Here is a 55,550-nt window from a genome sequence, read left to right as displayed (position 1 = left end):
TTTTCGCCGCCCCTCAGCGACCTCGCGCAAGCGCACCGCCTGATCTGACGCGAGCGATGCTCGCTATTTGCCGGCGACCGGTTCCACGGCGATGGCCACGGCCTCGGTATAGACCGCCTGCATCTGGTCGCCTTTCTTGATCCGCTTCAGTTGTTCAGGGTCCTGCACGACCAGATCCACCATGTTTCCTTGCGGGCCTTTCAGCGTGACCACGCCGCTCTGGCGATCGACCGCGATCACGTTAGCCATGATCGTGACCTGGCGCGAGGCCGAGCCGCCGGGTTTCGCGCCCGCCGGTGCGCGATCGAGCGTCTGGGTTTCGTTCGCCGTCAGCGGGGCGTTGCCTTTTTTCAGCATGAGGGTCAGTGCCTGCGAATACTCGGCCTTGACCACGTCGCCGACCTTGATCTGATCGAAATTGCGCGCTTCCTCGCCGACCACGACCTGCACGACCTTGCCCTTCGGGTCCTTGAGCAGGACGGTGCGCGTTTCCGGCTCGATGCCGACGACCGTCGAAGTGGTTTTGACCGTGCCCGACACGGTGACTCTGCCGGGCTCGCTCTTGACCGTGACCGGTGTCTCCGTCTGAGCGAACCCCGTATTCGCGACGCACACGAGCGCCGCCGCGATCATCAGTTTGCGGTTAATCATTCTGTTCCCCTAGCGTGATCAATTGACGGTGTAACCCCGGCCCGACATGCATGCGGCGAAAGCGCGATTGAACGTGTCCATCGCGCCCTGCGTTTGCGCCTGCGAATTTGCCGCGGCCGCGCGCCGGTTCTGCCGCGCGCGCGATCCGCCGACCATCGTGCCGGTCGCGGCGCCGATCGCCGCGCCCTTGCCGGCATCGCCCGCGATCGCGCCGATGATGGCGCCGCCGGCCGCGCCGCGCGCGGCGCCCTGCACGCGCTCGCCGCCTCCCACCGCGGGGCCGGAAGGCGGAGGCGGGGCGTTGGCGACCTGGGTCGGATCGATGCCGGTGTTGTTCTTTGCCCACCCATAGCAGGCCCCTTCGTCCTGCTGTTGTTGCTGCGGGCTTTGCCCTCTGGCCGGATACGCTATCGGCCTCGATTGCGCGATGCCTTCCAGCGATAGCGACGCCGTCAATGCGGCAATCAAGGCATATTTCGTCGATTTGTTCACGACAGCTCCTTGCGTGGGCACACGCGGGTGCGAGTCGCCGGCTGCCTGTTGGTTCAGGCGTGAGGGCGCAACCGGCACCCGTGAATGGGAATTCTGATGGGACCGGTTGCCGCGCGATGGATGCGCAGCAATGGCAGGTTCGCTTTCATCATGCTGTCGCGGGCCTGTCGCGCGCAATCGGACCAAGGTCGTATTTGCAAGATCGCTTGTGATTTCCAAACTGTATTCATGCAACAGGTGCAGGTCGTTTCCATTGCTTCGGAGAACTGTCTGTCAAAGATTATGGCCGTGGACTGCCGCGTAGCGATGCAGCCCGAGGCCGCTGACGAAGCGCAAGGGGAAGCATCGATGGACCGCGATTCGCGTGCGCATGCACGCACCATCCCGTTTGCAACGGCGCTCGACGAAGAGCCGAGGCGCGCGCGACGCGTCAGCCATGTGCTGGGCGCCGCGCTTCTGGCGTGCTGCGGCGCGTTCTCCGCTACGGTATCGCTGGCGCAGGCGCCGGCCGCGAACGCCCCGGCGAACGCGGTCAACGCGCCCATTCCCGCGGCGACGCTCGACAAGCTCGTCGGGCCGATCGCGCTGTATCCGGACGACCTGATCGCGATCATCCTGCCTGCGTCCACCTATCCGGTGGAAATCGTGCAGGCCGACCGGTTTCTCGATCAGTACAAGAACAACAAGTCGCTGAAACTCAACGACGCGTGGCACGATCCGGTGAAGGCGCTGTTGAATTACCCCGACATCGTCAAGAACATGAGCACCGATCTCGACTGGACGATCGATCTCGGCGAAGCCGTCGTCGCCGATCAGGGCTCGGTGCTCGAAGCGATTCAGCGCTTCCGGCGGCAAACGCAATCGGCGGGGCATCTGAAATCCGACGACAAGCAGGTCGTGGTCGTCGAGAAGGAAGTGATCAAGATCCAGCCGGCCGATCCGCAGGTGATCTACGTGCCGCAGTACAACCCGCAGACCGTCGTGGTGGCCAGTGCACCCGTGACCTACGCGTATGCGCCCACGCCATATCCGGCCTACTACTATCCGTACGCGCCCGGCGCCGCGCTCGCGACGGGGCTGATCTGGGGCGCGGCGATTACCGCCGCCTGGAACGGCGGGCACTATGAAACGCATTACGGGGGCGGCGGCAACAACAACATCAACATCAACCGCGAAAGAAACGTCGAGCGCGGCGATAGAACTGTTAACCGGGGCGACAGGAACGTCGAGCGCGGCAATATCAACAGCGGCAATGTCAACACCGGCGACATCAACCGCGGCGGTGGTCGCGGGCAGGGAGGCGGTACCTCCGCGTGGACCCCGGACAAGAAGCCGGGCCAGGTCAGCGGTATCTCGGATCGCTCGGCGCGCACGCAGCGGGTCGGCGATCCGCCGTCGCGCGGCGGCGGCGCGGGTGCTGGCGCGGGCGGTGGATTGGCAGGCGGCAACCGCGGTGGAGCGGGCGGCGTTGCCGGTGCGAACTTTGCCGGCGGCGGTGCCGGTGCTGGCGGCGGTGCCGGAGCCAACTTCTCCGGTGGCGGCGCTGGCGCGCAAGGGCGGCCGCAGCCGTCCCAGCGTCCGACCGCGTCGACGGGCGCACGCGGCGGCGATGCGTTCAGCGGCTACGGCTCGGCGCGCGACGCGCAAGCCAATAGCGCGCGCGGCGCGGCGAGCCGCCAGTCGGCGGCGCGTGGCGGCGGAGGCGGATACGCCGGTGGCGGTGGATTCGGCGGCGGTGGCGGCGGCGGATTTTCGGGCGGCGGGCGTGGTGGTGGCGGATTCTCGCCGCGGGCCGGTGGTGGCGGCCGCGGCGGCGGACGGCGATAAGGAGCAGCCATGAGCGGGCAGAGCATCACCGGAAAGCGCGCACGCGACGTTTCGCGGCGACGCGTGGCCTCATCGCGGCGGCTGTGCGCGATGGTGCTCGCGCTGTCGGTTCCGTTCGCGGCGTTCGCCGCAGGGCAGCGCACTTTCGCCACCCCGGAAGACGCAGTCGCCGCGCTGTCCAGCGCACTGAAGACCGACGACGAAGCGTCGCTCGTCGCGATCTTCGGCGAAACGCACAAGAGCCTCGTGGTCTCGCCGGATCAGGCAGAGAACGAGGCGAACTGGGCCAAGGCGAGCAAGGAGCTCGACGCCTATCACGTGCTCGACGACAGGGGACCGAACCGGCGGATTCTGCTGGTCGGCGACGAGGCGTGGCCGATGCCGATACCGATCGTCAAGGAGGGCGGCAGCTGGCGCTTCGCGACCGAAGAGGGCGAAGAAGAACTGATCAATCGACGGATCGGCTCCAACGAACTCGAAGCGATCAGGGTGCTGGAGGCTTATCTCGACGCGCAGCGCCAATATGCGTCGCGCGACCGGAACCACGACGGCCTGCACGAATACGCGCAGAAGCTGGCCAGCACGCCGGGCAAGCAGGACGGTCTCTACTGGCATACCGACGAAAACAGCGACGAAGAGGAGAGTCCGTTCGGCCCGCTCGTCGCGGCCAGCTCCGAATACCTGAAAGGCCACGCGGCGGGCGATCCTTACCGGGGCTACCAGTTCCACATCCTGACGCGGCAGGGCAAGAACGCGCCGGGCGGCGCGTTCAGCTACGTGATCAACGGCCACATGATCGCGGGGTTCGCGATGGTCGCTTATCCGGCGCAGTACGGCAAGAGCGGCGTGATGACCTTCGTGGTCAGCAACAATGGCGTGATCTACCAGAAGGACCGTGGCCCGCATGCGCCGCCGGTGACCGAATTCAACCCGGATCACACGTGGCAGCGCGTCAAGGGTTCGCTCTGATCCGCTCAGGGTCGGCGGTGGCCATGCCGGCGCCGCGCACCCGTGCTTCCGTCGGCTCCGCTTCCGTACTCGAGGCGCTACGTTGAACCACCCACCCAGCGTCACCGGCCTCGCGTCAGCCACGCCACCCGCGCGCGGGTGGCGCTCCGCGTTTCCTCCCGCGCAATGGCTGCGAAGCTATCAGCCGCGCTGGCTCGCGAAAGACGCGGTCGCCGGCGTGACGCTCGCGGCTTATGGCATTCCGGTATCGCTCGCGTATGCGTCGCTCGCCGGCTTGCCGCCGCAATACGGCATCTACGGCTATCTGGTCGGCGGCCTTTGTTACGCGCTGTTCGGTTCGTCGCGCCAGCTCGCGGTCGGCCCGACCTCGGCGATCTCGATGCTGGTCGGCGTGACGGTCGCGACGATGGCCGACGGCGATCCGGCGCGCTGGGCGTCGATCGCGGCGCTCACGTCGGTGCTGATCGCGTGCATGTGCGTGATCGGCTGGCTCCTGCGCCTGAGTTCGCTCGTCAGCTTCATCAGCGAGACGATCCTGCTCGGCTTCAAGGCGGGCGCCGCGCTGACGATCGCGATGACCCAGTTGCCGAAGCTGTTCGGCGTAAAAGGCGGCGGCGAATTTTTCTTCGAACGGATCGCCGTGCTGTGGGGGCAGCTTCCGCTGACCAACGTCAGCGTGTTCGCCTTCGGCCTCGTTTGCATCGCGTTGCTGCTGCTCGGCGAGAAGTTTCTGCCGGGGCGTCCGGTGGCGCTCGCCGTGGTCGCTGCGTCGATCGTCGCGTTGTCCGTCACGTCGCTGGGCAGCCGCGGCTTTACGCTGGTTGGCGCGCTCCCTCAGGGCTTGCCTGAATTCCGTCTGCCGGGGCTGCGGATCAGCGATGTCGACGGCATCATCCCGCTCTCGTTTGCGTGCCTGTTGCTCGCCTACGTCGAGAGCGTTTCGGCCGCGCGCGCGCTCGCGCAGGCACATGGCGACGAGATCGACGCCCGCCAGGAATTGCTCGGTCTCGGCGCGGCCAATCTGGCGGCGGGATTGTTCCAGGCGTTTCCGGTCGCGGGCGGGCTGTCGCAATCGTCGGTGAACGACAAGGCCGGCGCGAAAAGCCCGCTGGCGCTGGTCTTCGCGTCGCTGGCGATCGGCTTCTGTCTGATGTTCCTCACCGGACTGCTCGCGAATCTGCCCAACGTCGTGCTGGCGGCGATCGTGCTCGTGGCCGTGAAAGGCCTCGTCGATGTCCGCGAATTGCGTCATATGTGGCGCGTGAGCCGCTTCGAATTCGCGATTTCGATGGTGGCGTTCGCGGCGGTGCTGCTGTTGGGCATCCTGAAGGGCGTGATCGTCGCGGTGCTGGTGTCGATGCTGCTGATCATCCGCCGCGCCGCGCATCCGCATGTCGCGATGCTCGGGCGTATTCCCGGCACGCGCTATTTCTCCGATCTCGAACGTCATGCCGAAAACGAGACGATTGCGCATGTGCTGGCGGTGCGGGTCGAGGCGTCGCTGCTCTACTTCAACGTCGAGCACGTGCGCGAGACGATCTGGCGCATGATCCGCGCCGCGCCCGAGCCGGTGCGGCTCGTGATCTGCGATCTGTCGGCGTCACCGGTCGTCGATCTGGCGGGCGCGCGCATGCTCAAGGCGATGCACGTCGCGCTGCAGGCGGCGGGCACGGAGATGAAGATCGTCGGCGCTCACGCGGACGTGCGCGACTTGTTGCGCGCGGAGGGGCTCGAGGTTCGTGTCGGCCACATCAGCCGGCGCGGCTCGGTGGCCGACCTCGTCGACGCATTCCAGCAAAACGGCGATTTCGCGGACGAAGCGGGTCGCGGATGATTTCGAGGAGAAAACCAAATGTCACGTCAATTGCTTCCCGGCGCGTGCGCGCTCGCACACGACGCCGTCCACAGCCTCACGATCACGCAGTGGCTGACGGCGGCGGCGCTGCTCGCCAGCCCCGTCTTGTGCCATGCAGCGAACCTGAACTTTCTGAAGGACACGCCCGTCACCTACATGCACGAAGCCGACCGTAAAGCGCTCAACGATGCGGCGCAAAAGGCGCTCGATACGAAAAAGGATGGCGAATCGTACGAGTGGAGCAATGCGGGCACCGGCAATTCCGTTTCGATCAAGGGCACGGTGACGCCGCAGGATACGACGAAGGACGGCGATCGAACCTGCCGGACCGCGACGCTGACCGCGATTGCGAAAGGACAGACGCAAACCTGGACGCCGATCGTCTGCAAGACCGGCGATGGGCCATGGAAGGTACTGAAGAGATAAGCATCTGCGCGTCGCTCGATACGAACCATTTGCGCTGTTGATGCATAATTTGCCCAGCGTTTCGCGGCTCATGCACAAGGCAGACACATGGAACACTCTTACGCTAACGACGATACCGGCAATCTGATCCTGCTCGAACACGTCAACCTGAAAATCCCCAACCAGATTCTCGCGACCGCCTTCTACGTCACCGGCCTCGGGCTCACGCGCGATCCGTTCGTGATGACCGGGGTCGAGAATATGTGGATCAACATCGGCCGCTCGCAGATTCACTTGCCGCACGGGGCGGCGCAACGTTTGCGCGGCAGTGTCGGACTCGTGGTGGGCGAACTCGACGCGCTGGTGAAGCGTTTGCGTTCGGTCGAGCCGCTGCTCGCCGGCACCGGGTTCGGCTGGACGGAGCGCGCGGGCAGTGTCGAAGTGACGTGTCCATGGGGCAACCGCTACGAGTGCCTCGATCCCGTCAATCGATCCGCGTCGGCTCCGTGGTCGCAAATCGATCTGGGCATCGCGTTCGTGAAGATGGATGTGCCGGTCGGCAGCGCGTTGCCTATCGCGCGCTTTTACCGCGATATGTTCGATGCGCCCGTCGACATCGAAGAGAAGCATGGCTTGCACCGCGCGATCATCGACATCGGCACGCATCAGCAACTGCTGTATGCGGAAACGACCGGGCCCGTTCCTGAATACGACGGACACCACATCGCCATTTACACGGCGGCTTTTTCGGAGCCGTTCAGAAGGCTCGCCGAAAAAGGCCTCGTATATGGAGAGGAGCCGCATCAATACCGGTTTGCCGACCTCGTCGATCTGGCGTCCGGAGAGCGTTGCTTCAGGCTCGAGCACGAAGTGCGCAGCCTGCATCACCCGCTTTACGCGCGACCTCTGGTAAACCGCAATCCGGAACAGACCAACCGGAACTATCTGCAAGGGGCCGATTGGCGCGACGGGCGGTTCTGATCAGCTCCATGAGCGGTCTATTCAGTGGAAAAACTCATGAGCGTGTTCGACGAAGAGAAGATCGACTGCCATTGCCACGTGTTCGATCCGATGCGCTTTCCGTATCGCGACGACACCGCTTACCGGCCAGCGCAGCAGGAGGTCGGCACCGCCGCGCAGTTCGTGCGCGTAATGGATGCGTATGGCGTGCGCCACGCGCTGCTGGTCGGCCCGACGAGCGGCTATCGCACCGACAACCGCTGCCTGCTCGATGCGCTCGAAACATACGACGCACGTTTGCGCGGTATTGCGGTGGTCGATAACGGCATAGGCCGCGGAGAGCTCGCCGCGTTACGGCGGGCAGGGGTGGTCGGCGTCGCGTTCAATCCGGCGATGGAGGGCATCGACCTGGTGCTCGAAGCGGGCGCGCTATTCGGCATGCTGGCCGACCTCGGCATGGTCGCGCAGATCCAGGTCGCGGGCGACCAGATGACGGCGCTCGGCCCCTGGCTCGCGCGGCAGCCGGCCGCGATCGTCGTCGATCACTGCGGGCGCCCGAACGTCGCGGAGGGCATTGCGCAGGCCGGCTTCGACGCGCTGCTGCGGCTCGCGGACAGCGGCCGGGCCAGCGTGAAGCTGTCGGGCTGGCAGAAGTATTCGCGCGCCCCGCATCCCTACGAGGACATCTGGCCGTACGCTCAGGCGCTGTTGCGCGCGTTCGGGCCGGAGCACTGCGTGTGGGGTTCGGACTGGCCGTTTCTACGCGCGCCGGAACGGCTCGACTACGGTCCGCTGCTGACGATGTTCGAGACGCTCGTGCCCGACGCGAAACTGCGGCGGCAGATCCAGTGGGAAACGCCACGCCGGCTGTTCGGTTTCGACGCGTAGTCCACTCGCCGCAACGTAGGTGAAAACGATGACCAGCGCGACAGTGACTGGCGACAACGGTGCGCGTCAATCGCTTGCTACTCCTTAACGCTTTACTCTAGAAAATCCACAACACATCGCCTACCCTTAATCGAGCCGGTTTGCCGCGGACCCGTGCATCACTTCTCCCCTCTGCGAAGCCGACCCGTCCTGACAAAGCTAAACAACGATTCGAAGCCGTACGCTTTCGTTGTCTGCGAGGGTTGCGCCATCGTGTTCTTTCACGCTGTCGTCCGCGTGGATCCATGTCGCGCTCCTGCGCTGCAATTCATAGGGATATAAAAAGCTAGGAGACGCTCATGCCATTCAACCGTATTCAGGGAATTGTCGGCCTGCCACTGCTCGCCATCGCGTTCGGCTTGCCCGCGGCTCATGCCGCCGACGAAGTACAGAACAGCACGACCACCACCGCCGCGCCGGTGCCCTCGACGCTTCAGCCCGTCACCCAGGATCAGCTCGATCGCGCCGGCAGCATGACGGCGGTCTGGCTGCATTCGAACGGCTCGTATGCGCAGACCCGCTATTACCCGGGCTCGCAGATCAACAGGACGAACGTCGCGAAGCTCAAACCGGTGTTCATCTTCCAGACGGCCGTCAACGAATCGATGGAAACGGCGCCGATCGTGAAGGACGGCGTAATGTTCCTGACCACGTCGTTCAATCACGTGTACGCGATCGATGCGAAGACGGGCAAGGAGTATTGGCATTACAAGCACAAGATGGGTCCGGTCACGACGTTCTGTTGCGGGCCCAACAACCGTGGCGTCGCGATTTCGGGTGACCGGCTCTATATGGGCACGCTCGACTCCAAGCTCGTCGCGCTCGACGCCAAAACCGGCAACGTGCTGTGGCAAACCCAGATCGCCGATCCCGACCAGGGCTACTCGGAAACGATGGCGCCGGCGGTCGTCGACGGCAAGGTGCTGATTGGCACGAACGGCGGCGAGTACGGCATTCGCGGCTTCGTGAAGGCGTACGACGCGAATTCCGGCCAGTTGCTGTGGACTTTCTACACGATTCCCGAAACCGGCCAGGAAGGCGTGTGGGCGACCAAAGACGCGACCGGCCGCGACGAGAAGCGCGACATCGACGCAGAGAAGAAGCAGCTGGCCGACAAGGGCGGCGACTTCTACAAGACGCTCGGCGGCGGCGTGTGGATGACGCCGGCGATCGACCGGAAAACGAACACGGTGTACTTCATGGTCGGCAATCCGTCGCCGGACCTGTACGGCGCGATCCGGCCGGGAGACAACCTCTATACGGACTCGCTCGTCGCGATCGATCTCGACACCGGCAAGTACAAATGGCACTACCAGTACGTGCCGCACGACGTCTGGGACCTCGACGCGGTGAGCCCGCCGGTGCTGATCGACGTGCGCGACAACGACGGCAAGATGGTCCCCGGCATCGTGCATGCGGGCAAGACCGGTCACGTGTACGTGCATGATCGTGCGACCGGCCGTCTGATCCGCTTCTCGCAGGCGATGATTCCGCAGGAAAACATGTGGACCCTGCCGACCGCGTCCGGCGCGCGCATGTTGCCGGGCGCGAACGGCGGCGTCGAATGGTCGCCGATCGCCTTCGATCCGCAGACGCGTCTCGTCTACGCGGCCAACCTGCATCAGCCGATGACGTACCAGGTCGAGGACGCCGCCTATCCGGGCGGCAGCAAGCTGTGGCTCGGCGGCGCGTTCAAGGTGATCCCGTCCGAGGCGCAATGGGGCAAGCTGTCGGCCGTCAACGTCGACACCGGCAAGATCGCGTGGGACTACAAGACCGACCAGCCGCTGATCGGCGGCGTGCTCGCGACGGCGGGCGGTCTCGTGTTCAACGGCGAGGGCAACGGCCTGTTCCGCGCGTTCGATGCCGCGAACGGCAAGAAGCTATGGGAGTTCCAGTGCGGCGCGGGCGTCAACGCACCGGCCGTGTCGTACACGCTCGACGGCAAGCAATACGTGGCGGTCGCGGCGGGCGGCAATACGCAGCTCGACTACAAGCGCGGCAATAGCGTCATCGTGTTCGCGGTGCCATGAGGGGGCCGGCGCCGCGGGGAGCGCCGGGTGGGGCGCGCGCTGCATGGATCGCGCTGCTGTGCGGCGGATTGATCGCCGCGTGGCTGCCGTCGCGCGCGCGCGCCGACGCCGAGGCGGGCAAGGCGAAAGCGCAGGTGTGCGTGGCCTGTCATGGGCCGATGGGCAATTCGACCAATCCGGACTATCCGATTCTGGCCGGCCAAACCGCGCGCTATATATATCTGGAACTGAAGGACTTCAAGCAGGGACGGCGCAGCGATCCGCGCATGTCGCCGATGGCGGCGAACCTGTCGGCAGAGGACATGCAGGACCTCGCCGACTACTTTGCCGCGCAGAAGCCCATATCGGTGCCGTTCAAATCGGATGGCGCGAGCATCGAAGCGGGCAGCAAGAAGGCCGCCGAGGTGTTGTGCACGATGTGCCACCTGGGCGGCTTCTCCGGGCAGAACGAGATTCCGCGCGTCGCGGGCCAGCATTATCAGTACATCGTCAAGCAGTTGCAGGACTTCCGCTCGCACACGCGCACCAACGATGCGGGCAACATGACGAGCGTGACGCGTAATCTGACCGACGACGACATCCATCATCTGGCCGCCTATATCAACAATCTGCAGTAGCACGGGGGAGACACCATGACTGATATGTTCAATCGGCCACTTGTGGTCGCCGTTCTGCTCGCCGCCGCATTCGCCGCCGCGTCCGGCGCTTGCATGCCGGCGCTCGCGCAGGACCAGGGGGAAATCAACCGCCAACTGCTCGCGGCCGCGAAGGACGACGATCAGCAGTCGGTCGTCGCGGCGCTGCAGCGCGGCGCGTCGGTCGATGCGATGAACCGGATCGGCGATACCGCGCTCGTCACCGCGTGCAAGAAGGGCGATACGGCGATGGCGCGCACGCTGATCGAACGCGGCGCGAACGTGCAGCACGCGAACGCGCCCGGCGATACGCCGCTGATGGCCGCCGCCTACGGCGGCTTCGACGAGATCGTCGCGCTGCTGCTCGCGCATGGCGCCGATCCGCTCGCGACCGATCGCGTCGGCAAGACCGCGATGGAATACGCGGCGGGCGAGGGGCAAACGAAGGTCGTGGGTCAATTGCTCGATGCCGGCGTCGACGTGAACCGGACCTACAAGAACGATCTGACCGCGCTGATGTGGGCGGCCGGCTACGATCGCGCGGAGACCGCCCAGCTGTTGCTCGCGCGTGGCGCGAACCAGTCGTTGAAGGACAACCGGGGGATGACGGCGAAAGATATCGCGGTGCAGACGAAGTCGGCGCGGGTCGCGGGGTTGTTGTCGGCGAGTTAGCGGCTGGAATCACGCGCGCAATGCCGGCCGCGCTTGCGCCAGGATCGCCGGCAATGCCTCGAACGAATCGATCAGCGCGTCGCAGCGCGGCATGTCGGCGCCGCTCGCGCTGCCATAGCCGTAGCTGACGATAAAGACCGGCAGACCGGCCGCGCGCGCCGCCGCGACATCGACCGATGAATCGCCGACCAGCACGCAACGTTCGGGCTCGACGTCGAGCAGCCGGCACGCGTGCCAAAGCGGTTCGGGCGACGGCTTCATGCTCGCGACGGTGTCGCCCGCGACCAGCCCGTCCAGATGAGCGGCGAGCCCCGTTTTGTCGAGCAGCGCCGCCGCCAGCGCCTGCGGCTTGTTGGTCACGCACGCGCAGCGGTACCCGTGCTGCCGCAACGCGTGCAGCCCGGCCATCACGCCGGGATAAACCCGGCCCAGCTCCGCGCTGGTCACCGCGTAGTGCCGCTCGAATATGTGCTGCGCATGCTCCAGTTCGACTTGCTGACCGAGGCCCGCCGCGTTCAGCGAGCGTTGCACGAGCTTGCGCACGCCGTTGCCGATGAAGCCGGTCACCATGTCGTACGGCAGCGGCGTGGCGCCGAAGTCCTTCAGCATTCGTCCGGCGGCCGCGACGATGTCCGGCGCGGTGTCGACCATCGTGCCGTCCAGATCGATCAGGACGGCGTGGTAGCCGCGGTTCATCGCCATGACGCGCTCGCGCTCGCGTTCGCCTGGTCCGCGTTCAGTGCGCCGCGCGCGGCCGAATCGGGACGCCGCGTGGCGTCTTCATGCCAGCGGCGCAGTGTCGCCAGATCCACCCAGCGATGCCATTCGCCGCGCACCATCGGAACGATCGGCGCATGCGGATCGCCGAGATGAGGCAGCACGGCCAGCGCGCCATCGAAGTCCTCGTGCGCGGTAAAAGTGCTCGGCGTGACGACGACCGGCACGCGCGCGGCGCGCGCCGCCAGCAGACCATTGCGCGAGTCCTCGAAGGCGAGGCAGGCCGCGGGCTGCAAGCCGAGCTGGTCGAGCACGTGTCGATAGACGTCGGGGGCGGGCTTTTTCGCCGGCGTGGTGCCGGCGTCGCCAATGGCCGCGAAGCGATGGCGCCAGGTGGCGCCGAAATGCGCGTGCAATAGCGCGTCGAGGTTGGCGGGCGTCGTGGTCGTCGCGATCGCCACGCGCAGGCCGGCCTCGTTCGCCTCGTCGATCAGACGCGCGATGCCGGGGCGCAGCGGCAGGCCGCGCTCGCGCATGCGCTCGGTGTAGTGGCGCGTCTTCAGTGCGTGCAGCGCGTCGACGGCCTCTCTCGCTAGCGGGCCAGCGGCTTCCTCGCACTCGACCGTGCGCCAGTAATGCAGCAGACGCTCCTTGCCGCCCGCCACTTTCAGCAGGCCAGAATAGAGCGCTTCGTCCCAGAACCAGTCGAGGCCGGCTTCCGCAAACGCGGCGTTGAACGCGTGCAGATGAGCGGTCTCGGTGTCGGCGAGCGTGCCGTCGACGTCGAAGATAAGGGCTTGCATCGTGCGGTCCTCGCGAGGGTGGGGTGCCGTTCAGACACGCACCACGATAGCCGAGCCATCCGCCGATTCAAATTCAGAGATTCTTTCGCCGTCGATAAGCGTTGCATTATGTGCCGGCAAGCACGCCGCAACATGCGCGCAGCAACAGGTCATTTGCCCAACTGCGGATCGGTCACGAAGCCGAGCTTCGTCAACCCGCCGCTTTGCGCCGCCGACATCACGACCGCTACCCGCTCGTACGGCACCTTGCGATCCGCGCGCAAATGCAGCTCCGGCTGCGGCGTCGCGACGGCGGCCTGGGCGATGCGCGCGCGCAGGCCGTCGTCGGTCACGGGCTGACCGTCCCACAGAACCGTGCCGTCCGCTTGCACCGCGACGTCCACATGCGCGGGCTTGACCGCTTCCGGCTGGCTGCTCGCATGCGGCAGATCGATCCTGACCGCGTGCTGCAGCGCCGGAATGGTGACGAGAAAAATGATCAGCAGGACCAGCATTACATCGACGAGCGGCGTCATGTTGATCTCGTTCATCAGACCTTGATCGTCGTCGTCGGAGAAAGGGCTCATTGCCATTCGAGGTCTCCGTCGCGGGTTGCGTTCGTCGCGTTGGTGCCGCGCGGCACCACGCGCATCTGCGGCCCGGCGCTCGACGGCAATTGCGCACCGGTCACGAAGTACGCATGCAAGCCGTGCGCGAAACGCTTCAGGCGCGCGACGATCGAGCGGTTCGCGCGCGTCAGGCCGTTGTAGCCGAGCACGGCCGGTATCGCGACGAAGAGCCCGAACGCGGTCATGATCAGCGACTCGCCGACCGGGCCGGCAACATGATCGATCGACGTCTGACCGGTCTCGCCGATCACGATCAGCGCATGGTAGATGCCCCATACGGTGCCGAACAGCCCGACGAAAGGCGCGGTGCTGCCGATCGAAGCAAGGATCGCGAGGCCGCTTTGCAGACGTGCGATCGTTTCGTCCATCGTGTCCTGCAGACGCCGGGTGATCCAGTCCGACACGTCGATGCGGTCGTGCAACTGCTGCTGCGTCTGCCGATGATGCGTCGCCGCTTCATGGCCCGCCAGCGCGAGCGCGAGCAGCGGGTTGTCGTGCGCGTGCGAATCCGGATAGCCGAGCGCGTGCAGCCCGTCGTCGAAGCGGTCCGCGCTCCAGAAGCGCGCGTCGCTCTGGCTGGTCACGCGCCTGAGGCGGACCACCTGCCACAGCTTCACGATGATCACCGTCCACGACAGCACCGACATGATCACGAGCACGCACAGAATGCCGCGCGTGACGAAATCACCCGAATCCCATACGTTTGCGAGTCCGTAATGTTGCATGGCGAGTTCCTTCGGTTGGTGTCGGTGGTCTGTCTGGCGGTTCGGTTACGCCGGGTCGGTCACTCGGTCAGTCCGAATACGAACGACTGCGAGTACGCGGCGCGCACCGGCGTGCCGTTTTCGGTGTACGGCTGGCAGGCGCCCGCATGCACGGCCGCGAGCGCCGCGTCGTCGAGCCGGGTGGAGCCGCTGCTGGTTTGCAGCTGCGCCGTTTCGATATGCCCAGTCAGCCCGACGACGAAGCGCACGATCGCCGTGCCATGCTCGCCGCGTCGCTTCGCGACATCGGGATAGTCGGGCTTCGGAATCGAGCAGTCGACATGCGACACGTTGCGCGGCTCGGTCGACGCGGGCGCCGCCGGATGAGCGGCGGGAGCGGATGCGGTCGACGGCGCGGCGGCCGTTGGCGTGGTGGGCACGGCGGCCTGCGGTGCCGCCGATGGCGCGGCGGTTTGCGTGACGGGCTGCGTGGTGCTTTCGCGTGTCGGAGACGGTGCCGGCACAGGCTTTTCCACACTGCGCGGCACCTGCGCGCGCGGCTGCGGCGCTGGTTTGGCGTGCACGGCGGGATGCATGACGGGCGGCGTGGGCGCCGGGGGGACGACAGCGGCGGGCGGGGGCGGCGCGGGTGATGAAACAACCGGAGCGGGAGGCTCGGGGCTCAGCAGCAACGCGGTGATCGTGCGTGGCTCGACCGGACGCTCGACGATCGGCTTGCGTGCGCTCAACGCGATGACGAGCAGCAGCAGATGCGCGACGATCACGGCGCCCAGCACGATCGCCGCGCGACGGTAGCCGGCCGCGAGATTCGCAGAGCTTGCTGGGTGCACCACGGCAACTTGCAGCATCATCGTCACCTCCGCGGTCATTGTCCTCCGCGGACCCCGCTTTTCAAACCCGCGACGGCAGGCGCGAAGCAATTCGGGAAAATCTCCCGCCGGTCCGCGTTGTCAAACAATCACCCGGTGGGCTACCTTGAAACGATGACGCGAACCATCGCGGCGCTGCCATATCAACCCGGAGTACAACGATGCTGGAGACACGGATTTCCCCCCGACCGCCACGCCGTTCCCTCGCGCTGGCTTGCGCGCTCGTGCTGGCCGCGAGCGCCGCGCATGCCGCGGCCGCGCCGCTCGCCTACGTGACGAGCGAGAAGGCCGGCGTCGGCGTGATCGATCTCGACCAGATGACGCTTGCGCAGACCTTTCCGGTCGGCGCGGACGGCCCGCGCGGGCTGAGCCTGAACGCCGACGGCACGCGTCTGTTGGTCGCCAACAAGAACACCAACGATCTCGCGGTGATCGACACCGCTACCGGCAAGGTCGTCAAGCGCGTGAAGATCGGCAAAAACCCTGAATATGTGCGGGTGCGCAACGGCTACGCGTACGTGACCTACGAGCCCGGCGAGGACGGCGGGCCGCCGGGAGCCAAACCGGAAGGCAAACCCGATGCGAAAGGGGACAACAAGCCCGAAGCGAACGCGGGCGGCAAACCCGGCGCGGACGACGACGACGCGAACAAGCCGCCCGCTGAAATCGCGATCATCGATATGAAGAACTGGCAGGTGATCCGCTCGGTCACGAGCGGCCACGAAACCGAAGGCATCGAATTCTCGCGCGACGGTCAGATGATGCTGGTCACCAACGAAGGCGACGATACCGTGTCGATCTATCACGCACGAACCGGCGCGCCGATCAGAACCGTGAAGCTCGCGGCGGGCGGCCGGCCGCGCGGCATCCGGTTGTCGCCCGATGGCAAGCACTATGTGGTCACGCTGGAGTCGCTCAGCAAGCTCGTCGTGATCGACGCGCACACATTCGAGGTAGTCAAGACGGTCGATACGAAGCTTGGTCCCTATGGCGTCGCGTTCGGACCGAACGGTGAGCGGCTTTTCGTGGCCGCCGCGCGCGACAAGGTCGTGCAGGTGTTCGACGGCCACACCTTCGAACATGTCGCCGATGTGCCGGTCGGCCAGCGCTGCTGGCATTTCAGCTTCACGCCGGACGGCTCGAAGCTGATGGTCGCGTGTGGGCGCTCCGACGCGGTGTACGTGCTCGACGCGAAGAGCTATCAGCCGCTCAAGCAGATCGGTGAACTGCCGCTCGCGTGGGGCATCGTCACGTATCCGCATAGCGATGGGTCGATCGAATCGCATTGAGTGACATGCTGGCTTTGCTGAGTTGGTGTTAGCTTTTCCCCGTCTTGTACCGCTGTACGAGAAGAAGCACAAAAAGGCCGCCTGACAAGGGCGGCCTTTTTTATGTGTGTTCGAGCATGCTCAATAGCTCGGGGATGCAAGTCTCCGTCTAGCCTAATCCCGATTTCGCACCAGCAGAAATATGCAACAGAAATGAGTTATCCGAAACCAATAGCGTCAATTCTTGTAAAAGCGGGCTTATCCCGAATTAAAACCGTTGACCGCGGTCCGTTTCGATGGTTAATTCTCGTAGCAACGCTAGAGAACTCATGAGGAGTACAGTGGATCAACAGATGCAGCAAAGCAGTGGGACGAATGCCGAGGAAGAATGCGGAGTTTGCAGCATTATCTTTTTCTATTTATTCCAAGTTCCCGCCGATGCCGTCCGCCCAGGCCTTGAACATGGAAACCGGGGAGTTCTTTCCGTTTGAGAGAGTTCGTAAGCTGAAAACCGGTTATGCCATGGCCGAAGCACTGGGCGTTGCATGGGCGTGCAATTGTCGCGAACGATCAAAGAAGCGTTTCGATGAACAGTTCACGCTTCGGGACCCGAACGGGCGCGCGCTTTCCGATACTCTCTATACGGTCCGATTTCCCTCGGGCGAGTTGAAGCATGGGGTTACCGATCACGCGGGACGTACACAGCGGCACAAGACAGACGGCGCGCAAGCGGTGCGAATCTATCTTGGACATCGCCAGTCAGCGTAACAATTTGTCTATCAAGGTAACTCATAAAACGGGGTAAAAATGACTTATCCGCTGCACGAATGCGTGACCAATACAAACGCTAATTCAAACGTGAATGTCTATGTGACACGCTACTGCAAGCCATGGAAGTTATCGGCCGGGGGTATTGAATTTCTGAAGGGCTGGGAGAAATTCAGTGCGGTCATATATGACAAGGATGGAAGCGGAAAAGGCAATGCGACTATCGGTTATGGACACCTTGTTCATATGGGGCCGATATCAGGAGCAATATCTGAGAAGCCATTTTTGCATGGAATTGCGGAGGCCGATGCCGATAAAATGCTCCGCGCTGATGTCGAAAAGGCTGAACGCATTGTCAATAGCGCGATCAAGGTCCCTTTGCACCAGTACGAGTACGACGCCCTAGTGTGTTTTATATACAATCTACAAGGTCATGGCGCCAACCTCCTCGATTTCGTGAACACTGGTGATTATGACAAGGTTGGCGACAAGATGAGAACTTACAGCCATGACCATCAGGGTCGCTTAGTTAAGGGCTTGCTCAGGCGTCGTCACCGTGAGGCAGAAATGTTCGAGGCAGGGATCTATGACTCATCACACTAAACTTATCGCGGCGATTGCATTCTGGCCGATCTTCTCGATAGCGGCCACCGTTTATTCGGGGGAGTTCGACTACAGGCAGATCCAATCATCGGCGACCTATTTCTCCGGCCACTCGGAAAAGGAAATTGATCGTTTGTGCAAGAGCGGAGAGCACGCGACGAATGATGATTTAGCTCAATGCCAACACCGGGAATTTGAGCGTGCAAAGGTGCGGCTGGATGAGAAGCTTAAAGTCGTTACGGCGCGATTTGAGCAGGGCGATATTTTTTTAAAAACCTATGATGAGAAACCATTGGCGATGCCATATTTCATTTCGGCGCAAGTTTCGTGGGCGAAGTTTCGTGACAGTCAATGTTATGCAGAAACATATATGATGGGCGAGGCGGCAGAGCGCGATATATATTTTTGGGGATGTATGACTGACATTACGCAAACGCGCGCAAACGAGTTAGCTAAATTGCTGAAGGATTGGAGTGTTCACTAAAAAAGCAGTTCCGTTTCGGCGAAGCTATTTGAAATGGGAATCGATGATGCGCGACACTAGTATGTTTTTTCTGCTTTTCATTATGTCGCAGGCGACCTGGTTGCTTTATAGCGAAGACGACTGGTCCGCGCCGCTTTGCCGGCATTGCGCTCGTGCAGAACCGTCAAGCGACCGCAAGACCGAAGCCACCCCTTCGCACCACGCCAGTCACCACTACTTCCACCCATATCTCATCCCCACCCAAAACCCCCTCGGCGCCCCCGGCCCGACGAACTGCTCGTTGACCGGATTAGCGCCGTTAAACGTATTCCCCGGCCCAGTAAAGAAGTTCGCCCCCAGCGCGCCGAAGCTCGCATAGCGCTTATCGAGCAGGTTCGACACCGATGCGAACACCTGCAACTGTTTCGTCACCTGATACGAGGTGTCCATATCGATCAGCAGATAGCCCGAGATCTTGCCGTTCACATCCTGGTTGTTTTCGTCGCCATGCGCGTAGATGCTGCCGCGCCACGTGAGGTTCGTGCCGATTCGCCATTTCGAGGTGGCCGCGTAATCGAGCCGCAGTTTGACGGTCGTCGCCGGAATGCTCGGGATGTGGTCGCCCGGATGCACGGTGATGTTGCCGTTCGCGTCGGCGCTCGAATTGCTGCGGCTGCTTTCGACCCATGTCGACTGATAGGTCGCGTTGACGTAGCTATAGCTGCCGGTCACGGTGAGCGGTCCGTATTTCGTCTGCCCGGCCAGTTCGACCCCTTGCCGGCGCGTGCGCCCGACGTTCTGAAAGAAGCCCTGCGAACTGCCCGCGCCGTTGCTGCTGATGAACTGGATGTCGTTGTCGAGCGTCGTGCTGTAAGCGGCGGCGCTCCATGTCGTGTTGCCGCCGATCCTGCCGCGCGCCCCGACTTCATAGGTCTTCGAAATGACCGGCTGCAACGGCGGATCGGAGACGAAGTCGTTCGGCAGAGAACATGGCGCGTTCGGATCGGCGCAGGCCAGCTCGATCGCGGTCGGCGAGCGCATGCCCTCGTTGTAGGTCGCATAGGCGGTGAAGGCCGGCGTCGGATTCCAATTGATGCCGACCGCCGGATTGAAGCGCGAGAACGTATGGTGGCCGTTGAGCTGCGGCTGCGTGCCGGATTCGTCGCCGATCGTCGCATCGGCCCAGTTGTAGCGGCCCGACAGCGTCAGCGACCACTGCGGCGTCAGCGACAGCGTGTCCGTCAGGTAGATGCCGTAGTTCGTGTTGTGCGTGTTCGCGTTGGTCTGCGGTTCGAAATTGCCGATGCCGACCGTCGCGCGCGAATCGGTGAACATCGCGTCCTGCGACGCCTGCGTGAAGTGCGAATTGGCGGCATCGACGGCCATGCCCGCGATGAACTGGTTCTTCATGCCGCCGAGTTTGCCGAGCAGCGTCAGTTGCAAGCTCGCACCGTAGCTGTCGGTCGTCACGGTCGATTGCAGGTTGGTCGCCTGCAACGTATCGACAGCGCCGTCGTCCCCGATCTCGCCGAAGTTCTCGTTGACGTTACTGCTGGTGTTGGCATTGCGAAAGTGCCGGTAGTACGCGTTGCCGCTCAGCTCGACGTTGTCGTTGAAGTAATGATCGCCCGACAGCGTCAGGTAGCCGACGCTATTCTGATTCCGGTCGGGATACGTATACGGTTGCTTCGGGTTGTTGAGGAACGAGCGCGGAAGGGTTTGCACGCCGTGCAGATCGTTGTCCGCGCCACCGGCCGACAACGACAGCGTGGTGTCAGCGTCGGTATAGCGCAGCTTGCCGAACGCCTGACGGATGCGGCTTTCGTTCTGCTCGGCCCAGCCGTTATCGTTCGCGGCGTTGGCGGTGAAGTAGTAGTCGAGGTTTTGACCGATCGTGCCGCCCTGTTCGATCTGCGCGGCCTTACGTCCCCACGAGCCGCCCTGTATTTCGGCTTCGCCGACCGGATTGTCCTTGCCGTTTTTCGTCGTGATCGCTAGCGCGCCGCCGAGCGTGTTGAAGCCGAAGGTCGGATTGGAGCCGGGGATCAGCTGCATCGTGTCGATCGCCTGTTGCGGTATCAGGTCCCAGTTCACGACGTCGCCGAACGGCTCGTTCACGCGCACGCCGTCGACGAATACCGACAAGCCCTGCGGCGTGCCCAGCAGCGGCGATGCGGTGAAGCCGCGATAGAACAGGTTCATCTGATACGGATTGCCCTGCGCGTCGGAGATCGTGACGCTAGGCAGATTCGCCGCGAGGAAATCGGTGAGCGTCTGGCGTCCCTGCCGTTGAATATCGGCCGCGTGTACGGTCTGCACGTTGGCCGGCACCTGCGTAAGCGGCGTGCCGATGCCGAGCAATGGCGTGGTGCCCACGACGACGATCGGCGCGAGGGTCGTGGCGGGCGTCGTGTTGTTGTTGGCGTTGTCGTCGGGCACCTTGGAAGGGGCAGCGGAAGACGCCGAAGCCGGCGCCGACGCCGCGACCGGCGGCTCGGCTTGCGCTTGCGCCCATACACTCGTGGACAAACCGGCGAGCGCTCCGCCGACGCAGAACGTGATGCCGGCGCGCCGCTGAAGCCGGCGTTTGCGGCGTGCTTGAGATCGCATGCTCATCGTTGTTGTCTCCTGCCGGCTTGTTATGTGCGCGTGTCGCGCGTTGTTCGACGTTGGTGTAAAGCTTCGCATACGCGTCTGTAAGCCGCGCGGGAGCTTTTCCCGATCTGCCGGGGAAGCGTTCCCAAACTCGCGCGAAACCCGCTGCGCGTGCCGTCGCTGAGTAGAATGCAAGCGTCATGTCAAGCGAACCGATCCATTCCTCCTCTGCTGGCCGCCCGCCGCCATCGTCACCGATATGGCGCGACCTCGGCTGGGTCGTCGCCGTGACCGCGCTGGCTGCGGCGCTCGGCGCCGCCTTCGATCTGAGCGAGAAGATCTACCGCTTCACGCGCGGCATGGAGCGCTTCCAGCTCGACGAGTTGCCGGGCACGCTGTTCGTGCTGTCGATCGCGCTCGCGTGGTTCGCGTGGCGCCGCTATAGCGATGCGCGCCGCGAAGCGCGCCATCGCCGCATGCTCGAGGAACAGGCCGAACAACTGCTCGCCGACAACCGGCGCCTCGCCAGTCAGGCGCTGCAGGCGCAGGAACGCGAGCGCCGCCATATGGCGCGCGAGCTGCACGACGAGCTGGGTCAATACCTGAACGCGATGTCGCTCGACGCGGCGCGCATCCGCGAGCTATCGGGCGAGCGCGAGCCGGAGATTCATCGCATCGCGCTCGGGCTGATACAGAGCGCGACGCATGTGTATCGACAGATCGGCGGCATGATCCGCCGCCTGCGGCCGATCGGTCTCGATGAATTCGGCTTGCCGACCGCGCTCGAACATTGCGTCGACGGCTGGCGCGAGCGTTTGCCCGAGGCGTCGTTCTCGGTGACGATCGAAGGGGACTTCAGCGGCCTCAGCGATGCGTTGACGATCACGCTGTACCGGCTCGTGCAGGAAGGACTCACGAACGTGTCGAAGTTCGCGCGCCGCTCGCGCGTCGAACTGTTCATGGTGCGTGCGCCGCGCGAAGACAACGGCACGCAGATCGACGAGATCGTCGTCACGATGGCCGACGACGGCCCCGGCACCGATCTGACGGAGCCGCGCAGCGGGCTCGGGTTGATCGGTATGCGCGAGCGCGTCGAGGCGCTCGGCGGCGAGTTTCACGTCGCCAGCGAGCCGCAGCGCGGTTTTCTGTTCTGCGCGCGCGTATCCGCTCAAGCGGGGCTGGCCGAGCCCGTGAACTGAAGCCCGAGGCGGCTTGCCATCTGCGCGAGCTGCACGCCGTTGTCGGCGCCGAACTTCTGCCGGATCACCGATTGATGGTTGGCCACCGTCTTCTGACTCAAGCCGAGCTTTTCGGCGATGCTCGGCAGCGTATAGCCCTGCACGAGCAGCCGCAGCACCTCGAACTCGCGCGCGGACAACTGACGCCCCGGCGGCCCTTCGTTGAACGCGGTGCGCAGCGCGAGCGCCTGCGAGATGTCCGGGCTCAGATAGCCGGCGCGCCGGGCGATCGAGCGCACCGCTTCGACCAGCACGTCGGGCGCGCTCGCCTTGGTCACGTAGCCGAGCGCGCCTGCGTCGAGCGCGCGCCGCACGAAAATCGATTCCTCGTGCACGCTGAAGATCAGCACGCGCGCATCCGGCTCGCGCGCGAGCATGCGCCGCATCGCTTCGATGCCGCTCGCGCCCGGCAGCGACACGTCCATCACGACCACATCGGGCCGCAGCGCGCAAAAACGCTGGTAGGCCTGCGCGGCGTCGGCCGCTTCGCCGCACACCTCGACGTCGTCGTTCAGTTCGAGCAGACGCCGGTAGCCTTCGCGCACGACCGCATGATCGTCGACGAGCAGAACGGAGATGGTGTCGGCACTCATGATTGGGCTCCGGGTGATGCTCGGTTGTCGCCGGCGGCGTCGGGCTCGCGGGAAGCCGCAGCGAGCTTGCGCGAGTTGGCGTCGTTGCGAAACAGGATCGGCTGTTCGCGGGCGGCTGCTGTCGCCGCGGATTCCGACGCCGCCTGCCGCACGATCTTGACCACGTTCTCGTGAAACGGCGATTTGTCGCAGACAGGGTCGGCGTTGGCCGCGTCGCCGGTCAGCAGGAATGCCTGGCAGCGGCAGCCGCCGAGGTCGTGTTCCTTTTCGTCGCAGCTGCGGCACGGCTCCTTCATCCACTGCAAACCGCGAAAGCGATTGAACGCGTCGCTCTCGTACCAGATCTCGCGCAACGGCATGTCCTTCACGTTCGGCAGCGTCAGGCCGGGCAGGCCGCGCGCCGCGTGACACGGCAGCGCGGCGCCGTCGGGCGCGACGCCGAGGAACACCGCGCCCCAGCCGTTCATGCAGCGCTTCGGGCGCCGCTCGAAGTAGTCGGGCACGACGAAGAAGATCTTGCAGCGCTCGCCATGAGTCTGGCGATAGCGCGCGACCACCGCTTCGGCTTCTTCGAGCTGCTCGCGCGTCGGCATCAGTTGCGCCTGGTTCTCGCGCGCCCAGCCGTAGTACTGCGTGTTCGCCAGCTCCAGATATTCGGCGCCGAGAGCCAACGCCATCTCGATGATCTTGTCGACGTGCGGCAGGTTGTAGCGATGCAGCACGCAGTTCATCACCATCGGAAAGCCGTGCCGTTTGAGCGCGGCGGCGACGCGCTGCTTCAGCTCGAACGTGCGCGTGCTGCTGAGGAAGTCATTCAGTTGCTGCGTCGAGTCCTGGAACGACAACTGGATGTGATCGAGCCCGGCCGCCTTCAGATCGCCGAGGCGCTGATCGGTGAGACCGACGCCCGACGTGATCAGGTTCGTGTAGAAGCCGAGCCTGTGCGCTTCTTTGACCAGCACTTCGACGTCGTCGCGCACCAGCGGCTCGCCACCGGAAAAGCCGAGCTGCACCGCGCCGAGCGCGCGCGCCTCGCGCAGCACGTCGAGCCATTGGCCGGTGGTCAGTTCGCGGTTGTGATCGGTGTAGTCGAGCGGGTTGTAGCAGAACGCGCAATGCAGCGGACAGCGATAGGTCAGCTCCGCGAGCAGCCACAGCGGCGGCGGTACCGCGGCGGCCGCGCTGCTTTGCGGTTGCGCGCCGGGTTGAGAACCGGGTTGAGAACCGGGTTGAGAAAGATCGGTCATCGCGCTACTCCAGCCAGCCGCGCCCATGCGCGTCGGCGATGAAAGCCCGCACCTCGTTGCCGATGCCGGTCGCGTTGAACGCCTGTTCGAGCTCGGCGATCAGCGTATCGATGTCGCGTGTGCCGTCGCAGCGCTTGAGGATTTCTCCGGCGCTTTGGTTGAGTTTCACCATGCCCTCCGGATACAGCAGCACGTGCGCGTTCTGCGCGGGCTCCCATTGCAGGCGGAACGGCTTCGCGATCGCGAGCGGCGTGGCGGGGTCGGCGCGTGTGGTGTCGTTCATTGCGGAAACGCCTTCTCGATCGCGTCGAGCATGGTCCACAGAATGTCGAGCTTGAACTGCAGGATTTCGAGCGCGCGTTCCTGCTGATCGCGTCGCGTGAAATGGGCGAGCGTGACTTCGAGTCCGTGCTGCACGTCGCGCTGCGCGAGCGAAATGCGCGAGCGGAAGTACGCGAGGCCCTCGGGCTCGATCCACGGATAGTGCTCGGGCCAGCTTGCGAGCCGGTCGCGATGCACCTGCGGCGCGAACATCTCGGTCAGCGACGAGCACACCGCTTCCTGCCACGGCGCACGGCGCGCGAAATTCACATAGGCATCGACGGCGAAGCGCACGCCCGGCGTCACGTGTTCGAGCGACCACAATTCGTCGCGAGTGAGACCGACCGCATCGGCGAGACGCGCCCAGGTTTCGATGCCGCCTTCCGCGCCTTCGTAGCCGTCGTGATCGAGAATACGCAGCACCCAGCGGCGGCGCGTCGCGCGGTCCGGACAGTTCGACAGCACGGCCGCATCCTTGAGCGGAATGTTGATCTGATAGTAGAAGCGGTTCGCGACCCAGCCGCGAATCTGCTCGCGCGAGCAGCCGCCGCTATTCATCTTCACGTTGAACGGATGGTGGATGTGATAGGCGGTGCCCTTCGCGCGCAATTGCGCTTCGAATTCCTCACGGCTCCAGGCAGGTCGGTCGACGACCTGGGTTCCCGCTGCGCTTGCGTCGCGTGTCGGTGTCGTGTCCTGAATGTCTTTCGCGTTCATGCCGTCCGTCTCCGTTTTATCGTCGTTCACAGCCGCGCCTGGCTACCTCATCTCTCCGCACTCTTTACTGCGCACTTCAAAGCTCGAAGCTCATTCCGTCGTACGCGACCTCGATTCCATGCTCGCCTAGCATGCGCCGCTCGGGGCCGTCTTCGATCAGGATCGGATTCGTGTTGTTGATATGGATCAGCACTTTGCGCTTCGCGTCGAGCGAATCGAGCGTTTCGATCATGCCGCCCGCGCCGCTCTGCGGCAGATGGCCCATATCCGCCGAGGTCTTCTTCGACAGGCCGAGGCGGATCATTTCGTCGCCGGTCCACAGCGTGCCGTCGACGAGCAGCAGATCGGCCTCGCGCATCGCCGCGAGCACGTGCGGCTCGATCGCGCCGAGCCCCGGCGCGTAGAACACGCGCTGGCCCGATTGCAGGTTCGTCAGCACGAGCCCGATGTTGTCGCCGCGCTCGGGCGCTTCGCGATGCGGCGAGTACGGCGGCGCCTTGCTCGATAGCGGCAGCGCGTCGATGCGGATGCCGGGCAGCGCGTCGACGGCGAGCGGCGCGCCGTCTAGCGCGATCCGGCGATGCTCGACACCGCAGTAGTGCGACAGGATCGGCGCGACCGGAAAGCCGGTGCGCAGGTCCTGCCAGACCGCATCGGTCGCGTACAGCGGCAGCGGCGTGTCGCGTTCGCGCAGCATCAGCAGGCCGGTCACGTGGTCGATCTGCGCGTCGATCACGAGCACCGCGGCAATGCCGCTGTCGCGCGCGCGCCGCGCTGGCTGAAGCTCGGGATGCGCGGCGATCTGCGCGAGCAGATCGGGCGACGCATTGACGAGCAGCCAGTCCTCGCCGTTCGCGCTGACCGCGATCGACGACTGCGTGCGGCGCGTCGCCTTCACGGTGCCGCGACGCACGCCGTCGCAATTGCGGCAATTGCAGTTCCACTGCGGAAAACCGCCGCCCGCCGACGAGCCGAGTACCTTGATCTTCATGCCGCGTGACGCATGCTGCTGCGCTCCTCGTCGATGGTGGGAATGAACATCGCGGCAAGCACCTGCGCGACTCGTGCATGCAGTGCGGGGTCGCTCGCCAGATGGCCCGCCGCGCTCACGGACTCGACGCGCGCCGACGGAACCGCGCGCGACAGACGCCGCAGATTGCCGTGCGGACACACCGGATCGCGCGTGCCATGCACGGCGGCGATCGGCACGCCGGCCGCCGCCGCGCGGCGCGCGAGCGACAGCAAACGCGTTTCGCCGAGCCAGCAGCGATGCGCGAGGTAGTGCGCCTGAATCCGGTATTTGCCGATCAGCTTGCGGGTGTGGGGTTGGGAATCGTGTGCGTTTCGCAGGACCCCACGTCGTTGCGCCGCGGCGCCTCGCGGCGATGCGCTCGCCAGCACCGCGTTTTCATAACCGCGCCAGGCCAGCGCGAGCGAACGTTGACGCGCTTCGTTCGCGCCGTATTGCAAGCCGGAGCCGCATCGCGCGGCCAGCGTTGCGGGCTCGTCGCAGCGAGCAGCGTCACGCAGTCTCGACCACGCACGCGGCGCGCGCTTGCGCGACGCGACGAACAAACCGCGAACTTCGCGCGCGGAAGTCAGGAACAGGCCGCGCAGCACGACGCCCGTGACCGACTGCGGACACTGTCCCGCATACGCGAGCGCGAGCGCCGCGCCCCACGATCCGCCGAGCACGCCCCAGCGCGCGAAACCGAGCCGCACGCGAATCGCTTCCAGATCGGCGATCAGATAGTCGGTGCGGTTGTGGCGCACGCTGCCGTGCGGCGTCGACGCACCGGTGCCGCGCTGGTCGATCAGCACGACGCGAAAACGCCGCAAATCGAAGAGCCGCAGTACACCGGGCTGACTGCCGCTGCCGGGGCCGCCGTGCAGCACCGCGATCGGCACGCCGTCGCGCGCGCCGGCGAGCGCATACCACACCCGATGACCATCGCGCGTGCGCAGCGTATGGACTTCGAGCGTTGCGGCTGCCTGCGTCGGGCGCGACGAGCTTCGCATCGTCATGGCAGCATCCTCGCGAGCAGGTTGTCGCGATCGATCCACTGATGCTTGAACGCGCCCGCCACGTGCAGCACGATCAGCGCGATCAGCGCATAGCCGATCGCATGATGAAGGCCGAAGAACAGGTCGCGCAGATGCGCGTCGTCCCAGCCCCACTTCGGCAGCAGGATGCCCCAGAAGCGCGTGCCGTAGCGATTGAACGACGAGCCGAGATACCCGGCGAGCGGCATCGCCACCATACAGACGTATAAAAGACCCTGCGTAGTGCGCGCGGCGGCGCGTTGCCACGGTGGCATCGGCGGCAGGGCAGGCCGGTGAAGGACTGCCCGCGCGACGATGCGCAAAAGCACCAGCAGGAAAACCGTCAGTCCGAGCGACTTGTGCAGATTGATCAGCGTCGCTTTGACAGGCAACCCCTTCGGCAATCCGACCATATAGAGGCCGAGCGCGAGCAGGCCGATGATGCCGAGCGCGATCAGCCAGTGCAGCGCGATCAGCAGCGCGGCATAGCGCGGGCCGCCGGCGCGGGCAGTTGCGTTGACGTTGATATCAGGCTTCGCGTTTCGTGAATCCGCTGTCGTCATGCGCTGTCTCCATGCAACATCGTGGCGGGACCTTTCTTTTTTGCCGACTATCGTTTCGGTCCTGGCTGACATAGCTGCCTCAGCCGGCGATCAGGATTTCGCCGCGGCCGTCGACCGCGAGGTCGCCCGTAAAACGAACCGGCAGACGGTCCGCGCGCCACTGCGAAAACGGCGCGATTTCGGCCGCGAGGCTGCGTATGAGCAATGACCAGAATACGTCGAAACCGTGCCCGCCGCCGGTGAACGTCGGGGGCGGCAAACCCTCGGGTCGTTGTGCGAGCAGCAGCGTGCCGCGCCTCATCGCATACGCATAGTGTGCGCCCAGTTGCCCCGCCACGCCGACGGTCCCCGCCACCAGCCGCGACGCCGCGAAGTCGCCCGCGTTGCCGCCGACGAGCACGAGGCCGCGGCGCATCCGGTCGGCGAGCCGCGCGCCCGCGTTGCCGTGAATCGTCAGCGTGCCGCCGCTCATGCCTTCCATGTCGCCCGTCACCGCGCCGGCGGCGAAGTCGCCGCTGTCGCCGCGCACCGTCACGCGTCCGCCGCGCATTTCGCAACCGGTGAAGTGCCCCGCGTCGCCGTCGATTTCAAGCAAGCCACCGCTCATCCTGAAGCCGCTGTAGTCGCCGACCGGGCCGCGCGCGACGAGCCGCCCCCCGTCCATCTGCGCACCGAGCCGGTCGAGCCACCGAGCGGCGCCGTCGATCAGCAGCGTGGCCATGTCGTCGCCGGATGCGGGCGCGTCATCGCGCACAACCTCGAATACGTCGCCGACCACGCAGCGCTCGTTGCCGGCCGGCAGCACGATGCGCTCGATCTCGGCCTCGCTCATGCTGACCAGTGCCGCCGGTGACAGCGCGGCCGCATCGACGCGAAAGCCGGGCGGTGTCTTCACGCGCAACGTGGTCGTGCTCATGCGCGTCCCCCGTCGAGTCCCGCCGCCAGCTCGTGCAGATGAAAGTGGTACGGCCCGAGCTTCCCGCCGTAGTTGCCCGCCGAAATGCGCAGCACGCCGGCCGCGCGTCCGAGTCCGGTCGCCGCGCCGATACCGGCCGTCATCGCCGCGCCCACGTCGGCGTCGGTCAGACCGTCGATCACGATCTCCAGCACGCAGCCCACGTCCGCGCTCAACTCGCTGCGCGATGTGAGGCCGATCAGGCTCGGACAGAACGCGTCGTTGGTCGACGCAGTCGCCCCCGCGTACTTCGAGCCGATCTTCGAGCCCGACCGCACGATGCCGCCGGGAAACGGCATGATCACGTTCGGCAGCCGGCGCATCGCTTCGACCGCGGCTTCGGCGGCGGCGAGCGCCGCGCCTTGGTCGCGCGCGAGCAGCAGCAGGTTGCCGCCGCCGACGGCCTTGACCGTCGCCGCCGTGTCTTCGCAGACGAACTCGCCGTCCATCACCGGCACGCGCCAGTAACGCGTGGGGCCGTTCCCTGTGTCGATCATCTTGGCGATCTGCCAGCCGTCGCCGAAAAAGCGCAGCCCGCTGCCGAGCGGCGCTGGGTCCGACAGCGGCGCGCGGCTCGTGGCCGGATCGATGCCGCTGTAGACGGCCGTGCTCGGGCAGGTGAGCACGCATTGGCCGACACGCCGCCCGATCTGCTTCGCCAGTTCCTTCGTCGACACCGCGAACAGCAGCACCGCGACACCGGGCCGGCCGTCGGGCGTCGCGTCGGGCGCGAGCGTGCGCTCGATGCCCGCCTCGCAGCCGCAGCCGATCACCGAGGTCGCGAAGCCCGACAGCGAGTTCGCCGCGTGCATCGCCCACGTCGGCGTGTGCGCGGTGATCACGAGCCGGGTCGCTTTCATCGGGAAGGCTTCGGCGAAGGTCGCGTCGATCGCGGTGCCGTTGATTTCGAGCGGGGCGGGAGCGTTCATCGTGGCCGCGTCAGGTTAGACATTCGACGGGCAACAGCCGCCCGCCGCGGCAGCAGCGGCAGGCTTCGTCGTCGCTGATCGCGGCGTGCGCGAAGTTGCTCGCGAGATTAGCGTCGCTATACGCGCGCAGCGTTTTCTCGATACCGCGATCGAACTCCGGCGCGACGAAATGGATGCCGCCCGTCGGCGTCGCGACCAGCGTGCCGTCGCGCGCGACCAGTTCGCCGTCCTTGAACACATACGCGGGCGACGTGAACATCCGCTCGCGGTCCGGCTCGTCGCGATAAACCGCGATGTCCGCCGCCGCGCCCGCGCCGAGATGGCCGCGATCGCGCAGACCGAGCAGCCGCGCGGGACCGGCGCGCGTGATGATCGCGATCTCGTACAGCGAGAATTCGCGCTTGAGTTCCGGCAGCGCGCTGGCAACCTGCGCTTCGGGATGCAGCTTCGCAAGCTGCTCATCGCGAAACGCTTTATCCATCAGCAGGCGGATCAAATGCGGATAGCTGGTGAACGGGCCGCCGTTCGGATGATCGGTGGTCATCGCGACGCGCCACGGGTCGTTGACGAGCAGAAAGATTTCGAGCCCGATGATCCATTGCAGCGCGTTCACATAGCTCTGTTCGCGATAGCGGAACGGCAGCACGCCGCAGCCCGCGTCGCATTCGATATCGCCGACTACCCACTTGTGCGGCCGCGCGAGCGGCGCGTTGCGGAACTGCATCATCGTGTCACCGGAGGCCGTGACGGTCTGTCCGAAGATGATCTGGCCGACGTCGATCGACACGTTCGGCCGCGCGTTCACGGCCTCGGCAATCTGCCGCGCGCCCGACGAAAACTTGCGCGAGCCCTCGGTGCCGTAGCTGTGAAACTGGATATGCGTCAGATGGATCGGCAGGCCGTCGGCGGCGTCCATCGTCGCGATCGTCGATGCGAGGTTGCCGGGCACGCCGAGGTTGCTCGTGTGCACGTGCAGCGCATGCGGCACGCGCAGCTCGGTCAGCGCGCGCGTCAGCGTGCGCAGCACGTCGCGCGGCGTGATGCCGTAGTGCGCGTGCGGTTCGTCGACGTCGAGCGAGCGCTGGTTGAACTTGAACGCGGAGATGCCGCCGGGGTTCACCACCTTGACGCCGAGCGCCTTGCTCGCGTTGATCGTCCAGCCGACGTAGTCGCGCAGACGTTCGAAGTCGTCGCGTGCGGCGAGCATTTGCAGGAACAGTTCGTCGTTGCCGAGCATCACGTACGCGCCGTGATCGATGATCGGCGTGTCGCCCATTTCGAGGTGCGTGTGGCGCGCGTTCGACGGCATCATCGCTGGTTCGAACGCAGCCGTGTACCCCATTTCGGCGTAGCGGTAGCCGGTCGCTAGCGTGCCCGGCGTGCAGACGCCGCACGAAGGCAGACGCAGATAGCGGCCGTTGTCGTCGCGCGCCGCTTCGTAGGCGGCCTCGCGGCGCGCGTCGGCGCGATGGTCCTCGGGCAGCAACAGACGCGACAGATTGGTTTTGCCGCCGCCAATATGCGAATGCAGATCGATGCCGCCCGCCATCACGATCATGCCGGTCGCGTCGTATTCGCGATCGACGGGGGTGGTGGAGGGAACATCGACGATGCGGCCGTCGCGGAACGTGAGATCGCGGCGCTCGCCGTTGACGTTGTTGATCGGGTCGAACAGCGTGCCGCCCTTGAGCCGAACGAGAGTCATGGCCGATCCTCGCGCGGATTCGATCGTTCGCTCAGTCGTTCGTGCAACTGCGCGGCAATCGACGCCACAGATTCCAGCGCAGCACCACGCGCGGCAGTGAGCGGCATAACGACCGTACCGTCGACGCGGAACAGATGGCCGCCGCTATCGATGCCCGGAGTCGCGACCGGCACGAACACGGTGTTCGCTCCGCGTGCCCTGGCGGCATTCGCGAGCGCAGGATGACCTAGCACGATCAGTGGCAGCGTGGGATCGAGCGACGCGGGCCATGCATGCGGCTCGAAGCCTGCGATCCACAGCAGCGCATCGACTTCGCGTTCGGCGAGCAGCCGCGCGGTCCGATAGCGGTACGGATCGTGATCGAGCGGCGCGGCGCCCGTGACGCGCGCCGGCATCGACACGCGCGTGCGCAGCGGCAAGCCTGACAGCCACGTGATGGTCTGGTTGACCGTCAGCGCGCCATCGTCACCGCCGAGCGCGACACATGCCGCGCGCGTCGTGCGATTCACGGCCTTGACGATACGGTTCAGCGCTTCTATCAGCAGCGCCGCGTGCGGCGCGGGCAGCGCGGCCGGTTCATAGACGACTACCGTGTAACGTGCGCTGGCGATGCGCGCGTGCAATGACGCGAGCGCAGTCGCCACGTGGCTCCGGCTGCCATCGCCGTGGCTTAGCGCGGCCGCGTCGCGTCCTTCGGCGAGCGCCGACCACAGCGCGAGCGTGTCATACGGATCAGTGTCGTGCAGCAGCGAGTCGATACGCGTTTGCGGCAAGCCGGCCGCCCCCGGGTCCGCCTCGCAGCCGACGAAGACCAGTTTGCGCGCGAGTTCGGTGCCCACCAGCGCGCGCGTGAAGAAGCGCGGGTAGCGCAGCGACGGCTGACAGCCGAAGAACACCAGGAGGTCGGCGCGCGCGCGCACTTCGGAGAGCGTCGTGAAGAACGCGCCGCGATCCTGCAACGCGAGCGTCGCGGGCGTCAGCGCATCGCCGTGCAGATGATCGAGTATCGCACCGCAGGCGGCGGCGAGCGGATACAACGCGCGGGTGCCGTCGACATCGGTCGCGAGGCCGCCGAACAGCGGGCGGCGCGCGTTCGCGAGCAACTGCGCGGCGCTCGCCAGCGCGGTATCCATGTCCACTTCGCTGCCGTCGACCACGCATCTGCATTGCGCATCCGTCGCGCCGTACTGCGCTAGCGCGTGAGCGAGCCGCGAGCATTCGGTGTCGGGCACTTCGAGCGTGCCGTCGTCGTGGGAAGCGGCGACCAGGTCGTCGCACAGCAAAGGGCAGAACGGACAGATCCAGTCGCGTGTGAGCGTCGCGGCGCGGGTTGCGCTCGGGCCAGGGGTCGATGGATCGGTTGCGGGACTATGCATGGGCCAGGTTTAGCAAGCTCCATGCCGATCTTTCTACGAATCGTCAGCGGGCGAGCACCGCGCTGAAGCGGGCCGCGCTTACGGTCATGCTGCTTTGCATTCAGCGATCAACCTGCGCGACGTACCGGCGACGAGCGTGCCCGATCGCGCGTCGGCGCGCGGGTTCACAGGCCCGCTGCGCCATACAAAATGTGTGCCGTTCTGGAGCAGAGTGTCACACGCAAACTGTCCGGCTTGTGTTGCGTTTACAGACAGCGCTGTCAGAACGCGTGGCATGGAAATTGTATGGAAGGCCTACGCCGAATCGGAAGGCGCGCAGTCGATCTGCCGATCGTGCAGCGCGGACGCCACCAGCCAGGCGCTTGCGCCGGTGGCGGCCGCGGCGGCCAGATCGTCGCGATTGCGGATACCGCCCGCGCCGATCAGCGTGGTGTGAGCGGCGGCTTGCGCGCGCAGGCGCTCGAATGTCGCGAGATCGGGGCCGGCGTAGCTGCCGACCTGGTCGAGCGTCATCGCGATCACGCGCGACGGCCACCATGCCGACGAGCGATCGAGCGCGGTCGCGGCGAGCAGTTCGCCGGCGCGATGATCGAGCGACAGGATCGGCGCGAGGCCGGCGCGCTGCGCCGCATGCACGGCACGGATTTCGCGAAGCGTCTCCGAGCCGAAGACCGGCACGAGGGTCGCAGGGATTGAATTGGCAGTAGGGCTGTCGAGTTGATCAACAGCAGCGTCGATGCGCTCGAACAGCGCGCGCATCGATGCGTAGTCCGCGAAACCCGCGTCGAGCCACAGTTCGATGCCGGGCAGCGCGGCACGCAACGCGGCAAGCGTCGAAGCATGCGCGCCGCGCTGCAGGATGGCGCCGAGATCGGCGATATAGAGCGTGCGCGCGCCGCTGGCTTCGAGTAGCGCGCGGGCGGTAGCAAGTGGGTCGCTCGTCGCGACGAGGCGGGACCGGATGGGCCGATAGGCGCTCCGCTCGCCGCGTACCGCGCGGACGACCTGACCGTCGAGCAGATCGAGAACAGGTATCACCTGCATAGAGGGGCGCTTTCCTTTGACCAAGATCTTTGTTTATGAGTATCTCACCGGCGGCGGCATCGACCCCGAACTCGCCGGCGCAGGCAGTCTCGCCGATTTGAGCGCGCTGATCGTCGAAGGACGCGTGATGCGCGACGCACTGGTCGCCGCCTTGCGTGAACTGGACGGCGTGCACGTCACCTTCGCGACCTCGCGCTTCGAAACACCAGCGGCGGGCGACGCTCATTGTATGGCCGCGCCCGGCGAATCGATGACGGCGTTCGTCGCGCGCGTGGCGCGCGAGCACGACTACGCGTGGGTGGTCGCGCCGGAATGCGACGACCTGCTGCTGCGCTTTCACGATGCGGTCGGCACCGCCCGTTGGCTCGGCTGCGCGAAGGAAGCGATCCGCGTCGCGTCGAGCAAGAGCGCGACCGCGGCGTGTCTTGCCGCGCATGGCATTGCGACGACGCCGGCGCTCGAACCCGGCGACCCGGCCACGCAGCACGGCGGCCGCTGGGTCGTGAAACCGGACGACGGCGCGGGCGGCCTCGACACGATCGTCTACGAACGCCTCGCCGATGCCTGCGCCGAGTACGAAGCGCGCGCGGCGGCCGGGCGCAATCCGGTGCTGCAAGCGTGGGTCGATGGCGAGCCGTTGAGCCTGTCGCTGATCTGCCGCGGCGACGCGACCAAGCTGCTCAGCATCAACCGTCAGCAGATCGGGCTGAGCGGCGGCGACGCGCCGGGCGAGGTGGCGCGGATCGTCGAGTTCGACGGCGTGCTGGTCGATCAGATCGACCAGCACAGCGACATGGGCCGCGCGCTCGACACGCTCGCGCATCGCGTCGCGCGGGCGATCCCGGGTTTGCGCGGCTTCGTCGGCATCGATGTCGTTTGGCATCCGCAGCGAGGGCCGGTCGTGATCGAGGTGAATCCGCGTTTGACGGTCGCTTATGCCGGGCTGTCGGCGGTGCGCGGCAGCGGCCTGACGCGCGCGCTGCTGGCCGCGCATGGCGTGCGACTCGAGCGCTGCGGTGCGCCGCGCGCCAATCCGCTCACATTCGAGGTGCGTCCTTGAGCCCCGCCCGTTCGAACCCGGCGGTGCGGTTCGGCTGGGACGTCGGCGGTGCGCACGTGAAGGTGTCACTCATCGACGGCAGCGATGCCGTGCACGACGTCGTGCAATGGCCGTGTCCGCTGTGGCAGGGTCTCGACCATCTGCACCGCACGATCGACCTCGTCTTCGAGCGCTGGCCGCAGGCGCGCACGGGCGCCGCGCAGCATGCGGTGACGATGACCGGCGAGATGGTCGACCTGTTCGCGGATCGCGCCGAAGGCGTGCGCGCGATCGTGGCCGCGCTCGCGCAGCGGCTCGGTTCATCACTGCGTTTCTACGCCGGCGACGCCGGCTGGCTCGCCGCCGACGACTGCGCGGCCGGCTGGCGCCAGGTCGCGTCGGCGAACTGGCTCGCGACCGCGAGCTGGGTCGCTACCCGCATGCCGAACGCGCTGCTGATCGACATCGGCAGCACCACCACCGACATCATTCCGATCGTCGACGGCCGGGTCGTCGCGCGTGGCGCGACCGATGCGGGCCGGCTCGCGAGCGGCGAACTCGTGTATCACGGCGTCGTACGCACGCCGTTGTGCGGCGTCGCGCATCGGATCGAATTCGGCGGTGCCACGCTGAACGTGATGAACGAATGGTTTGCGACCACCGCCGACGTCTACCGGCTGACGGGCGAACTGGACCCGCTGCACGACGTGCAGCCGAGCGCCGACCAGGGGCCGAAGACGCCGGCGGCGAGCCGCGCGCGGCTCGCGCGCATGATCGGGCACGACGCGCACGACGCGTCGGACCTCGAATGGCTGCACTTTGCGCGGCGCTGGCGCGCGCTGCAGGTGCGCGAAATCGGCGCGAACCTGATGCGCGTGGTCGCCGCGCAGCCGGCGCTCGCGGCCGCGCCGCTGGTGGGCGCGGGCTGCGGCCGCTTCCTCGTCGCCGCCTTGGCGCGCGACGAAGCGCGCGGCTATATCGACTTCGGCGCGTTGGCGGGCGTGCCCGATGCCAGCGCGGCGTGGGCGGCGACCTGCGCGCCGAGCGTGGCGGTCGCGCTGCTCGCGGCGCGCGAACCGGGAGCGCAGCGGCGAAGCGCGCGTGGCGTCGCCGCGCGCGCGGCATGAGTTGACCGGTGCGGCGCCGCCCGAATACACGGCGCCAACGCACGAGTAGCGCAAAGAGGGACAGTGGGGACGATTGGGCGAGCGGGACAAGTTCGGTGATGAACGAGGTTGCGAATCGACGCGACCCGGCCGGGCACTCAACTGGACGCGAGGACAACAGTCATGTGGGTGGTCAAGATCGGAGGCAGCCTCAGTCACGACCCGGCACTGCGCCACTGGCTCAGCGAGCTATGCGAAGTCGGCGGCGGACGCGTGGTGATCGTGCCCGGCGGCGGCGATTTCGCGGACAAGGTGCGGCAGTATCAGGGCGAGTGGAACTTCGACGATCTGGCCGCGCACAACATGTGTCTGCTCGCGATGACGCAATATGCGCTGCTGATGCAAGGTGTGTCGCCCGAACTGGTGATCGCGTCGAGCGAGGCGAAGATTCGCCGCACGTTGCGCGACGGCCACGTCGCCGTGTGGGTGCCGACCGCGCTGATGCGCGACACGCCCGACGCGATGAGCAACTGGGATACGACCTCCGACAGCCTTGCCGCCTGGCTATCGACGATGCTCAACGCGGAGCGGCTGATCGTCGTCAAATCCTGTCCGATCGCCGCCGACGATCCGCTCGAAATGCTGGCCGCGTCGGGGGTGGTCGACCGCAAGTTCGTCGACTACGTGACGGATGCGAACTATGTGGTCGAACTGCTCGACAAGAGCAACGTCGCGCTGATGCGCGACCGTTTGCTGAATATTCCGGTGATGTGAGGGATGGCTGAACCTTAGAGCCGCGTCGCGCTCGTCGAGCCCGGCAGCGGTGCGCCGCCATCGACGCGGATTTCGCCAGCCGGCCGATGCAACGCGCTTGCCCATTGCGCGACGCGCTCGGGATCGAGCCGCGAGCGGCGCCCGTCGGCGCACAGCGCGGTGCGAAAACCGGCCACGTCGGGCGCCAGCGCGCGGATCTGCGGCAACTGCGCCCAGCCGAGCGCACCGGCGATGCCCACCATTGCGCCGCGCTGACGCGCGAGCCGCAACCAGCGCGCGAGCGAGTCGACATCGACGTGATCGAACAGCGTGCCGCCGTCCTTGCTCGCGGTATCGAACATCAGGCCGGCAAAGCCGAGCGCCGCGGTGTGGCTGACGAGGTCGTCGTCCATGCCGCCGTCGCATAGCAGCACCGGCACGACGGTGGCCGGCAGATTCGCGAGTTGCTCGATGCAGTGCCGCGCGGCCGGACCGCGCGCGACCCCGACCTTCACATAGTCGACGCCGGCGTCGCTGACGTCGATCACGCGCGTGGCGATCTCGTCGAACGCATCGGCCGGCACGTCGCCGATCGCCGCGCTGATCGGCTTGACCGGATAGCGCGCCCGCAGCTGTCGCGCGATGTTCGTAATGGCGCCGATCGACAGGCCGCCGAGCGCGCCGTCGTTCGGTTCTTTCAGGTCGATCAGCTCGGCGCCGGCGCGTGCGGCGTCGAATGCTTCCTCATCCGAGCGGACGCTCGCAAGCAATGCGGTCATCAGGGTTCTCCCGGCAAACGGGTTCAGTGATGGGCGGACGTGGCGGCGTGATTGGCCGCCCCTTCCAGATTCGCGCGGTAGCGCGCGACCGCGGCGACGAGCCAGCCCCATGCGGTGCGCTCGTTGTCGCCGGCGGTTTTGTCGATCGCGATCTGCAGATACGCCATTTCTCGATCGACCTTATCGGCCGGCAGCATGAAAAGCCGGCTTACCAGAATCGCGCCTTCCACGACCGCCGACTGCGCGCGATTGAAGCCCGCGAACGGCGCGTGGTTTTCGCGGTGCACGCATTTCATCGCCAGTACCGGGCGCTCTTTGTCGTCTTGCAGTTCGTCGAGTTCGAGTTCGGCGTGGGCCAGCGATTCGGCCAGCCGCACGCTCGCGACGCGACTTGCGGCCACGGTCGGCCAATCGGTCGCGTAGTGCGTGACGCAGCCCGCGAAGATGCGCACGTCGGTGGTGAAATTGAGCACGGCCGAGCGCGTCGCGACGATGTTGTCGAGCGTAACCGACGGTCGGAAAGGCGAAAGGATGATGCGCTCACCCTCGTAGCGCGCGCCCATCGGCGCGATATGAGGACGGCCATCGCACGCTGCCGTGGTGACGATCGTTTCGTGGATCATGGTTGGGAACGTTTGTCCCGACAGCGCTGGAAGGCCGGCCGTCAGCAGAGGTCAAACACAAACGGGAACCGCAAAGGGGCCGCGGCGTGCGGCCCGGTTGCGGGCTTAACGCGTAGCGACATACATCACGATTTCAAAACCGAGGCGTACGTCGGTGTAGCTCGGAGTCGTCCATTGCATACGTGCTTCCTCCTTCGGTTGAAACTGCGGTTGGAACTGCGGTTCGAACTGCTCTGAGCCGCCGGCCCGGCGAAATTTCATGCCAGATGTCGACAGCAGCCGGCATCACGCAATCTCCATGCCCGTGCGTGTGCCGGCCGGCCAGGCGGGCGCGGATTCGAGCGCTAATACAGCGCTCGGCGAATTGCGCCACGCCCTGGCGCTTGCGCGGGTTGCCAGACGCAACCGTCCGCGCGTTGTGGCGGAAACGAAGCAAAGTGTTCCACGCGATTCGCTATTCCGATTGCGCTGTCACGCCGTGCCCCTCCCCCACACTAAGCGATTCTGCTCCCATTGCCGTTTCATGGCGTGAAAAAGAAACTAACGATGTGATAGCGATAATCGATCCATTAAGTCTGCCAAATAAAATCGTGAATTCCCCTTGGGCGTGTCCATGCCTACAGTGCAACTCAAGCGCTTCGTTCTTCCGGCAGTGCGCTTGCCACCTTCGAGGACACGTCATGAACGATTTCAGTCAACCGCCGATCCAGCCCGGACATCAAGCGCGCGATCCGCACAATCCGCGCGAGCGGTACGCGGCGGGCGTGATGAAATACCGCGAGATGGGTTACTGGCAACCGGACTACGAACCGAAAGAGACCGACGTGATCGCGCTCTTTCGCATCACGCCGCAACCCGGTGTCGAACCAGAGGAAGCGGCGGCCGCGGTGGCCGGCGAATCGTCGACCGCGACGTGGACGGTGGTGTGGACCGACCGCCTGACCGCCTGCGACATGTATCGCGCGAAGGCGTACCGCGTCGAACCGGTGCCGGTGTCGCGCGCCGACGAGCCGCAGTACTTCGCGTACATCGCGTATGAACTCGATCTGTTCGAAGAGGGCTCCGTCGCGAACCTGACCGCGTCGATCATCGGCAACGTGTTCGGCTTCAAGCCGCTGAAGGCGTTGCGGCTCGAAGACATGCGCATCCCCGTCGCGTATCTGAAGACCTTCCAGGGGCCGCCGACCGGCATCGTCGTCGAGCGCGAAAGGCTCGACAAGTATGGACGGCCGCTGCTCGGCGCGACGGTCAAGCCGAAGCTCGGGCTGTCGGGCAAGAACTATGGACGGGTGGTCTACGAGGGCCTGCGCGGCGGCCTCGATTTCCTGAAGGACGACGAGAACATCAACTCGCAGGCCTTCATGCATTGGCGCGACCGCTTCCTGTTCGCGATGGAAGCGGTGAACCGCGCGCAGGCCGAAACCGGCGAGGTCAAAGGGCACTACCTGAACGTGACGGCCGGCACGATGGAGGACATGTACGAGCGCGCCGAATTCGCGAAGGAGCTCGGCTCGTGCATCGTGATGATCGATCTGGTGATCGGCTGGACCGCGATCCAGTCGATGTCGCGCTGGGCCCGCAAGCACGACATGATCCTGCATCTGCATCGCGCGGGGCATAGCACGTACACACGGCAACGCAATCACGGCATCTCGTTTCGCGTGATCGCCAAATGGCTGCGCATGGCGGGCGTCGATCATGCGCACGCGGGCACCGCGGTCGGCAAGCTCGAAGGCGATCCGCTGTCGGTGCAGGGCTACTACAACGTGTGCCGCGACGCGCACAACGCGGTCGACCTGTCGCGCGGCCTATTCTTCGATCAACCGTGGGCCGGCTTGCGCAAGGTGATGCCGGTCGCCTCGGGGGGGATTCACGCGGGGCAGATGCATCAACTGCTCGACCTGTTCGGCGACGACGCGATCCTGCAGTTCGGCGGCGGCACGATCGGCCATCCGGCCGGCATCCAGGCCGGCGCGACTGCGAACCGCGTCGCGCTCGAAGCGATGGTCAAGGCGCGCAACGAGGGCCGCGACATTCTGCGCGAAGGGCCCGACGTGCTCGAAGCCGCCGCGCGCTGGTGCACGCCGCTCAAGCAGGCGCTCGATACGTGGCGCGACGTGACTTTCAACTACGCGTCGACCGACACGCCCGATTTCGCCGCCACACCGACCGCGGCCTAAGAGAGCCGAGCGTTACTCGCCAGCGCTTCACGAGCGCATCCGCAACGCGGTGCCACGGCACCGCGCGGGGCGCCGTTGACACCGTTCTGAACGCGACATCCATCAACGAGGTTCGTCATGCGTATTACCCAAGGAACGTTTTCTTTTCTGCCCGAGCTGACCGACGAGGAAATCGGCCTGCAGATCGACTATGCGCTGCGCCAGGGCTGGGCCTGTTCGGTCGAATTCACCGACGACCCGCATCCGCGCAACACGTACTGGGAAATGTGGGGTCTGCCGATGTTCGACCTGCACGACGCGGCAGGCGTCTTGCAGGAGGTCCGGGCCTGTCGCGAGGCGCGGCCGCAGCACTACATCAAGGTCAACGCCTTCGATTCGGAGCGCACCTTCGAGACGATGCGCCTGTCGTTCATCGTCAACCGGCCGGATGCGGAGCCGGGCTTCCGTCTGTCGCGTCAGGATGCGCAGGGGCGCATGCAGCGCTACAGCACGACGGGCTATGCGATCGACCGGCCGGCGGGCGAGCGCTACGGAGCGACGGGCTGAGCCGCTGACCGGGCACGAGGGTGCAAGCCAGGCACACGACAACCCGCAGCAAGGAGGAGCAATGACTGACGCCGCCATCGTGGACGCAGTGCCCGCGTCCACCGCGCACCGCGACGACGCCACCCCCCACATCGACCTCGCGGCGCTGTACCGCGACTCGGGCATCGGCGACGTGCTCGGCGAACTCGATCGCGATCTGGTCGGGCTCGCACCCGTGAAGACGCGCATTCGCGAAGTCGCCGCGCATCTGCTGGTCGAACGCGCACGGGCTTCGCTCGGTCTCGCGGGCGGCGCGCCGACCTTGCACATGTGCTTCTCCGGCAACCCCGGCACCGGCAAGACGACGGTCGCGCTGCGCATGTCCGAGGTGCTGCACCGGCTCGGCTACATTCGCCGCAATCATCTGGTGTCGGTGACGCGCGACGATCTGGTCGGCCAGTACATCGGCCATACCGCGCCGAAAACGCGCGATGTGCTGAAGCGCGCGATGGGCGGCGTGCTGTTCATCGACGAAGCGTATTACCTGTATCGCCCGGAGAACGAGCGCGATTACGGGCAGGAAGCGATCGAAATCCTGCTGCAGACGATGGAAAACCAGCGCAGCGACCTGGTCGTGATTCTGGCCGGCTACGCGTCGCGGATGGAAGTGTTCTTCGAGAGCAATCCGGGTTTCCGCTCGCGCATCGCGCATCACATCACGTTTCCCGATTACGAGGAAACCGAACTGCTCGAAATCGCCGAGCGGATGCTCGACACCATGCACTACCGCTTCGATGCCGCGTCGCGTTGCGCGTTCGCCGACTATCTGGCGCGCCGCATCCGTCAACCGAATTTCGCCAACGCGCGCTCGGTGCGCAACGCGCTCGACCGCGCGCGGCTGCGCCAGGCGAACCGCCTGTTCGCGAGCGCGTTGCAGGGTGGCGAGCCGATCGACGCCGCCACGCTGACGCTGATCGACGCCGCCGACGTGCGCGCGAGCCGCGTATTCGACGAGCCCATGCAGCCGTCCTTGCCACCGCCTTCCACCGCGCGCGCCGTCACGGTGCCGCCGGGCTGAATCTCGACACCATCGAAGGAGAACGCCATGCAGGACGGACGCACGACACTTTCGAAGTTCCTGATCGACACGCTCGATCGCCCGCCATGTACGGAAAGCACGCGGGACACGGCGGGACTCTCCGCGCTGCTCATCGACGTCGCGGCCGCCATCAAATCGATCTCGGCGATGCTGACCAAGGGCGCGTTAGGCGGCAACTACGGTTCCGCGCAAACGCTCAACACGCACGGCGAGGAGCAGAAGAAGCTCGACGTCTCCACCAACGAGATTTTCGTTCAGCAATGCGAGTGGGACGGCTTGCTGGCCGCGATGGTGTCGGAGGAAATGGAGCACGTGTACCCGATTCCGCCCGAGTATCCGCGTGGCGAGTATCTGCTGGCGTTCGATCCGCTCGACGGCTCGTCGAATATCGACATCAACGGCGTGGTCGGCTCGATCTTTTCGGTACTGCGCACCCGCGATCCGGCGGAGGATGCCAGCAGCGAAGCCGCGTTCCTGCGGCCGGGCTGCGAACAGGTGGCGGCCGGCTACGCCGTGTATGGACCCTCGACGATGCTGGTGCTGTCGGTCGGCAACGGCACGCACGGCTTCACGCTGGAGCGCGACATCGGCAACTTCGTGCTTACGCATTCGAACATCCGGATTCCGGAAGAAACCGGCGAGTTCGCGATCAACGCATCGAACGAGCGCTTCTGGGAGCCGCCCGTGCGCCGCTACGTGCAGGAGTGCAAGGACGGCCGCAGCGGCTGCCGCGCGCGCGACTTCAACATGCGCTGGATCGCGTCGATGGTCGCGGAAGTGCATCGCATCCTGATGCGCGGCGGCGTGTTCATGTATCCGCGCGACTCGAAAACGCCGGCCATGGAAGGGCGCCTGCGCCTGCTCTACGAGGCGAACCCGATGAGCTTTCTGGTCGAGCAGGCGGGCGGTCTCGCGATTACCGGCCGCGAGCGCATTCTCGAGCTCGCGCCGCGCGCGCTGCATGGCCGCGTGCCGGTGATCCTCGGCTCGAAGAACGAGGTCGAGCGCATTGCGCGCTATCACGGCGAATACGACCGCGGCGAGGACAAGCCGTTCTCGTCGCCGCTGTTCGGCACGCGCTCGCTGTTCCTGCCGGATTTCACGGCGTGATCAGCGGCTCACGAGACGAAGAACCAGTCATCCGGAGACAAACGTATGTCAGTCAAACATCCGATCATCGCGGTGACCGGCTCGAGCGGCGCGGGCACCACCACCGTCATGAAGAGTTTCATGCATATCTTCAGACGCGAGCACATCAATGCGCAGATCGTCGAAGGCGACGCGTTCCATCGCTACGACCGCAACGGCATGCGCGCGGCGATGCACGAGCGCGAACGCGACGGCGTGCCGAATTTCAGTCACTTCGGGCCGGAAGCAAACCTGCTCGAAGAACTCGAAACCCTGTTCACGCGCTACGGCGAAAACGGCGGCGGGCAGTTTCGTCGCTACGTGCACGACGCGGCCGAAGCGCAGTTGTACAAGCAGGACAGCGGCACCTTCACGCCGTGGGAAGACGTCGCGGCCAATAGCGACCTGATGTTCTACGAAGGGCTGCATGGCGCCGCGGTGACCGACAAGGTCAACATCGCGCGGCATGCGGATCTGCTGATCGGTGTCGTGCCGATCATCAATCTCGAATGGATCCAGAAGCTGCACCGCGACCAGACGATGCGCGGCTACACGCACGAAGCGGTGGTCGACACGATCCTGCGCCGTATGCCCGACTACGTGAACTACATCTGCCCGCAGTTCTCGCGCACGCATGTGAACTTCCAGCGCGTGCCGACCGTGGACACGTCGAATCCGTTTACCGCCCGCGAGATTCCTCAGCCGGACGAGAGTTTCGTGGTGATCCGCTTCGCGCGGCCGAAGGGCATCGACTTCCAGTATCTGCTGACGATGCTGCCCGACTCGTTCATGTCGCGCCCGAACGTGATCGTCGTGCCGGGCGGCAAGATGGGGCTCGCGATGCAACTGATCTTCACGCCGATGATCCTGCAACTGATCGACCGGCGCTCGCGCGCTTGAGCACAACGCTGCCCTGCCGACGTTCGTTTCGCAAGGAGAATTTCGATGAGCGCAGTCGCGCAACCGCTTGACGCACCCGCCGCGCGCCCGATGGCCGACGCGCTGCGCATGCTCGCAATCGACGCGGTGGAAGCCGCGAAGTCGGGACACCCCGGCATGCCGCTCGGCATGGCCGAGATCGCGGTCGCGTTGTGGGACCGGCATCTGAAGCACAACCCGCGCAATCCCGCGTGGCCAGACCGCGATCGGTTCGTGTTGTCGAACGGACATGGTTCGATGCTGCTGTATGGACTGCTGCATCTGACGGGCTATGACCTGCCGATCGACGAATTGAAGCGCTTTCGCCAGTTGCACGGCAAAACCCCGGGGCATCCCGAGGTGGGCGTCACACCCGGCGTCGAGACGACCACCGGACCGCTCGGCCAGGGGCTCGCGAACGGCGTCGGCATGGCGCTCGCCGAGGCGTTGCTCGCACGCGAGTTCAACCGGCCCGGGCACGGAATCGTCGATCACCGCACCTATGTGTTCGCCGGCGACGGCTGCCTGATGGAGGGTATCTCCCACGAAGCGGCGTCGCTCGCGGGCACGCTGAAGCTCGATAAGCTGACGGTGCTGTACGACGACAACGGCATCTCGATCGACGGCAACGTCGCGCAATGGTTCGCCGACGACACGCCCGCGCGTTTCGCGTCCTACGGCTGGCATGTGGTGCGCGAGGTGGACGGCCACGACGTCGATGCGGTCGATCGCGCGTTGCTCGCGGCGCGCGCGACCGGCCGGCCGACGCTGATCTGCTGCCGCACGGTGATCGGCCAGGGCGCGCCGTCGAAGGCCGGCACGCACGACGTGCACGGCGCGCCGCTCGGCGCCGACGAGGTGGAACGCACACGCCGCGCGCTCGGCTGGCCGCATCCGCCGTTCGAGATTCCGGACGAGATTCGCGCGAACTTCGACGCGAGCGCGCGCGGTGCCGCCGCGGAAGCCGAGTGGCGCGCGCGTTTCGATGCGTATCGCCAGCACTATCCGGTGGAGGCCGCCGAATTCGAGCGGCGTGTGCAGGGCCGCTTGCCCGCGCATTGGTACGACACGGTTCGCGCGCTGCTGCGCGATGCGGATTGCGCGGCGGAATCGATCGCGACGCGCAAGGCTTCGCAAAAGGCGATCGGCGCACTCGCGCGCAGCCTGCCGGAGCTGCTGGGCGGCTCCGCCGACCTGACCGGTTCCAACCTGACGGACTGGCCGGGCGCGATCGACGTGCGCAGCGATGAAAACGGCTTACGCGGCGGCAACTACGTGCACTACGGCGTGCGCGAGTTCGGCATGAGCGCGGTGATGAACGGCATCGCGCTGCATCGCGGCTATCTGCCGTTCGGCGGCACCTTCCTGACCTTCTCCGACTACGCGCGCAACGCGTTGCGCATGGCCGCGCTGATGAAGACGCGCTCGATCTTCGTGTTCACGCACGACTCGATCGGCCTCGGTGAAGACGGGCCCACGCATCAGGCGGTCGAACACGCGGCGAGCCTCCGGCTGATTCCGGGGCTCGACGTCTGGCGTCCGTGCGATACCGTCGAGACCGCGCAGGCGTGGGCCAGCGCGGTGGAGCGGGAAGGACCGTCGTGTCTGTTGCTGAGCCGGCAAAACCTGCGTTTCGTCACGCGCTCCGCCGTGCAGATCGCCGCGATTGCGCGGGGCGGCTATGTGTTGCGCGACTGGCTCGATGACGGAGGGCAAGAGCAACCGGCGCGTGTCGTGCTGATCGCCACCGGCTCGGAAGTGTCGCTCGCGCTCGACGCGATCGCGCCGCTCGCGACCGCCGGCATCGCCGCGCGCGTCGTATCGATGCCATCGACCACCGCGTTCGACCGGCAACCGCGCGCCTGGCGCGACGCCGTGCTGCCGCCGGGCGTGCCGCGTGTCGCAATCGAGGCGGGCGTGCGCGCGTTCTGGCGGCAATACGTCGGGCTCGACGGCGGCGTGGTCGGCATCGATACGTTCGGCGAATCGGCCCCGGCCGCCGCGTTGTTCGAGCATTTCGGGCTGAACGCGCAGGCGGTGATCGACGCAGCGCGGCGCGTCGCGGACCGCGCGCGTTGAGCACGCCGCTCGACAAGATTTCATTTCATATCGAGGAGCACGCAATGGCCTTCATCACCCTGCGGCAACTGCTGGATCACGCGGCCGAACACGACTACGGCGTGCCCGCGTTCAACGTCAACAACATGGAGCAGATTCACGCGATCATGCGCGCGGCCGAGGCCACCGATAGCCCGGTGATCCTGCAGGCGTCGGCCGGGGCGCGCAAGTATGCGGGCGAGCCGTACCTGCGCCATCTGGTGCTCGCCGCGCTCGAAGCGCACCCGGACATTCCGCTCGTGCTGCATCAGGATCACGGCGCGAGCCCCGCGGTGTGCCAGCAGGCGATCCGCTCGGGCTTCACGTCGGTGATGATGGACGGCTCGCTGTTGCCCGACCAGAAAACGCCCGCCGCGTACGACTACAACGTCGACGTGAGCCGGCGCGTGGTGGACGCCGCGCATGCGGTCGGCGTGTCGGTGGAGGGCGAGCTGGGCTGTCTCGGCTCGCTCGAAACCGGCACGGCAGGCGAGGAGGATGGCGTCGGCGCAGCAGGCAAGCTGACGCGCGAGCACCTGCTGACCGACCCCGACGAAGCGCGGCGCTTCGTCGACGCGACCGGCGTCGATGCGCTCGCGATCGCGATCGGCACTTCGCACGGCGCGTACAAGTTCAGCCGCGAGCCGACTGGCGACATCCTCGCGATCGACCGGATCGCCGATATCCATGCGCGCATTCCCGACACGCATCTGGTGATGCACGGTTCGTCGTCGGTGCCGCAGGAATGGCTCGCGGTGATCCGCGAATACGGCGGCGAGATTCCGACCACCTACGGCGTGCCCGTCGACGAAATCCGCCGCGGCATCGCGCACGGCGTGCGCAAGGTCAATATCGACACCGACATCCGTCTCGCGATGAGCGGCGCGATGCGCAAATCGCTCGCCAATGCGCGCTCCGAGTTCGATCCGCGCGCGGCCCTGAAGGCGGCCACCGCCGCGGCTAGCGCGATCTGCATCGAGCGTTTCGAAGCGTTCGGTTGCGCGGGGCAGGCGGCGCGCATCAAGCCGCTGCCGCTCGACACGATGGCGAGCCGCTATCACTGACGCCACTGGTACGGAGAACGCAATGCGCGAATTCCTGATTGCTCCGTCGCTGCTGTCGGCGGATTTTGCCCGCCTCGCCGACGAGATTCGCGACGTAACGGCGGCCGGCGCGGACTGGATTCATCTGGACGTGATGGACAACCACTATGTGCCGAACCTGACCGTAGGGCCACTCGTGTGCTCGGCGATCCGGCCGTACACGTCGCTGCCGTTCGACGTGCACCTGATGACCACGCCGGTCGATCCGCTGGTGTCGGCGTTTGCCGAGGCGGGCGCGAACCTGATCAGTTTTCATCCGGAGGCGACGCTGCACGTGCATCGGACCATCGAGCTGATCCGCTCGCACGGCGCACGCGCGGGGCTCGCGCTGAATCCGGCGACGCCGCTCACGGTGCTCGATCATGTGCTGGAGATGCTCGACGTCGTGCTGGTGATGTCGGTGAATCCGGGCTTCGGCGGCCAGGCGTTCATTGCCGAGACGCTCGATAAGCTGCGGCGGCTGCGCGAGCGCGTCGACACGACGATGCAGCGCACCGGGCGGCCGTTGCTGATCGAAGTGGACGGCGGCGTGAAGGCGTCGAACATCGCGCGTGTCGCCACGGCGGGTGCCGATGTGTTCGTTGCGGGATCGGCCGTGTTCGGCGCGAGCGATCGCGCGCAGGCGATTCGCGGCATGCGCGGCGAACTGGCTACCGTCGACGAACCCGCGGCCGTAGCGGCCATGCAGTGACGGCGCGGCAGGTTCAGCGCTTCTTCATCGTCTCGCCCGGCCCGCACCAGACGCTGAGATCTTCCTCAGGCCGGTCGACCGCGCAGCCCCAGTCGAGCGGCTGGTCCTGATCGAAGCGCTTGCCGAGCCGCCACGCGATTTCCGCGCGCGCAAGCTGCACGCCCATGTAGAACGCGTGGCCGCCGTCGGTTTCGAGGTTCAGCTGCGGGTACAGCGCGAACGGATCGTCGCCGCGTCGATGGCCGTCGCGGTTGTACACGTGAATGCCGTCGGCGCTGATCTGCACGCGGAAATTCGGATCACGCACGGCGCGCGCGAATTCGTCGATTTCTTCGGCGCTGTACAGAAAAGGCCGTTTCGCGTGGACCGTTGCAAGCTCGGTGCTGATGCCCTTCGGCAGCACTTGCGCATCGCGTGCGGCATGCATCACGCGGCGCGCGATATCGGCTTCGCGCAGCGCGCGCCGCGCATGCAGACTCACCGAAGTCGTCAGCACCGCGCCAACGCGCAATTCGGCCGCCATGCCGAGCAGCACCGCGTTGATGCCGCTCGTGTCCGCCTCGGTCAACTCGGTCACATTGCCGATGCCCATCATGATCGCGATGTCGGGATAGCGCTCGCGCAAGCGCACATAGCGCGCAATCGACGTGGCCAGCCCGAACGGAATCGGATCGAGAATCGGATCGGCGAGAAACGCGCGGCCGCGCGCGGTTAGCGCGTCGATCGCGGCGTCGAGCGAGGCGGCGTCAGCGGGTTCGCGCGCGACTAGGATCGGCGTCGACGGCACTTCGTCGGCGATCCAAAGCGTGTCGACGTTCAGGCTCATCAGATAGTCGGCGCCCGCGCGGCCGCCGCGCAGCAGTTCGTCGTTGCGCATCGAATCGACGCTGACGCGATAGCCTTCGGCCTTCAGGCGCCGTACTGCGTCTTCGAGATGCGGAAACGGCGTGTCCGGCAGACAGCCGATGTCGATCACGTCCGCGCCCTGGGCCGCATACTCGCGCGCCCTTGCGGCGATGCCGTCGAGGTCGAGCCGCGGCGCATCGACGATCTCCGCGAAAATCTCCGTGTCGTAGCGGCTCAGGTCGAACGGCTTCGCCTTGTGGCCGAAAAACTGCGGCAGGTCCTTGACCTCCTCGGGACCGCGCTCGAACGGCACGCCGAAGTGCGCGCTCAGCGCGTGGAGATCGCCGCGGCAGCGGCCCGGCACGATCACGCGCTGCGCGGCGAGCGGGGTGGGCAAGCGGCGCTGGATCATGTCGGCGGTCATCAACGCGGCGACCTGCAGGCCGATTTCGCGCACCTCCCAACTGAACGGCGCCGGCGCCATGCCGTCGAGCACGCGCCGCAGGCTCGGTTCGGCAAGCCGGCCGGTCAGGAAGAGGATGTGGTCCATGCGAGATCGAGGGTCGCGAGGCGTTGGGCGAGCGCCGCTTCGAGTTCGTCGAGCGAGCGCGCGAGCGTCGTGTATTCGAAGCGTGCCAGACGCTCGACGTTGTCGAGTTCGATCGCCCGTGGCCGCAGTTCGACCCATTCGTCCGGGCTATGCGTGATCACGCTCGGTTCGGTGTCGCATGCAAAGACGATGCCGGGGATGCATTGTTTGCCGGCCTGCGCGTACATGTTGGTCGGCAGAGTATCGGAGATGCCGTAAGCGCATTTGGCGACCGTGTTGCTGGTGGCTGGCGCGATCACGACCGTGTGATAGACGCCGTGATACAGCATGCCGACCGGTACGCCGCTCGCGCTGTTGTCGCGCAGCACCCGGAACTGTTCGCGCAGCTTGTCGAGCGGCCAGCCATAGAGCGGCAGCACTTCCTCGGCCGCCGCGGACAAAAACAGATCGACGCGCGGCAAGCGCCGCGCGAGCGCGATCGATTCTTCGAGCATGTGACCGGAGCCGGTCACGCACCACGCGAAGCGTGCATCCGGCTTGAAGTCGGCGAGATCGCGGGCGGCCTTCGGCGCTGACTCGTTAGGGGACGGCTGGGTCATGCGTCGAGATCGAGCGGCATACCGTCCGGCGGCGAGCCTTCGTGCGACAGCCGGATGTGCAGCCGGCGCATCTTGCGGTACAGCGTGTTGCGGCTGATGCCGAGCGCCTTCGCGACGTTGCTGACGTTCCAGCGATGCTCGTCGAGCAGCGACAGCACCGTCTCGCGCTCGTTCAGCTGGATCGCGTTCAGCGAAGAAATGTCCGCTTCGTCGGCGAGATGCCCGTCCATGTCCGCGTTCGCGAGGCGCAGCGCGGTCGGCAGGTCGACCGCCGAGGTGCGTTGCGTGACCTCGGGCGGCAGATGCTCGCAACGGATCGGCTCGCCGTCTGACAGCGCAATCGCCATCTGCAACACGTGACGCAGCTGACGGATGTTGCCGGGCCACGCATAAGTGAGCAGCGCGTGTTCGGCTTCCGGCGTCAGCTCGGGCGGATCGTCGGTTTCGTTGGCGAGCAGATGATGGATCAGCGGCAGCTTGTCGACGCGCTCGCGCAGCGCCGGCAGATTCAGCTCGACGCCCTTGAGCCGGTAATACAGGTCCTCGCGGAACTGGCCGCTTTGCACGAGTTCGAGCAGATTGCGGTGGCTCGCGCTGATCAGCTGGAAATTGACCTTGACGGTGGTCTCGGCGCCGAGCGGCGTGACCTCGTGTTCCTCGATCACGCGCAGCAGGCGCGCCTGCAGCACGAGCGGCATGTCGCCGATCTCGTCGAGGAACAGCGTGCCGCCGTTGGCCTGCACGATCTTGCCGCGCCGTCCTTCGCGCTGCGCGCCGGTAAACGCACCGGCGCGATAGCCGAACAGCTCACTCTCGATCAGGTTCTCCGGCAGCGACGCGCAGTTCACCGGCACGAACGGACCGTCGGCGTGCGGGCTGATGCTATGCAGCGCCTGCGCGAAGACTTCCTTGCCGGTGCCGGTCTGGCCGCGCAGCACGATCGGAATCTTGCGCTGGATCACGCGCGCGGCGAGTTGGATCTGCGAGGCCATGCGCGGGTCGCCGAATTCGAGGTGCGCGATTTCGTCGAGCTTCGGTACCGGCGCGTGCTTGTCGTGTTTCTCGTGCTTTTCGGGGGCGCTGCTGCGGATCGCGGAGTCGGTGACGATCACGCGCGTCACGCGCCCGGTGCCGTTCTGCGGCGTCTGCGCAACGAGGAAAAAGCGGTTCGTCGCATTCGCGCTGTAGACGGTGACCGGATGGAACGAGCCGCGAATGCTGCGCGCGATCATGTCTTCGAGCGACGCGTTGAACGCTTCCTCGATACGCCGGCCGCGTAGCTCGCTCAGCGAGCGGAAGCCAAGCTGGAACAGCGCGCTGCGATTCGCGGCGAGCACGGTGCTGTCGTCGCCGACCGCGAGCTTGCCGCCGTGCAGCGTGCCGACGAATTCCGGGCGGCTGTGGAAATGGATCATGTTGGCGTGCCGGTAGCGCGCATCGAGCAGACGGTTTTCGATCATCTGCCGCGACATGCCGACCAGCACCAGCGAGTGCTGCTGCAGCAGCTTCGAGCGGCTCGTGACGTCGAGCACGCCGGCGATTTCGCCGCCGTCGTCGAAGATCGGCGCGGCCGAGCACGTGAGCGACGTGTAGCGCGGATAGAAATGCTCGTGCTGACAGACGGCGATGCAGTCGCGCTCCGCGAGGCAGGTGCCCATGCCGTTGGTGCCGGCTTCGCGTTCGCTCCACAGCGCGCCGACGCGAAAGCCGTCGGCGGCGACCGCCTCGGCGAACGGCACGGACGACACCTGATGCACGATCACGCCGCCCGAATCGACCAGCACAACCGCGAGCTCGGGATCGGCGAGCTGCTGATAGAGCGTCGTCATCTCGAGCTTCGAACACGCGATCAGATCGCCGAGCGCCTCACGGCGCGCGCTGAGTTCGTATTCGGTGAGCACCGGCGGCGGCACGAAACGCGCGGGGTCCAGCTGGAATTCGTTGATGCAGCGCGTCCACGACTGAGCTACGGGTTCGCTTGTCGGGCGCGTGGTCAACTGGTGGTTGACCACGTTCAGAACTTCCCGGACGTGCGTACTGCTGTCAGCGAGCAACGACATGGGATTTGTCTCCGTTGCGACATTTCGGAAGCGTGACGGCTTTGCACGCTGCGAATGCCGCTTTATCAAGCCTGTCTGCCCTTGGTGCGGCGGATTCTCGGTCCGTCTGCTCCCTCGCGACCGGCCCTGCTACGAGGCGGATATTTAAAACTGTACGCTCGATGCAAGATCGGTTCAACAGAAAGTGACTGTGGGTTTACCTCACCGTGCCCGGAATTTGCTTTTCTCGATGCGCGATGCGTTATACCGTTTTGCAGGTTGCATGCCTGTCGCAGCTTCGACACAGAGTGTGCCGCGCGTCGCGCAGTTCCACTGTTCTACTGTTGCATCGTTCGCTGTTCATCACAGGCTGTTTAATCTTGGGCCGCGCCGCGGCGGAGACCATCATGGATCGTATCGATACTGTTCGCCTTGCCGCATTTTCCAGCCTCGACGCCAATCCCGGCTCGCAAGCCGGCGCGTTGCCCGAGCGCCTCGACATCGTGTTCATCGAGAACTTCATCGGCCAGACGGTCATCGGTATCGACAGCAGCGAGTTGCATGTTGCGCAACCGGTGCGCGTGAATCTGGCGATCGGCGTGCCCGCGATCCGCGCGTGCGCGACGGACCGGATCGAAGATACGGTCAACTATGCGGCCGTGCGCGAGGCGCTGCTCGAGCTATTCGCGTCGCATCGCGTGCGTCTGCTGGAGGCGCTTGCGGAGACGATCGCGCAACTGCTGATCGCTGACTTCGGCGCGCACTGGGTGCGCGTGTCGCTCGCGAAGCCGGCCAAGTTCGCCGACCTCGCGGCCGTCGGCGTGCAGATCGAGCGGCGTCGCGGCGATGGCCCGGCGCCCGCCGTGGGGCTCCCGTGTTACGCGTCGCTCGGCAAGGGACTGGTGCCGAATTGACGGAGAGAGCGGGCACGCCGGACGCCCGGCGCGTCTCGAACCGTCGTCATTTCGCCACGGTCGACGTTTTCTGCGGACCGAGTCCGCACGCCTGGTACGCGCTCGTTTGCAGCGCGCGGAATTTCCTGGTTTGAGCCTTGGCGTGATCGACGCGGAATTCCGCGCCGCCTTCGCCGCCGAGCGTCGCGTACTTCGAGAAGGTCGACTGGTCGACGAATTCGTCGTACGGCAACGATGCGGCCATTTTGTCGATCACGCACGAGCACTTGTAGACGTTTGCGAAATCGTGGCCGTTGTCGTCCATGCAGCTGAGCACGTATTCGACGCGGCCCTCGGTCGGATAGTTATAGCCGCTCGCCCACGCGAGCGGCGCGGCGAGCATGAGCGAGGTAAAGGCGAGAAGTGCGCGACATCTATTAGTCATTGAATGCCTCTGCGAGAGCATTGAACCCGCTTCGCGAACCGCTGCGCGAGGGCCCTGCCTTGCGGCCGCGAGGCGACGGGATGCGCGAGGAGGCGGGGCCGCGAACGGCGCCGCGTCTCCTGCGCTGCCATGCACCGTCAGTTCGGCGCGAACGGATGCGCGACGGTGCCCTTCTTCGATACTACTTCAGCCGCGCTCGGCTCGCCGCTGACCGCGCGCTTGATGGCCTCGCGCGTCGCCTGATAGTTGAACTGCTGGATCTTCTTGTCGTCCTCCGCCTGCCAGTGGATGAAGACGCCGACGCAGAGGAACAGATCGTCGGCTTCTTCCTGCGGGATCGTGCCGTCCTCGACGCTGTCGGCCACTGCTAGCGCGACCGCGTGCTGCGCCGGGCCGAACATCTGCACGGCCTGCTTGGCGCCTTTGATCGTCACCTTGTTGAACAGGATCGTATTGGGCTTCGTGATGAGATTCGGTGCGACGACGGCGAGCAGCGACGTGAAGCCGTCCTTGTTGTTGGTGAGCGCGTTGCAGAACGCGGTTTCCGCAGCCGAACCTCGCGGTCCGATCAGCAAGTCGATATGCGCGACCTCGTTGCCGTCGCCGACTAGCGACTCACCGATCATGACGCGGTTGATCTTGGCCATTCTGTTCCTCCAATGAGTAGGTATGGACCTGCTGACGAGGCGCCGCCCGCGATCGTGTCCAGATCAGCATCGCGAGAGCGGTGCGGGATTGCACGGCGGTACTAACTAACAGGTTCCGTGCCAGTTCTGGCACCCGGCATGCTGACGCGCCCGTTTGGGGCGTGTTCAGTGCAGACGATTCAGGGTTAACCGCGCCATTCGACGCAGCGCGCAACGAACAGCGTGGCCACCGCGAGGTCCGCGCTGGTGCCGGGATTGATCGCGCGGGCCTTCAATTCGGCATCCCAAGCATCGAGCTGCGGATCGCTTGCCGTGCGGCGCGCGGCGGGTCGCGTTTGACGCCAGCGCGCGTGCTGTTCGCGTGCCACGAGCGTGACACTCTGCGCCAGCGCGAGGCCGTGCTTGCGCACAATGTGAGAGTCGGGCCAGCCGGCCAGGAACGCCAGGAACACATTGAGCATCGCGATTTCACCGGGATCGACGGGCGCGGGTTCGGGCGCTGGCGTCGAGGCTTCGAAGCAGGCGGTGAGGCCGGTCTCGAACAGGTCCGCGAAACCGTTCGCGTACTGCCGCGCGATGCTGTCGCGCTCGCTGGCGAGCCGCATCGCGTCGCGCAGGCCGATCGTCGGCGCTGCGTGGACCGATTGCTCGGGCGCGTCGCCGAGGCCGCCGGGGTTGGCGAGCGCGATCGCGCGATAGGCGAGCCGCGCGTCTTCGACGTCGAGCCGGCTCAGCACGTCGCCGACGGCGGCGCGCCACGCTGGCGCCGTCAGCGGCCGTTCGCCGGTCTCGTCGAGAGCCGCGGCGAGCGGCGCGACGAGCAGCACGATGCCGAGATTCGTATTGCAGCCGACGGCCGCGCGCGTGCGTGTGACCGCGTCGAGAATGCGCTGTCCGACACGGGCGCCGGGCGCGAATAGCGCGTCGAGCGATGCGTCCGCGCTGGCGAGGAACTGCGCCGCGTTCATGCCGTGGCCGGGGCTTTGGGTGCTGACGTTGCCGGGTTTCGGCGTGGTGACGTCGAGCGCGCAGGCTGCGAGGAAGGCTGCGCGCGCATGCTCGAAGGGGACGGTCATGACGCTCAAGCCCGGCGCTGCGGAGACGGCTCAGGCAACCCGGCGCTAGCGGCTTGCTCGGCTAGCTCGTCCGCGCGCCGCTGCGCTGCGAGCTTGCGATCGAGCAGATCGTCGACCAGCGCCGCGGCGACATCGAGCGGCACGACCGACTGCAAACCCCGCCACGCGGCCACGCCGTTCACTTCGAGCACGAGCGGCAGCGCGGCGTCGTCGGGATTCGGGATCAGGTCCACGCCCGCGTAGTCGAGCCCGAGCGCGGCGGTGGCGCGCACGGCGGTCTGCGCGAGCGGGACCGTCAGCTCGGCGGCCTCGCAGCGCGCGCCTTGCGCGACGTTGTGAATCCAGCCCTTGCCGCCGCTGCGCCGCATCGCCGCGACCGCCTTGCCGCCGATCACGAGCACGCGCCAGTCGAAACCGGGCCGGGCTCCGGCAACGAAGCGCTGCAGATAAGCGACCTGCCGATAACGCGCGAGCGACGGCAACGGCGCGAGCAGCCCGCCGCGCGCGCCGAGCCGTTTGAGCCCGTTGCCTTGCGAGCCGAACAGCGGCTTGAGCACGACCTGGCGGCCGGCGGCCGCTTCGCGCATCAGTACGCGTTGCGCGAACGCGGCGGACTCGCCGGCCCAGGTGGCTGGTGTCGGCACGCCCGCGCGATGCAGCAGGAAGCTCGTCATCGACTTGTCGACGCTGCGCTCGATCGCGCGGGCGTCGTTGTAGACCGGCACGCCCGACTCGCGCAGCGCGTGCAGGATGCCGAGCCGCAGCGTCACCTGCTCGAAGGTGCCGCCGGCGATGCCGCGCACGAACACCGCATCCGGCAGCGTGCGGCCGAAGCCCG

56 protein-coding genes and 1 pseudogene (2 of these 57 cut by a window edge) are annotated in these 55,550 nt (G+C 66.0%); 27 read left to right on the top strand and 30 right to left on the bottom strand.

The window, feature by feature from the left end; translation table 11 throughout:
• Nucleotides 1-48, top strand: the end of a protein-coding gene (locus VSR82_RS11760; RefSeq protein WP_429456867.1) for a hypothetical protein. Its footprint begins 969 nt before the window's first position; 48 of the gene's 1,017 nt are visible here — the last part of the coding sequence; its start codon lies beyond the left edge, outside the window; the stop codon is at nucleotides 46-48.
• A 15-nt stretch (nucleotides 49-63) separates the two neighbouring features.
• Here the strand turns inward: VSR82_RS11760 and VSR82_RS11755 are convergent, their stop codons facing one another.
• Entirely contained in the window at nucleotides 64-651 is a 588-nt protein-coding gene (locus tag VSR82_RS11755) for a hypothetical protein (protein ID WP_429456869.1), read from the bottom strand.
• Nucleotides 652-669: 18 nt separating this feature from the next.
• Complete coding sequence (locus VSR82_RS11750; RefSeq protein ID WP_368581988.1) at nucleotides 670-1,143, bottom strand: glycine zipper family protein; 474 nt, start codon at nucleotides 1,141-1,143, stop codon at nucleotides 670-672.
• Nucleotides 1,144-1,425: 282 nt separating this feature from the next.
• Here VSR82_RS11750 and VSR82_RS11745 point away from each other — a divergent pair, with 282 nt between their 5' ends.
• From VSR82_RS11745 to VSR82_RS11705, 9 genes are all read left to right on the top strand, one after another.
• The gene (locus tag VSR82_RS11745; protein WP_498857711.1) at nucleotides 1,426-2,970 is read left to right on the top strand and encodes a DUF3300 domain-containing protein; all 1,545 of its coding nucleotides are present in this window, start codon (nucleotides 1,426-1,428) and stop codon (nucleotides 2,968-2,970) included.
• Nucleotides 2,971-2,979: 9 nt separating this feature from the next.
• Nucleotides 2,980-3,939: a DUF2950 domain-containing protein gene (locus tag VSR82_RS11740; RefSeq protein ID WP_368581986.1), complete on the top strand. Its 960-nt coding sequence runs from the start codon at nucleotides 2,980-2,982 to the stop codon at nucleotides 3,937-3,939.
• 82 nt (nucleotides 3,940-4,021) lie between these two features.
• Nucleotides 4,022-5,773, top strand: a complete 1,752-nt coding sequence (locus tag VSR82_RS11735) for a SulP family inorganic anion transporter (protein ID WP_368581985.1) — start codon at nucleotides 4,022-4,024, stop codon at nucleotides 5,771-5,773.
• An 18-nt stretch (nucleotides 5,774-5,791) separates the two neighbouring features.
• On the top strand, nucleotides 5,792-6,220 hold the full coding sequence (locus VSR82_RS11730; RefSeq protein ID WP_368581984.1) for an RT0821/Lpp0805 family surface protein: 429 nt from the start codon (nucleotides 5,792-5,794) through the stop codon (nucleotides 6,218-6,220).
• Between the two features lie 87 nt (nucleotides 6,221-6,307).
• Nucleotides 6,308-7,180 (top strand): VOC family protein, encoded by an 873-nt coding sequence (locus VSR82_RS11725; protein ID WP_410849763.1) that lies wholly within the window; start codon nucleotides 6,308-6,310, stop codon nucleotides 7,178-7,180.
• 36 nt (nucleotides 7,181-7,216) lie between these two features.
• Nucleotides 7,217-8,047 (top strand): amidohydrolase family protein, encoded by an 831-nt coding sequence (locus tag VSR82_RS11720; protein WP_429456877.1) that lies wholly within the window; start codon nucleotides 7,217-7,219, stop codon nucleotides 8,045-8,047.
• 338 nt (nucleotides 8,048-8,385) lie between these two features.
• Nucleotides 8,386-10,119, top strand: coding sequence for a pyrroloquinoline quinone-dependent dehydrogenase (locus tag VSR82_RS11715; protein ID WP_429456879.1), 1,734 nt, complete (start codon nucleotides 8,386-8,388; stop codon nucleotides 10,117-10,119).
• Nucleotides 10,116-10,736 (top strand): c-type cytochrome, encoded by a 621-nt coding sequence (locus VSR82_RS11710; RefSeq protein ID WP_429456881.1) that lies wholly within the window; start codon nucleotides 10,116-10,118, stop codon nucleotides 10,734-10,736. The genes VSR82_RS11715 and VSR82_RS11710 overlap by 4 nt, the downstream gene beginning before the upstream one ends.
• Nucleotides 10,737-10,751: 15 nt before the next feature.
• A complete protein-coding gene (locus VSR82_RS11705; RefSeq protein ID WP_410842445.1) occupies nucleotides 10,752-11,426 on the top strand; it encodes an ankyrin repeat domain-containing protein in 675 nt (224 codons plus the stop codon).
• Between the two features lie 9 nt (nucleotides 11,427-11,435).
• Here VSR82_RS11705 and gph read toward each other — a convergent pair whose 3' ends face one another.
• The 5 genes from gph to VSR82_RS11680 all read right to left on the bottom strand — a co-directional run bounded on the left by gph (nucleotide 11,436) and on the right by VSR82_RS11680 (nucleotide 15,130).
• The gene (gph, locus tag VSR82_RS11700) at nucleotides 11,436-12,128 is read right to left on the bottom strand and encodes a phosphoglycolate phosphatase (RefSeq protein WP_429456883.1); all 693 of its coding nucleotides are present in this window, start codon (nucleotides 12,126-12,128) and stop codon (nucleotides 11,436-11,438) included.
• Nucleotides 12,119-12,946 (bottom strand): HAD family hydrolase, encoded by an 828-nt coding sequence (locus VSR82_RS11695; RefSeq protein WP_429456885.1) that lies wholly within the window; start codon nucleotides 12,944-12,946, stop codon nucleotides 12,119-12,121. The genes gph and VSR82_RS11695 overlap by 10 nt, the downstream gene beginning before the upstream one ends.
• Nucleotides 12,947-13,095: 149 nt before the next feature.
• Nucleotides 13,096-13,518, bottom strand: coding sequence for an ExbD/TolR family protein (locus VSR82_RS11690; RefSeq protein ID WP_429456887.1), 423 nt, complete (start codon nucleotides 13,516-13,518; stop codon nucleotides 13,096-13,098).
• Nucleotides 13,509-14,279: a MotA/TolQ/ExbB proton channel family protein gene (locus tag VSR82_RS11685; RefSeq protein ID WP_368581976.1), complete on the bottom strand. Its 771-nt coding sequence runs from the start codon at nucleotides 14,277-14,279 to the stop codon at nucleotides 13,509-13,511. Before VSR82_RS11685 ends, VSR82_RS11690 begins: the two co-directional genes overlap by 10 nt.
• A 59-nt stretch (nucleotides 14,280-14,338) precedes the next feature.
• Entirely contained in the window at nucleotides 14,339-15,130 is a 792-nt protein-coding gene (locus VSR82_RS11680) for an energy transducer TonB (protein WP_498857704.1), read from the bottom strand.
• Between the two features lie 179 nt (nucleotides 15,131-15,309).
• Between VSR82_RS11680 and VSR82_RS11675 the strand changes: the two genes are divergently transcribed.
• The 4 genes and pseudogenes from VSR82_RS11675 to VSR82_RS11660 all read left to right on the top strand — a co-directional run bounded on the left by VSR82_RS11675 (nucleotide 15,310) and on the right by VSR82_RS11660 (nucleotide 18,271).
• Nucleotides 15,310-16,437, top strand: a complete 1,128-nt coding sequence (locus tag VSR82_RS11675) for a YVTN family beta-propeller repeat protein (RefSeq protein WP_410849772.1) — start codon at nucleotides 15,310-15,312, stop codon at nucleotides 16,435-16,437.
• 320 nt (nucleotides 16,438-16,757) lie between these two features.
• Nucleotides 16,758-17,184: pseudogene (locus tag VSR82_RS11670) on the top strand (hypothetical protein).
• A 39-nt stretch (nucleotides 17,185-17,223) separates the two neighbouring features.
• Nucleotides 17,224-17,787, top strand: a complete 564-nt coding sequence (locus tag VSR82_RS11665) for a lysozyme (RefSeq protein WP_368581972.1) — start codon at nucleotides 17,224-17,226, stop codon at nucleotides 17,785-17,787.
• A complete protein-coding gene (locus tag VSR82_RS11660) occupies nucleotides 17,771-18,271 on the top strand; it encodes a lysozyme inhibitor LprI family protein (RefSeq protein ID WP_429456893.1) in 501 nt (166 codons plus the stop codon). The genes VSR82_RS11665 and VSR82_RS11660 overlap by 17 nt, the downstream gene beginning before the upstream one ends.
• Nucleotides 18,272-18,484: 213 nt before the next feature.
• Here VSR82_RS11660 and VSR82_RS11655 read toward each other — a convergent pair whose 3' ends face one another.
• On the bottom strand, nucleotides 18,485-20,866 hold the full coding sequence (locus VSR82_RS11655) for a TonB-dependent receptor (RefSeq protein WP_429456895.1): 2,382 nt from the start codon (nucleotides 20,864-20,866) through the stop codon (nucleotides 18,485-18,487).
• Between the two features lie 179 nt (nucleotides 20,867-21,045).
• Between VSR82_RS11655 and VSR82_RS11650 the strand changes: the two genes are divergently transcribed.
• Nucleotides 21,046-22,044 carry a histidine kinase gene (locus VSR82_RS11650; RefSeq protein ID WP_429456897.1) on the top strand — a complete coding sequence of 333 codons (999 nt, stop codon included), beginning with the start codon at nucleotides 21,046-21,048 and terminating at the stop codon, nucleotides 22,042-22,044.
• Here VSR82_RS11650 and VSR82_RS11645 read toward each other — a convergent pair.
• From VSR82_RS11645 to VSR82_RS11590, 12 genes are all read right to left on the bottom strand, one after another.
• Nucleotides 22,014-22,676, bottom strand: coding sequence for a response regulator (locus tag VSR82_RS11645; protein ID WP_013091038.1), 663 nt, complete (start codon nucleotides 22,674-22,676; stop codon nucleotides 22,014-22,016). The two genes, VSR82_RS11650 and VSR82_RS11645, sit on opposite strands and share 31 nt — an antisense overlap.
• A complete protein-coding gene (pqqE, locus tag VSR82_RS11640; protein WP_429456900.1) occupies nucleotides 22,673-23,923 on the bottom strand; it encodes a pyrroloquinoline quinone biosynthesis protein PqqE in 1,251 nt (416 codons plus the stop codon). The genes VSR82_RS11645 and pqqE overlap by 4 nt, the downstream gene beginning before the upstream one ends.
• Before the next feature lie 4 nt (nucleotides 23,924-23,927).
• Nucleotides 23,928-24,206 carry a pyrroloquinoline quinone biosynthesis peptide chaperone PqqD gene (gene pqqD / locus VSR82_RS11635; protein WP_368581967.1) on the bottom strand — a complete coding sequence of 93 codons (279 nt, stop codon included), beginning with the start codon at nucleotides 24,204-24,206 and terminating at the stop codon, nucleotides 23,928-23,930.
• Entirely contained in the window at nucleotides 24,203-24,961 is a 759-nt protein-coding gene (gene pqqC, locus VSR82_RS11630) for a pyrroloquinoline-quinone synthase PqqC (protein ID WP_429457767.1), read from the bottom strand. Before pqqC ends, pqqD begins: the two co-directional genes overlap by 4 nt.
• A gap of 76 nt (nucleotides 24,962-25,037) precedes the next feature.
• A complete protein-coding gene (gene pqqB, locus VSR82_RS11625) occupies nucleotides 25,038-25,952 on the bottom strand; it encodes a pyrroloquinoline quinone biosynthesis protein PqqB (protein WP_429456902.1) in 915 nt (304 codons plus the stop codon).
• Complete coding sequence (locus VSR82_RS11620; protein ID WP_429456904.1) at nucleotides 25,949-26,986, bottom strand: alpha/beta fold hydrolase; 1,038 nt, start codon at nucleotides 26,984-26,986, stop codon at nucleotides 25,949-25,951. Before VSR82_RS11620 ends, pqqB begins: the two co-directional genes overlap by 4 nt.
• Nucleotides 26,983-27,567 carry a cytochrome b gene (locus tag VSR82_RS11615; RefSeq protein ID WP_368586099.1) on the bottom strand — a complete coding sequence of 195 codons (585 nt, stop codon included), beginning with the start codon at nucleotides 27,565-27,567 and terminating at the stop codon, nucleotides 26,983-26,985. Before VSR82_RS11615 ends, VSR82_RS11620 begins: the two co-directional genes overlap by 4 nt.
• Before the next feature lie 79 nt (nucleotides 27,568-27,646).
• A complete protein-coding gene (locus VSR82_RS11610; RefSeq protein ID WP_410849780.1) occupies nucleotides 27,647-28,483 on the bottom strand; it encodes a formylmethanofuran dehydrogenase subunit C in 837 nt (278 codons plus the stop codon).
• Entirely contained in the window at nucleotides 28,480-29,451 is a 972-nt protein-coding gene (fhcD, locus tag VSR82_RS11605) for a formylmethanofuran--tetrahydromethanopterin N-formyltransferase (RefSeq protein ID WP_429456907.1), read from the bottom strand. Before fhcD ends, VSR82_RS11610 begins: the two co-directional genes overlap by 4 nt.
• Before the next feature lie 10 nt (nucleotides 29,452-29,461).
• The gene (locus VSR82_RS11600; protein WP_429456909.1) at nucleotides 29,462-31,156 is read right to left on the bottom strand and encodes a formylmethanofuran dehydrogenase subunit A; all 1,695 of its coding nucleotides are present in this window, start codon (nucleotides 31,154-31,156) and stop codon (nucleotides 29,462-29,464) included.
• Nucleotides 31,153-32,532, bottom strand: coding sequence for a molybdopterin-binding domain-containing protein (locus tag VSR82_RS11595; protein WP_429456911.1), 1,380 nt, complete (start codon nucleotides 32,530-32,532; stop codon nucleotides 31,153-31,155). Before VSR82_RS11595 ends, VSR82_RS11600 begins: the two co-directional genes overlap by 4 nt.
• A 294-nt stretch (nucleotides 32,533-32,826) precedes the next feature.
• A complete protein-coding gene (locus VSR82_RS11590) occupies nucleotides 32,827-33,576 on the bottom strand; it encodes a HisA/HisF-related TIM barrel protein (protein ID WP_429456913.1) in 750 nt (249 codons plus the stop codon).
• A gap of 16 nt (nucleotides 33,577-33,592) precedes the next feature.
• Between VSR82_RS11590 and VSR82_RS11585 the strand changes: the two genes are divergently transcribed.
• The 3 genes from VSR82_RS11585 (at nucleotide 33,593) to VSR82_RS11575 (ending at nucleotide 36,495) form a co-directional block, all read left to right on the top strand.
• Complete coding sequence (locus VSR82_RS11585; RefSeq protein ID WP_368624041.1) at nucleotides 33,593-34,636, top strand: ATP-grasp domain-containing protein; 1,044 nt, start codon at nucleotides 33,593-33,595, stop codon at nucleotides 34,634-34,636.
• A complete protein-coding gene (locus VSR82_RS11580) occupies nucleotides 34,633-35,742 on the top strand; it encodes a hydantoinase/oxoprolinase family protein (RefSeq protein WP_429456915.1) in 1,110 nt (369 codons plus the stop codon). The genes VSR82_RS11585 and VSR82_RS11580 overlap by 4 nt, the downstream gene beginning before the upstream one ends.
• A 162-nt stretch (nucleotides 35,743-35,904) precedes the next feature.
• Complete coding sequence (locus VSR82_RS11575; protein WP_176107471.1) at nucleotides 35,905-36,495, top strand: amino acid kinase family protein; 591 nt, start codon at nucleotides 35,905-35,907, stop codon at nucleotides 36,493-36,495.
• 14 nt (nucleotides 36,496-36,509) lie between these two features.
• Here VSR82_RS11575 and VSR82_RS11570 read toward each other — a convergent pair whose 3' ends face one another.
• The 3 genes from VSR82_RS11570 to pqqA all read right to left on the bottom strand — a co-directional run bounded on the left by VSR82_RS11570 (nucleotide 36,510) and on the right by pqqA (nucleotide 38,056).
• On the bottom strand, nucleotides 36,510-37,253 hold the full coding sequence (locus VSR82_RS11570) for a (5-formylfuran-3-yl)methyl phosphate synthase (RefSeq protein WP_429456917.1): 744 nt from the start codon (nucleotides 37,251-37,253) through the stop codon (nucleotides 36,510-36,512).
• A gap of 23 nt (nucleotides 37,254-37,276) precedes the next feature.
• On the bottom strand, nucleotides 37,277-37,876 hold the full coding sequence (locus VSR82_RS11565; RefSeq protein WP_429456919.1) for a DUF447 domain-containing protein: 600 nt from the start codon (nucleotides 37,874-37,876) through the stop codon (nucleotides 37,277-37,279).
• A 105-nt stretch (nucleotides 37,877-37,981) separates the two neighbouring features.
• Complete coding sequence (pqqA, locus tag VSR82_RS11560) at nucleotides 37,982-38,056, bottom strand: pyrroloquinoline quinone precursor peptide PqqA (RefSeq protein WP_113062024.1); 75 nt, start codon at nucleotides 38,054-38,056, stop codon at nucleotides 37,982-37,984.
• 500 nt (nucleotides 38,057-38,556) lie between these two features.
• Here pqqA and VSR82_RS11555 point away from each other — a divergent pair, with 500 nt between their 5' ends.
• From VSR82_RS11555 to rpe, 8 genes are all read left to right on the top strand, one after another.
• On the top strand, nucleotides 38,557-40,056 hold the full coding sequence (locus VSR82_RS11555; RefSeq protein ID WP_429456922.1) for a form I ribulose bisphosphate carboxylase large subunit: 1,500 nt from the start codon (nucleotides 38,557-38,559) through the stop codon (nucleotides 40,054-40,056).
• A 117-nt stretch (nucleotides 40,057-40,173) separates the two neighbouring features.
• Entirely contained in the window at nucleotides 40,174-40,602 is a 429-nt protein-coding gene (locus tag VSR82_RS11550; protein ID WP_429456924.1) for a ribulose bisphosphate carboxylase small subunit, read from the top strand.
• A gap of 61 nt (nucleotides 40,603-40,663) precedes the next feature.
• On the top strand, nucleotides 40,664-41,659 hold the full coding sequence (gene cbbX / locus VSR82_RS11545) for a CbbX protein (RefSeq protein WP_429456926.1): 996 nt from the start codon (nucleotides 40,664-40,666) through the stop codon (nucleotides 41,657-41,659).
• 27 nt (nucleotides 41,660-41,686) lie between these two features.
• Entirely contained in the window at nucleotides 41,687-42,790 is a 1,104-nt protein-coding gene (locus VSR82_RS11540) for a class 1 fructose-bisphosphatase (protein WP_368586113.1), read from the top strand.
• Nucleotides 42,791-42,835: 45 nt separating this feature from the next.
• A complete protein-coding gene (locus tag VSR82_RS11535; RefSeq protein ID WP_498857703.1) occupies nucleotides 42,836-43,708 on the top strand; it encodes a phosphoribulokinase in 873 nt (290 codons plus the stop codon).
• A 45-nt stretch (nucleotides 43,709-43,753) separates the two neighbouring features.
• A complete protein-coding gene (tkt, locus tag VSR82_RS11530) occupies nucleotides 43,754-45,805 on the top strand; it encodes a transketolase (protein ID WP_429456931.1) in 2,052 nt (683 codons plus the stop codon).
• A 44-nt stretch (nucleotides 45,806-45,849) separates the two neighbouring features.
• Complete coding sequence (gene fba, locus VSR82_RS11525) at nucleotides 45,850-46,887, top strand: class II fructose-bisphosphate aldolase (RefSeq protein ID WP_410849792.1); 1,038 nt, start codon at nucleotides 45,850-45,852, stop codon at nucleotides 46,885-46,887.
• Nucleotides 46,888-46,909: 22 nt separating this feature from the next.
• The gene (rpe, locus tag VSR82_RS11520; protein WP_410849793.1) at nucleotides 46,910-47,617 is read left to right on the top strand and encodes a ribulose-phosphate 3-epimerase; all 708 of its coding nucleotides are present in this window, start codon (nucleotides 46,910-46,912) and stop codon (nucleotides 47,615-47,617) included.
• Nucleotides 47,618-47,630: 13 nt separating this feature from the next.
• On the opposite strand, the gene VSR82_RS11515 is transcribed toward rpe, so the two are convergent.
• Genes VSR82_RS11515 through VSR82_RS11505 form a run of 3 tightly spaced genes read right to left on the bottom strand, consistent with a single transcriptional unit; the run spans nucleotide 47,631 to nucleotide 51,672 of the window.
• Nucleotides 47,631-49,013, bottom strand: coding sequence for a DUF6513 domain-containing protein (locus tag VSR82_RS11515; protein ID WP_429456935.1), 1,383 nt, complete (start codon nucleotides 49,011-49,013; stop codon nucleotides 47,631-47,633).
• Entirely contained in the window at nucleotides 48,992-49,612 is a 621-nt protein-coding gene (locus VSR82_RS11510) for a flavoprotein (RefSeq protein ID WP_429456937.1), read from the bottom strand. The genes VSR82_RS11515 and VSR82_RS11510 overlap by 22 nt, the downstream gene beginning before the upstream one ends.
• Nucleotides 49,609-51,672 (bottom strand): sigma-54-dependent Fis family transcriptional regulator, encoded by a 2,064-nt coding sequence (locus tag VSR82_RS11505; RefSeq protein WP_498857702.1) that lies wholly within the window; start codon nucleotides 51,670-51,672, stop codon nucleotides 49,609-49,611. Before VSR82_RS11505 ends, VSR82_RS11510 begins: the two co-directional genes overlap by 4 nt.
• Before the next feature lie 386 nt (nucleotides 51,673-52,058).
• Between VSR82_RS11505 and VSR82_RS11500 the strand changes: the two genes are divergently transcribed.
• Nucleotides 52,059-52,565, top strand: a complete 507-nt coding sequence (locus tag VSR82_RS11500) for a dihydroneopterin aldolase (protein ID WP_429456941.1) — start codon at nucleotides 52,059-52,061, stop codon at nucleotides 52,563-52,565.
• A 46-nt stretch (nucleotides 52,566-52,611) separates the two neighbouring features.
• On the opposite strand, the gene VSR82_RS11495 is transcribed toward VSR82_RS11500, so the two are convergent.
• From VSR82_RS11495 to VSR82_RS11480, 4 genes are all read right to left on the bottom strand, one after another.
• Complete coding sequence (locus VSR82_RS11495) at nucleotides 52,612-52,989, bottom strand: hypothetical protein (RefSeq protein ID WP_368586122.1); 378 nt, start codon at nucleotides 52,987-52,989, stop codon at nucleotides 52,612-52,614.
• Between the two features lie 137 nt (nucleotides 52,990-53,126).
• On the bottom strand, nucleotides 53,127-53,636 hold the full coding sequence (fae, locus tag VSR82_RS11490; protein WP_176107508.1) for a formaldehyde-activating enzyme: 510 nt from the start codon (nucleotides 53,634-53,636) through the stop codon (nucleotides 53,127-53,129).
• A 185-nt stretch (nucleotides 53,637-53,821) separates the two neighbouring features.
• Nucleotides 53,822-54,712 (bottom strand): triphosphoribosyl-dephospho-CoA synthase, encoded by an 891-nt coding sequence (locus VSR82_RS11485; RefSeq protein WP_410849797.1) that lies wholly within the window; start codon nucleotides 54,710-54,712, stop codon nucleotides 53,822-53,824.
• A gap of 5 nt (nucleotides 54,713-54,717) precedes the next feature.
• A protein-coding gene (locus VSR82_RS11480) for an ATP-grasp domain-containing protein (RefSeq protein ID WP_429456944.1) crosses the window boundary here: on the bottom strand, nucleotides 54,718-55,550 show its 3' portion. The gene runs 166 nt beyond the window's last position; the window shows 833 of its 999 coding nt (coding positions 167-999); the start codon falls outside the window, past its right edge — the gene reads right to left on this strand; its stop codon occupies nucleotides 54,718-54,720.

This window comes from Burkholderia sp. JPY481, assembly GCF_038900515.1.
Lineage (GTDB): Bacteria > Pseudomonadota > Gammaproteobacteria > Burkholderiales > Burkholderiaceae > Paraburkholderia > Paraburkholderia youngii.
This window is presented reverse-complemented; position numbering and strand designations above follow the sequence as displayed.

Bases quoted from the DNA above. Each gene is read 5' to 3' on its own strand.
- VSR82_RS11755 (WP_429456869.1), bottom strand. From the start codon at position 651: ATGATTAACCGCAAACTGATGATCGCGGCGGCGCTCGTGTGCGTCGCG.
- VSR82_RS11745 (WP_498857711.1), top strand. From the start codon at position 1,426: ATGGCCGTGGACTGCCGCGTAGCGATGCAGCCCGAGGCCGCTGACGAA.
- VSR82_RS11740 (WP_368581986.1), top strand. From the start codon at position 2,980: ATGAGCGGGCAGAGCATCACCGGAAAGCGCGCACGCGACGTTTCGCGG.
- VSR82_RS11730 (WP_368581984.1), top strand. From the start codon at position 5,792: ATGTCACGTCAATTGCTTCCCGGCGCGTGCGCGCTCGCACACGACGCC.
- VSR82_RS11725 (WP_410849763.1), top strand. From the start codon at position 6,308: ATGGAACACTCTTACGCTAACGACGATACCGGCAATCTGATCCTGCTC.
- VSR82_RS11720 (WP_429456877.1), top strand. From the start codon at position 7,217: ATGAGCGTGTTCGACGAAGAGAAGATCGACTGCCATTGCCACGTGTTC.
- VSR82_RS11715 (WP_429456879.1), top strand. From the start codon at position 8,386: ATGCCATTCAACCGTATTCAGGGAATTGTCGGCCTGCCACTGCTCGCC.
- VSR82_RS11710 (WP_429456881.1), top strand. From the start codon at position 10,116: ATGAGGGGGCCGGCGCCGCGGGGAGCGCCGGGTGGGGCGCGCGCTGCA.
- VSR82_RS11705 (WP_410842445.1), top strand. From the start codon at position 10,752: ATGACTGATATGTTCAATCGGCCACTTGTGGTCGCCGTTCTGCTCGCC.
- gph (WP_429456883.1), bottom strand. From the start codon at position 12,128: ATGGCGATGAACCGCGGCTACCACGCCGTCCTGATCGATCTGGACGGC.
- VSR82_RS11695 (WP_429456885.1), bottom strand. From the start codon at position 12,946: ATGCAAGCCCTTATCTTCGACGTCGACGGCACGCTCGCCGACACCGAG.
- VSR82_RS11690 (WP_429456887.1), bottom strand. From the start codon at position 13,518: ATGGCAATGAGCCCTTTCTCCGACGACGACGATCAAGGTCTGATGAAC.
- VSR82_RS11685 (WP_368581976.1), bottom strand. From the start codon at position 14,279: ATGCAACATTACGGACTCGCAAACGTATGGGATTCGGGTGATTTCGTC.
- VSR82_RS11680 (WP_498857704.1), bottom strand. From the start codon at position 15,130: ATGATGCTGCAAGTTGCCGTGGTGCACCCAGCAAGCTCTGCGAATCTC.
- VSR82_RS11675 (WP_410849772.1), top strand. From the start codon at position 15,310: ATGCTGGAGACACGGATTTCCCCCCGACCGCCACGCCGTTCCCTCGCG.
- VSR82_RS11665 (WP_368581972.1), top strand. From the start codon at position 17,224: ATGACTTATCCGCTGCACGAATGCGTGACCAATACAAACGCTAATTCA.
- VSR82_RS11660 (WP_429456893.1), top strand. From the start codon at position 17,771: ATGACTCATCACACTAAACTTATCGCGGCGATTGCATTCTGGCCGATC.
- VSR82_RS11655 (WP_429456895.1), bottom strand. From the start codon at position 20,866: ATGAGCATGCGATCTCAAGCACGCCGCAAACGCCGGCTTCAGCGGCGC.
- VSR82_RS11650 (WP_429456897.1), top strand. From the start codon at position 21,046: ATGTCAAGCGAACCGATCCATTCCTCCTCTGCTGGCCGCCCGCCGCCA.
- VSR82_RS11645 (WP_013091038.1), bottom strand. From the start codon at position 22,676: ATGAGTGCCGACACCATCTCCGTTCTGCTCGTCGACGATCATGCGGTC.
- pqqE (WP_429456900.1), bottom strand. From the start codon at position 23,923: ATGACCGATCTTTCTCAACCCGGTTCTCAACCCGGTTCTCAACCCGGC.
- pqqD (WP_368581967.1), bottom strand. From the start codon at position 24,206: ATGAACGACACCACACGCGCCGACCCCGCCACGCCGCTCGCGATCGCG.
- pqqC (WP_429457767.1), bottom strand. From the start codon at position 24,961: ATGAACGCGAAAGACATTCAGGACACGACACCGACACGCGACGCAAGC.
- pqqB (WP_429456902.1), bottom strand. From the start codon at position 25,952: ATGAAGATCAAGGTACTCGGCTCGTCGGCGGGCGGCGGTTTTCCGCAG.
- VSR82_RS11620 (WP_429456904.1), bottom strand. From the start codon at position 26,986: ATGACGATGCGAAGCTCGTCGCGCCCGACGCAGGCAGCCGCAACGCTC.
- VSR82_RS11615 (WP_368586099.1), bottom strand. From the start codon at position 27,567: ATGACGACAGCGGATTCACGAAACGCGAAGCCTGATATCAACGTCAAC.
- VSR82_RS11610 (WP_410849780.1), bottom strand. From the start codon at position 28,483: ATGAGCACGACCACGTTGCGCGTGAAGACACCGCCCGGCTTTCGCGTC.
- fhcD (WP_429456907.1), bottom strand. From the start codon at position 29,451: ATGAACGCTCCCGCCCCGCTCGAAATCAACGGCACCGCGATCGACGCG.
- VSR82_RS11600 (WP_429456909.1), bottom strand. From the start codon at position 31,156: ATGACTCTCGTTCGGCTCAAGGGCGGCACGCTGTTCGACCCGATCAAC.
- VSR82_RS11595 (WP_429456911.1), bottom strand. From the start codon at position 32,532: ATGCATAGTCCCGCAACCGATCCATCGACCCCTGGCCCGAGCGCAACC.
- VSR82_RS11590 (WP_429456913.1), bottom strand. From the start codon at position 33,576: ATGCAGGTGATACCTGTTCTCGATCTGCTCGACGGTCAGGTCGTCCGC.
- VSR82_RS11575 (WP_176107471.1), top strand. From the start codon at position 35,905: ATGTGGGTGGTCAAGATCGGAGGCAGCCTCAGTCACGACCCGGCACTG.
- VSR82_RS11570 (WP_429456917.1), bottom strand. From the start codon at position 37,253: ATGACCGCATTGCTTGCGAGCGTCCGCTCGGATGAGGAAGCATTCGAC.
- VSR82_RS11565 (WP_429456919.1), bottom strand. From the start codon at position 37,876: ATGATCCACGAAACGATCGTCACCACGGCAGCGTGCGATGGCCGTCCT.
- VSR82_RS11555 (WP_429456922.1), top strand. From the start codon at position 38,557: ATGAACGATTTCAGTCAACCGCCGATCCAGCCCGGACATCAAGCGCGC.
- VSR82_RS11550 (WP_429456924.1), top strand. From the start codon at position 40,174: ATGCGTATTACCCAAGGAACGTTTTCTTTTCTGCCCGAGCTGACCGAC.
- cbbX (WP_429456926.1), top strand. From the start codon at position 40,664: ATGACTGACGCCGCCATCGTGGACGCAGTGCCCGCGTCCACCGCGCAC.
- VSR82_RS11540 (WP_368586113.1), top strand. From the start codon at position 41,687: ATGCAGGACGGACGCACGACACTTTCGAAGTTCCTGATCGACACGCTC.
- VSR82_RS11535 (WP_498857703.1), top strand. From the start codon at position 42,836: ATGTCAGTCAAACATCCGATCATCGCGGTGACCGGCTCGAGCGGCGCG.
- tkt (WP_429456931.1), top strand. From the start codon at position 43,754: ATGAGCGCAGTCGCGCAACCGCTTGACGCACCCGCCGCGCGCCCGATG.
- fba (WP_410849792.1), top strand. From the start codon at position 45,850: ATGGCCTTCATCACCCTGCGGCAACTGCTGGATCACGCGGCCGAACAC.
- rpe (WP_410849793.1), top strand. From the start codon at position 46,910: ATGCGCGAATTCCTGATTGCTCCGTCGCTGCTGTCGGCGGATTTTGCC.
- VSR82_RS11515 (WP_429456935.1), bottom strand. From the start codon at position 49,013: ATGGACCACATCCTCTTCCTGACCGGCCGGCTTGCCGAACCGAGCCTG.
- VSR82_RS11510 (WP_429456937.1), bottom strand. From the start codon at position 49,612: ATGACCCAGCCGTCCCCTAACGAGTCAGCGCCGAAGGCCGCCCGCGAT.
- VSR82_RS11505 (WP_498857702.1), bottom strand. From the start codon at position 51,672: ATGTCGTTGCTCGCTGACAGCAGTACGCACGTCCGGGAAGTTCTGAAC.
- VSR82_RS11500 (WP_429456941.1), top strand. From the start codon at position 52,059: ATGGATCGTATCGATACTGTTCGCCTTGCCGCATTTTCCAGCCTCGAC.
- VSR82_RS11495 (WP_368586122.1), bottom strand. From the start codon at position 52,989: ATGACTAATAGATGTCGCGCACTTCTCGCCTTTACCTCGCTCATGCTC.
- fae (WP_176107508.1), bottom strand. From the start codon at position 53,636: ATGGCCAAGATCAACCGCGTCATGATCGGTGAGTCGCTAGTCGGCGAC.
- VSR82_RS11485 (WP_410849797.1), bottom strand. From the start codon at position 54,712: ATGACCGTCCCCTTCGAGCATGCGCGCGCAGCCTTCCTCGCAGCCTGC.